Origin of the sequence: Saccharothrix sp. NRRL B-16348, from assembly GCF_001280085.1 — a bacterium.
Classification (GTDB): Bacteria; Actinomycetota; Actinomycetes; order Mycobacteriales; family Pseudonocardiaceae; genus Actinosynnema.
In genome coordinates this window covers 54,224-111,894 of the sequence record NZ_LGED01000214.1, presented here as the reverse complement: position 1 = coordinate 111,894, position 57,671 = coordinate 54,224, and the positions used below count along the sequence as shown (strand labels likewise).

At 71.4% G+C, this 57,671-nt stretch carries 48 protein-coding genes, 1 pseudogene and 1 riboswitch (2 of these 50 running past the window's edge); of the genes and pseudogenes, 28 read left to right on the top strand and 21 right to left on the bottom strand.

Features of this window, described 5'->3' with window-relative positions; all coding sequences use genetic code 11:
- Together ADK67_RS28595 and ADK67_RS28590 are read left to right on the top strand one after the other, a co-directional pair.
- On the top strand, window positions 1–1,187 hold the 3' portion of the coding sequence (locus ADK67_RS28595) for a PPE domain-containing protein (RefSeq protein ID WP_053719620.1). Its footprint begins 481 nt before the window's first position; only the last 1,187 of its 1,668 coding nucleotides appear in the window; its start codon lies beyond the left edge, outside the window; its stop codon occupies window positions 1,185–1,187.
- Window positions 1,184–1,948, top strand: a complete 765-nt coding sequence (locus ADK67_RS28590) for an ESX secretion-associated protein EspG (RefSeq protein WP_053719619.1) — start codon at window positions 1,184–1,186, stop codon at window positions 1,946–1,948. The genes ADK67_RS28595 and ADK67_RS28590 overlap by 4 nt, the downstream gene beginning before the upstream one ends.
- Before the next feature lie 197 nt (window positions 1,949–2,145).
- Here ADK67_RS28590 and ADK67_RS28585 read toward each other — a convergent pair whose 3' ends face one another.
- Window positions 2,146–3,015, bottom strand: a complete 870-nt coding sequence (locus ADK67_RS28585; protein WP_063797748.1) for an NAD(P)-dependent oxidoreductase — start codon at window positions 3,013–3,015, stop codon at window positions 2,146–2,148.
- 205 nt (window positions 3,016–3,220) lie between these two features.
- On the opposite strand from ADK67_RS28585, the gene ADK67_RS28580 reads away from it, so the two are divergent.
- Window positions 3,221–5,338 carry a putative bifunctional diguanylate cyclase/phosphodiesterase gene (locus ADK67_RS28580; protein WP_053719617.1) on the top strand — a complete coding sequence of 706 codons (2,118 nt, stop codon included), beginning with the start codon at window positions 3,221–3,223 and terminating at the stop codon, window positions 5,336–5,338.
- Window positions 5,339–5,383: 45 nt separating this feature from the next.
- Window positions 5,384–6,214: a S1C family serine protease gene (locus ADK67_RS28575; protein ID WP_053719616.1), complete on the top strand. Its 831-nt coding sequence runs from the start codon at window positions 5,384–5,386 to the stop codon at window positions 6,212–6,214.
- Between the two features lie 56 nt (window positions 6,215–6,270).
- Here the strand turns inward: ADK67_RS28575 and ADK67_RS28570 are convergent, their stop codons facing one another.
- Together ADK67_RS28570 and ADK67_RS28565 are read right to left on the bottom strand one after the other, a co-directional pair.
- The gene (locus tag ADK67_RS28570; RefSeq protein WP_053719615.1) at window positions 6,271–7,506 is read right to left on the bottom strand and encodes an SAM-dependent methyltransferase; all 1,236 of its coding nucleotides are present in this window, start codon (window positions 7,504–7,506) and stop codon (window positions 6,271–6,273) included.
- Between the two features lie 14 nt (window positions 7,507–7,520).
- Window positions 7,521–8,891, bottom strand: a complete 1,371-nt coding sequence (locus ADK67_RS28565) for an FAD-binding oxidoreductase (RefSeq protein WP_053719614.1) — start codon at window positions 8,889–8,891, stop codon at window positions 7,521–7,523.
- Window positions 8,892–8,979: 88 nt separating this feature from the next.
- Here ADK67_RS28565 and ADK67_RS28560 point away from each other — a divergent pair, with 88 nt between their 5' ends.
- The gene (locus ADK67_RS28560; protein ID WP_053719613.1) at window positions 8,980–10,572 is read left to right on the top strand and encodes an acyl-CoA dehydrogenase family protein; all 1,593 of its coding nucleotides are present in this window, start codon (window positions 8,980–8,982) and stop codon (window positions 10,570–10,572) included.
- On the top strand, window positions 10,569–11,324 hold the full coding sequence (locus ADK67_RS28555) for a crotonase/enoyl-CoA hydratase family protein (protein ID WP_053719612.1): 756 nt from the start codon (window positions 10,569–10,571) through the stop codon (window positions 11,322–11,324). The genes ADK67_RS28560 and ADK67_RS28555 overlap by 4 nt, the downstream gene beginning before the upstream one ends.
- A gap of 199 nt (window positions 11,325–11,523) precedes the next feature.
- On the opposite strand, the gene ADK67_RS28550 is transcribed toward ADK67_RS28555, so the two are convergent.
- From ADK67_RS28550 to ADK67_RS28535, 4 genes are all read right to left on the bottom strand, one after another.
- Window positions 11,524–12,678, bottom strand: a complete 1,155-nt coding sequence (locus ADK67_RS28550; RefSeq protein WP_053719611.1) for an acyl-CoA dehydrogenase family protein — start codon at window positions 12,676–12,678, stop codon at window positions 11,524–11,526.
- Window positions 12,679–12,681: 3 nt separating this feature from the next.
- On the bottom strand, window positions 12,682–14,598 hold the full coding sequence (locus ADK67_RS28545) for an acetyl-CoA carboxylase biotin carboxylase subunit (protein ID WP_053719645.1): 1,917 nt from the start codon (window positions 14,596–14,598) through the stop codon (window positions 12,682–12,684).
- 5 nt (window positions 14,599–14,603) lie between these two features.
- On the bottom strand, window positions 14,604–16,208 hold the full coding sequence (locus tag ADK67_RS28540) for a carboxyl transferase domain-containing protein (protein ID WP_053719610.1): 1,605 nt from the start codon (window positions 16,206–16,208) through the stop codon (window positions 14,604–14,606).
- A gap of 116 nt (window positions 16,209–16,324) precedes the next feature.
- Window positions 16,325–17,113 (bottom strand): SGNH/GDSL hydrolase family protein, encoded by a 789-nt coding sequence (locus ADK67_RS28535; protein WP_053719609.1) that lies wholly within the window; start codon window positions 17,111–17,113, stop codon window positions 16,325–16,327.
- A gap of 182 nt (window positions 17,114–17,295) precedes the next feature.
- Between ADK67_RS28535 and ADK67_RS28530 the strand changes: the two genes are divergently transcribed.
- Together ADK67_RS28530 and ADK67_RS28525 are read left to right on the top strand one after the other, a co-directional pair.
- Window positions 17,296–17,889, top strand: coding sequence for an SACE_7040 family transcriptional regulator (locus tag ADK67_RS28530; protein ID WP_053719608.1), 594 nt, complete (start codon window positions 17,296–17,298; stop codon window positions 17,887–17,889).
- 129 nt (window positions 17,890–18,018) lie between these two features.
- A complete protein-coding gene (locus ADK67_RS28525) occupies window positions 18,019–20,190 on the top strand; it encodes a phospholipase A2 (RefSeq protein WP_053719607.1) in 2,172 nt (723 codons plus the stop codon).
- Window positions 20,191–20,202: 12 nt separating this feature from the next.
- Here the strand turns inward: ADK67_RS28525 and ADK67_RS55435 are convergent.
- The 4 genes and pseudogenes from ADK67_RS55435 to ADK67_RS28505 all read right to left on the bottom strand — a co-directional run.
- Window positions 20,203–21,066 (bottom strand): annotated as a pseudogene (locus ADK67_RS55435) (acyltransferase family protein); the annotation flags it as partial.
- Complete coding sequence (locus ADK67_RS28515; RefSeq protein WP_053719605.1) at window positions 21,063–21,737, bottom strand: alpha/beta hydrolase; 675 nt, start codon at window positions 21,735–21,737, stop codon at window positions 21,063–21,065. The pseudogene ADK67_RS55435 and the gene ADK67_RS28515, both read right to left, overlap by 4 nt.
- A gap of 63 nt (window positions 21,738–21,800) precedes the next feature.
- On the bottom strand, window positions 21,801–22,448 hold the full coding sequence (locus tag ADK67_RS28510) for a response regulator transcription factor (RefSeq protein WP_053719604.1): 648 nt from the start codon (window positions 22,446–22,448) through the stop codon (window positions 21,801–21,803).
- Window positions 22,445–23,560 carry a sensor histidine kinase gene (locus tag ADK67_RS28505; RefSeq protein ID WP_053719603.1) on the bottom strand — a complete coding sequence of 372 codons (1,116 nt, stop codon included), beginning with the start codon at window positions 23,558–23,560 and terminating at the stop codon, window positions 22,445–22,447. Before ADK67_RS28505 ends, ADK67_RS28510 begins: the two co-directional genes overlap by 4 nt.
- Window positions 23,561–23,749: 189 nt before the next feature.
- On the opposite strand from ADK67_RS28505, the gene ADK67_RS28500 reads away from it, so the two are divergent.
- Together ADK67_RS28500 and ADK67_RS28495 are read left to right on the top strand one after the other, a co-directional pair.
- Window positions 23,750–24,250, top strand: coding sequence for a hypothetical protein (locus ADK67_RS28500; RefSeq protein WP_053719602.1), 501 nt, complete (start codon window positions 23,750–23,752; stop codon window positions 24,248–24,250).
- A gap of 131 nt (window positions 24,251–24,381) precedes the next feature.
- Entirely contained in the window at window positions 24,382–25,938 is a 1,557-nt protein-coding gene (locus ADK67_RS28495; protein WP_053719601.1) for a cellulose binding domain-containing protein, read from the top strand.
- Here the strand turns inward: ADK67_RS28495 and metX are convergent.
- Window positions 25,935–26,999, bottom strand: a complete 1,065-nt coding sequence (gene metX, locus ADK67_RS28490) for a homoserine O-acetyltransferase MetX (RefSeq protein ID WP_053719600.1) — start codon at window positions 26,997–26,999, stop codon at window positions 25,935–25,937. The two genes, ADK67_RS28495 and metX, sit on opposite strands and share 4 nt — an antisense overlap.
- Complete coding sequence (locus tag ADK67_RS28485) at window positions 26,996–28,285, bottom strand: bifunctional o-acetylhomoserine/o-acetylserine sulfhydrylase (RefSeq protein ID WP_053719599.1); 1,290 nt, start codon at window positions 28,283–28,285, stop codon at window positions 26,996–26,998. Before ADK67_RS28485 ends, metX begins: the two co-directional genes overlap by 4 nt.
- Window positions 28,286–28,501: 216 nt before the next feature.
- On the opposite strand from ADK67_RS28485, the gene ADK67_RS28480 reads away from it, so the two are divergent.
- Together ADK67_RS28480 and rdmE are read left to right on the top strand one after the other, a co-directional pair.
- Complete coding sequence (locus ADK67_RS28480) at window positions 28,502–29,518, top strand: Gfo/Idh/MocA family protein (protein ID WP_053719598.1); 1,017 nt, start codon at window positions 28,502–28,504, stop codon at window positions 29,516–29,518.
- 43 nt (window positions 29,519–29,561) lie between these two features.
- Window positions 29,562–31,100: an aklavinone 12-hydroxylase RdmE gene (gene rdmE / locus ADK67_RS28475; protein WP_063797747.1), complete on the top strand. Its 1,539-nt coding sequence runs from the start codon at window positions 29,562–29,564 to the stop codon at window positions 31,098–31,100.
- Window positions 31,101–31,357: 257 nt separating this feature from the next.
- Here the strand turns inward: rdmE and ADK67_RS28470 are convergent, their stop codons facing one another.
- On the bottom strand, window positions 31,358–32,638 hold the full coding sequence (locus tag ADK67_RS28470) for an MFS transporter (protein WP_053719596.1): 1,281 nt from the start codon (window positions 32,636–32,638) through the stop codon (window positions 31,358–31,360).
- A gap of 191 nt (window positions 32,639–32,829) precedes the next feature.
- Between ADK67_RS28470 and ADK67_RS28465 the strand changes: the two genes are divergently transcribed.
- The 5 genes from ADK67_RS28465 to ADK67_RS28445 all read left to right on the top strand — a co-directional run bounded on the left by ADK67_RS28465 (window position 32,830) and on the right by ADK67_RS28445 (window position 36,955).
- Window positions 32,830–33,183 (top strand): SSI family serine proteinase inhibitor, encoded by a 354-nt coding sequence (locus tag ADK67_RS28465; protein WP_053719595.1) that lies wholly within the window; start codon window positions 32,830–32,832, stop codon window positions 33,181–33,183.
- 329 nt (window positions 33,184–33,512) lie between these two features.
- Window positions 33,513–35,426 (top strand): ABC1 kinase family protein, encoded by a 1,914-nt coding sequence (locus tag ADK67_RS28460; protein ID WP_053719594.1) that lies wholly within the window; start codon window positions 33,513–33,515, stop codon window positions 35,424–35,426.
- Window positions 35,427–35,458: 32 nt separating this feature from the next.
- Window positions 35,459–36,166: a hypothetical protein gene (locus ADK67_RS28455; protein WP_053719593.1), complete on the top strand. Its 708-nt coding sequence runs from the start codon at window positions 35,459–35,461 to the stop codon at window positions 36,164–36,166.
- The gene (locus tag ADK67_RS28450) at window positions 36,159–36,473 is read left to right on the top strand and encodes a transcriptional regulator (protein WP_053719592.1); all 315 of its coding nucleotides are present in this window, start codon (window positions 36,159–36,161) and stop codon (window positions 36,471–36,473) included. Before ADK67_RS28455 ends, ADK67_RS28450 begins: the two co-directional genes overlap by 8 nt.
- Window positions 36,470–36,955 (top strand): glutathione peroxidase, encoded by a 486-nt coding sequence (locus ADK67_RS28445; protein ID WP_053719591.1) that lies wholly within the window; start codon window positions 36,470–36,472, stop codon window positions 36,953–36,955. Before ADK67_RS28450 ends, ADK67_RS28445 begins: the two co-directional genes overlap by 4 nt.
- A gap of 46 nt (window positions 36,956–37,001) precedes the next feature.
- On the opposite strand, the gene ADK67_RS28440 is transcribed toward ADK67_RS28445, so the two are convergent.
- Both ADK67_RS28440 and gcvH read right to left on the bottom strand, forming a co-directional pair.
- On the bottom strand, window positions 37,002–38,366 hold the full coding sequence (locus tag ADK67_RS28440) for an L-serine ammonia-lyase (protein ID WP_053719590.1): 1,365 nt from the start codon (window positions 38,364–38,366) through the stop codon (window positions 37,002–37,004).
- 4 nt (window positions 38,367–38,370) lie between these two features.
- A complete protein-coding gene (gene gcvH / locus ADK67_RS28435; RefSeq protein ID WP_053719589.1) occupies window positions 38,371–38,751 on the bottom strand; it encodes a glycine cleavage system protein GcvH in 381 nt (126 codons plus the stop codon).
- A 147-nt stretch (window positions 38,752–38,898) separates the two neighbouring features.
- A riboswitch (glycine riboswitch) is annotated at window positions 38,899–38,993 on the bottom strand.
- 194 nt (window positions 38,994–39,187) lie between these two features.
- Between gcvH and ald the strand changes: the two genes are divergently transcribed.
- From ald to ADK67_RS28395, 8 genes are all read left to right on the top strand, one after another.
- A complete protein-coding gene (ald, locus tag ADK67_RS28430) occupies window positions 39,188–40,294 on the top strand; it encodes an alanine dehydrogenase (RefSeq protein WP_053719588.1) in 1,107 nt (368 codons plus the stop codon).
- A 343-nt stretch (window positions 40,295–40,637) separates the two neighbouring features.
- Complete coding sequence (locus tag ADK67_RS28425; protein WP_053719587.1) at window positions 40,638–40,820, top strand: hypothetical protein; 183 nt, start codon at window positions 40,638–40,640, stop codon at window positions 40,818–40,820.
- 5 nt (window positions 40,821–40,825) lie between these two features.
- Window positions 40,826–41,200: a hypothetical protein gene (locus tag ADK67_RS28420; RefSeq protein WP_082403942.1), complete on the top strand. Its 375-nt coding sequence runs from the start codon at window positions 40,826–40,828 to the stop codon at window positions 41,198–41,200.
- A 48-nt stretch (window positions 41,201–41,248) separates the two neighbouring features.
- Window positions 41,249–42,457: an ABC transporter ATP-binding protein gene (locus tag ADK67_RS28415; RefSeq protein WP_053719586.1), complete on the top strand. Its 1,209-nt coding sequence runs from the start codon at window positions 41,249–41,251 to the stop codon at window positions 42,455–42,457.
- Window positions 42,457–43,329, top strand: coding sequence for an ABC transporter permease subunit (locus ADK67_RS28410; protein WP_053719585.1), 873 nt, complete (start codon window positions 42,457–42,459; stop codon window positions 43,327–43,329). Before ADK67_RS28415 ends, ADK67_RS28410 begins: the two co-directional genes overlap by 1 nt.
- Window positions 43,330–43,423: 94 nt before the next feature.
- Entirely contained in the window at window positions 43,424–47,182 is a 3,759-nt protein-coding gene (locus ADK67_RS28405) for an ABC transporter ATP-binding protein (RefSeq protein ID WP_053719584.1), read from the top strand.
- A 410-nt stretch (window positions 47,183–47,592) separates the two neighbouring features.
- Window positions 47,593–48,216, top strand: a complete 624-nt coding sequence (locus tag ADK67_RS28400) for a TetR/AcrR family transcriptional regulator (RefSeq protein WP_053719583.1) — start codon at window positions 47,593–47,595, stop codon at window positions 48,214–48,216.
- Between the two features lie 115 nt (window positions 48,217–48,331).
- The gene (locus tag ADK67_RS28395) at window positions 48,332–49,879 is read left to right on the top strand and encodes an FAD-dependent monooxygenase (protein ID WP_053719582.1); all 1,548 of its coding nucleotides are present in this window, start codon (window positions 48,332–48,334) and stop codon (window positions 49,877–49,879) included.
- Between the two features lie 73 nt (window positions 49,880–49,952).
- Here ADK67_RS28395 and ADK67_RS28390 read toward each other — a convergent pair whose 3' ends face one another.
- Entirely contained in the window at window positions 49,953–50,438 is a 486-nt protein-coding gene (locus tag ADK67_RS28390; RefSeq protein ID WP_053719581.1) for an SRPBCC family protein, read from the bottom strand.
- A complete protein-coding gene (locus tag ADK67_RS28385) occupies window positions 50,435–50,809 on the bottom strand; it encodes an ArsR/SmtB family transcription factor (RefSeq protein ID WP_197289654.1) in 375 nt (124 codons plus the stop codon). Before ADK67_RS28385 ends, ADK67_RS28390 begins: the two co-directional genes overlap by 4 nt.
- Window positions 50,810–51,173: 364 nt before the next feature.
- Between ADK67_RS28385 and ADK67_RS28380 the strand changes: the two genes are divergently transcribed.
- Together ADK67_RS28380 and ADK67_RS28375 are read left to right on the top strand one after the other, a co-directional pair.
- Window positions 51,174–54,890, top strand: a complete 3,717-nt coding sequence (locus ADK67_RS28380) for a multifunctional oxoglutarate decarboxylase/oxoglutarate dehydrogenase thiamine pyrophosphate-binding subunit/dihydrolipoyllysine-residue succinyltransferase subunit (RefSeq protein WP_082403938.1) — start codon at window positions 51,174–51,176, stop codon at window positions 54,888–54,890.
- A 74-nt stretch (window positions 54,891–54,964) separates the two neighbouring features.
- Window positions 54,965–55,144: a DUF6104 family protein gene (locus ADK67_RS28375; RefSeq protein WP_053719579.1), complete on the top strand. Its 180-nt coding sequence runs from the start codon at window positions 54,965–54,967 to the stop codon at window positions 55,142–55,144.
- Window positions 55,145–55,187: 43 nt separating this feature from the next.
- Here the strand turns inward: ADK67_RS28375 and ADK67_RS28370 are convergent, their stop codons facing one another.
- From ADK67_RS28370 to ADK67_RS28360, 3 genes are all read right to left on the bottom strand, one after another.
- On the bottom strand, window positions 55,188–55,739 hold the full coding sequence (locus tag ADK67_RS28370; RefSeq protein WP_053719578.1) for a PIN domain-containing protein: 552 nt from the start codon (window positions 55,737–55,739) through the stop codon (window positions 55,188–55,190).
- A complete protein-coding gene (locus ADK67_RS28365; RefSeq protein ID WP_053719577.1) occupies window positions 55,740–56,204 on the bottom strand; it encodes an excisionase family DNA-binding protein in 465 nt (154 codons plus the stop codon).
- Window positions 56,205–56,336: 132 nt separating this feature from the next.
- Window positions 56,337–57,359: an aldo/keto reductase gene (locus tag ADK67_RS28360; RefSeq protein ID WP_231648389.1), complete on the bottom strand. Its 1,023-nt coding sequence runs from the start codon at window positions 57,357–57,359 to the stop codon at window positions 56,337–56,339.
- Window positions 57,360–57,477: 118 nt separating this feature from the next.
- Between ADK67_RS28360 and ADK67_RS28355 the strand changes: the two genes are divergently transcribed.
- Window positions 57,478–57,671: the start of an O-antigen ligase family protein gene (locus ADK67_RS28355; RefSeq protein ID WP_053719576.1), read on the top strand. The gene runs 1,258 nt beyond the window's last position; only the first 194 of its 1,452 coding nucleotides appear in the window; the start codon lies at window positions 57,478–57,480; its stop codon lies beyond the right edge, outside the window.

The window sequence follows — 57,671 nt, the reverse complement described above, 5'->3', positions numbered from 1 at the left end:
CGGACGTGCAGGCGGCCAACGACCACGCGCGGGCGCTGCACGAGCACGCCGTGACGGTCATGAGCACGATGGAGCGCGAGTCGCAGGCGGTCGACCAGACCACGCCGCAGTTCAGCGCGCCGTTCAACCCGGTCACCGGCCGCGTCGAGGAGCCGCAGGTCGCGCTGATGCGCACCATGTCGACCGCCACGTTGGCGGGCGCGGCCGTGGACGGCGCCGGTGGTGCGGGCGGCGGCACGGCGACGTCGGGCTACACGGCGACGCAGCCGGCGCAGCAGATGCAGGCGTTGCGGCCGATGGAGCCCGCGCAGGCGTACCAGCCGACGCAGTCGACGCCCGCCACGCAGCCGGGCGGATACTCGCCCGCCGCGGCGTCGTACCAGCCGGCTCCCGGGTCGTACGGCAGCGGCACGTACGCGAGCGGCGCGCCCGCGGGCACGGCGCCGTCGATCCCGTCGACCCCGCAGCAGCCGATGTACCGGCCCGAGGGCACCACGGCCGCCGCCGCGGCGGCCCAGGTGCCGGTGGCGAACCCGTACACGCCGCCGGCCGGTGGTGGCGGCTACAACTACACGCCGCCGTCCGGCAGCGGCTACACCCCGCCCGGCAGCGGCTACGTGCCGCCGTACCAGCCCGCCAACCCGAACACGGCGCCCCGCCAGGGCGGCGGCACCCTGCCGCCCGGCGTGAAGCCGCCGAACTACGTCCCGGCCGGCAGCCCCGGCACTCCTCCGGTGCAGGGCACGCCCGGCGGCGGCGGTGGCATGCCGCCCGGCGCACGGGTGCCCGGCGGCGGCATGCCCCCCGGCGGCTTCGGCGGCGGCGGCGGTGGCTTCGGCGGTGGCGGCGCCGGCGGCTTCGGCCCGACCGGTTCCGGTGGCGCCGGTGGTGGCGGCGCCGGCTCGCTCGCCGCGGGTGGTTCGACCGGCGCGGTCGGCAACCCGGGCGCGCGCGGCCCGATGCCCGTCGGCGGCTTCGGTCCCGGCGGCGGCGCGGCGGCGGGCACCCCGATGGCGGGTGGCGCGCCGATGGGCGGCGCCGGCGCGGGTGGTCAGCAGGGCGAGGACAAGGAGCACCGGGCGGCGGCGTACATCCGCGGCGAGGACATCTTCGAGGTGCCCGGCGAGAACCTGCCCCCGTCGGTGATCGGTGGCTCGAAGCCGAAGAAGAAGGGCGACCAGTCGTGATCGAGCCCGAGTTCGTGCTCACGCCACGCGAGCTGGACGTGCTCTGGGACCACCTCGACCTCGGCCGGCTGCCCTACCCGCTCGACGTGCCGAGCCTCGGCGACTCCGAGGAGGAGCGCAAGCGGTTGCGGGAGGAGGTGCTCGCCGCGTACGGCGAGCCCGACCCCCGGTTGGTGACGCTGCTCCGGCTGCTCGGCCACCACGAGGTGGCCGTGGACGCGGTCGCCCACGTGGACCGGTCGGTGCGCGCGGTGGCCGTGTCCGACGGCGACCGGGCGGCGCTGGCGGTGATCGACAGCGGCTCGATCGGGGTGCTGGAGATCCGGCCGACGGCGTTGGCCAGGTCGATCGTCGAGGTGCTGCCGGACGGGTCCGCGGGGCCGGGCAGCGCGTTGTCGCTGCGGCTGGAGACGTTGAACGCGGCCGTGGCGCTGCAGAACGAGCAGTCGGACGACGAGGACGATGACCCGTGGGGCAGCGGCGAGCTGGACGAGCGGGAGGCGTTGCAGAAGGCCGGGTTGTCGCGCGAGGACGCGACCGTGGTCAGCGAGCTGGCCACGAGCCGGGTCGCGGGCGGCCAGTTCGGGGTCACCGTGGGCGGCGGCTACCGCCGTGAACGGGCCGGCGCCCTGATCACGTGGTTCGACACGCACCAGGGTCGCTACCTGATGGTCCACGAGGACGGCTGGCTGAGCCTCGCCCCGACCGACAACGACCGCATCGCGACCCGGATCGCCTCCGTCCTCTCCACCGTCTCCTGACCTCCACGCGCCTCAACCTCCACGCGCCTCAACCGCGCTCGCGCGGGGTGAACCGAGCCCTCCGTTCACCCCGCGCGTGTCGAACCTCCAGGTACCGCGTGTCGAACACTCAGGTCGCGAGAGTCCTACGTTCAGAACGCGCGTGTCCTACGTTCAGAACGCGCGTGTCCTACGTTCAGAACACGTGAGTTCAACGCTCAGGACGCCGCCGGCCCGGACCGGAACCGCTCCACCACCCGCGAGTAGCTGTCGTCGCCGTGCCCGGCCTCGACCACGGCACGCAGCATCTCCAAGGTGTACGACGGGAACTCGACGTCGATCCCCCGCTCCCGGCTCTCCCGCACCAGGTCCTCCGCGGCGGGCAGGTGGTGCTTCAAAGCGCCGAACGGCACCGCGTACTCGCCCCGGTCCACCTCCTCCGCCAACGACGGCAGGTAGCCGAGCAGCCCGGTCAACGACGCCGACGCCTCCTCCACGAACCGCTTCACCTCCACGCCCTGGCTCGACAACAACGCCGCCGCGTGCAGGAACCCGTTGAGCGTGCCCCACATCGTGCCGTTCATCGCCATCCCGAACAGCGCCGGCGCGCCCGCGTCATCCCCCAGGAACGATCCGCGCCCCGCCAACAACGACAACACCTCGTCGTGGTGCCGATAAGCAGCCTCATCACCCCCGTAGAACACCACCGAATCCGGGTGCCCGATCGCCGGCGCGATGGTCATGATCTGCCCGTGGACGTACGCCGCACCGCGTTCCGCGACCCAGGAGGCCAGCTCACGCGCCTCGCTCGACGTCCCGTCGGTCAGGTTCACCACCACGCGACCCGCCAACGACCCGGCCGACGCCAGGATCGAACGCGCCGCGTCGTTCCCCTTCACGTTCACCACGACGAGCTCACTGCCTGCCACGGCCTCCTCCGCCGACGCCGCGCCCACCGCACCCTTGGCGACGAGCGCGTCCGCCTTGCCCGGAGAGCGGTTCCACACCGTGGTCCGCTGCCCGCCGTCGAGGAACGCCCCAGCGAGCGCGCTCCCCATTTCCCCCAGTCCCAGCACAGTCACAGCCATGGCGACGACGTTAAAACCTCGCGTTAACTGGAGGTCAAACCGCGAAGCCAAGATCACGGCGCGCTGAAGACAAGCGCTGATCGTCTTGCCGAACGTCGACCGGCGACAAGTAAGCTGACCGGGACCCATGGTCCCCATTACCCCATTCGAGTGACAATAGTCAAGAAATGCGCAGGTCGGAGCGACGAATGGCACACAGAGCCACATGACGATGGCAGACGCGGCGAGACTCGGTGACGAGCCCGGACCATCCCGGGTCGCGTTCGCACGCGACTGGGCCGCCACCATCGCACCGACCGCCGCCCTCTCGACCGCGCCGCCCTCCACCGCGCCCGACGACCGGCTGGCGGACCTGCTCACCGGGCTCACCGCCACCCTCCACGCCGCCGTCCACGACGACGGGTCCCCGGCAGCGGCACGCGAAGTCGGCCGCGGCCTGGTCGAGCACGGCCTGGTGGCCGCCGAGACGCTGGAGCGCACGCTCGCGTTCGTCGGCGAGCACCTGGCCGCCCACGTCGAGACCCGTCGCCTGATGGCCGCGCTGGGCGCGCTCGCCGCCGGGTTCACCGACGCGCTGTGCCAGCGCTCGCTGGACGAGCAGGAGCAGAACCACGAGCTGAGATCCACTCGATCGGCCGAATCCGCGGCACGGACCGGTGAAGCGAAGTTCCGCGCCGTGTTCCAGACCTCGGCGTTGGCCATCACGGTCTCCGACGCCGACGGCGTGATCCTCGACTGCAACGACGCCATGCTCGCCATGCTGGACCGCACCTCCGAGGAACTGATCGGCTCACTCGGCCGCGACCTGGTTCACCCGGACGAGCGCCACGTGATCTCGCGGATCGCCCAGCTCTTACACGCCGGCCAGGAGCACGTGCGCATCGAGACCCGGCTGGTCCGCGCCGACGGCGAACTCGTCAACGTGCTCATCGCCCTCGCCCTGCTGCGTGACGACGACGGCGCGCCCGCGTACTACGTCACCATGATCGAGAGCGTGGACGAGATCCGCGCGCTGCAGAAGCAGCTGGTGCGGCAGAGCCTGCACGACATGCAGACCGGCCTGGCGAACCGGTCGCAGTTCGTCGGCTGGCTGGAGGGCGCGGTCGGCTCCCGCGGACCCACGACGCTCGCCCTCGTCGTGTTCGACCTCGACGGGTTCCGCGTGGTCAACGACGCGTACGGGCACGAGGTCGGCAACCGGATCCTCACCGCGGTCGCCGGGCACCTGCGGTCGGTGTTCGACGGGATCGGGCAGCTCGCGCGGATCGGACCGGACGAGTTCGCCGTGCTGATCCCCGACCCGATGGACGCGGCGACGGTGGTGGCGCTCGCCGAGTCCGCCGTCGAGCTGTTCGCCGAACCCGTGTGGGTGGACGACGACGGTATCGGCGTGACCGCCAGCGTCGGCATCGTGGTGCGGCCCGCGCGCGGCGCCGACGCGGCCGAGCTGCTGCGGTGCGTCGACCTGACCGTGCGGTGGGCCAAGGACGACGGCAAGGCGCAGTGGGCGCTCTACGACAAGGAGCGCGACCAGCGGGAACGGGCCCGGATGCGGTTGGCGGCGTCGATCGCGGGCGGGCTGGAGCAGGGCGAGTTCCGGGTCGACTACGAGCCGGTGCACTCGCTGGCCGACGGCGCGCTGCTGGCCGTCGAGGCGCGGTTGCGGTGGGACCACCCGACGGAGGGCGTGCTCGACCCGCAGGAGCTGGTGTCGCTGTCGACGTGCACCGGGATGGCGGCCCGGCTCGGCAAGTGGGCCATCGCGCAGGCGTGCGCCGACGCGGGCCGGTGGCACGCCGAGTTCGGCGACGCCGCGCCCGTGCTGAGCATGGACCTGACCGCCCGGGAGTGCCAGGAGCCGGAGCTGGTGGCGACCGTGCGGCGGGCGTTGCGGGAGAGCGGGCTGCCGGCGCGGCTGCTGCAGTTCGAGCTGAGCGAGCAGCTGCCCGCGTTGATCAACGAGGACCAGGTCGACGAGCTGACGTACCTGGCGGAGCACGGCGTGCGGCTGGTGCTCGACCAGGTCGGCGGCGGCAACGTGCCGATCGACCGGTTGCGGCGGATCCCGCTGACCGCGGTGAAGTTCCAGGGCTCGCCGGTGTACGGGCTGGCGGAGGGCGCGGGCCGGCTCGAGGAGAGCGCGGCCGTGGCGCTGCTCACGTGGTCGCGGACGTTGGGGCTGCCGCTGTTCGCGGCGGGCGTGCGCACGGAGTTCGAGGCGCGGCGGCTGGTGGAGCTGGGCGTGACGGGCGCGCAGGGGCCGTTGTTCGGCTCGGCGCTGCTGACGTCCGACGAGGTCCGCGGGATTCTTGGCAAGTCCTGACCTCACGCTCAGGCTGCGCATAGGGTCCGGGTCGACGCTGGGGTCATGACGACAGAGGACTTCCCCGCGGTGAGCGGGTCGATCGAGGAGCGGCCGCCGTTGTGGCGGCGGACCGGTGTGATCGCGACCTCGGCGGCGCTGGTCGCCGCGGTGGTCGGCGGCGTCACCGGCGGGGTGGTCGGCGCGATGAACGCCTCACCCGCCGCAGTGGCGCCGGTGAGCGGCCAGGTCGCGTCGAACGCGTCGTCCACTGTGGACGTTTCGGGCGTCGCGGCGCGGGTGCTGCCGAGCGTGGTGCAGGTGAACGTGGCGTCGGGGCAGGGGCAGGGCCTCGGTTCCGGGGTCGTGCTGACCTCGGACGGGCGCATCCTGACCAACAACCACGTGGTGGCGGGCGCGCAACGGGTCACGGTGACGTTGAGCGACGGGCGGACCGTGGACGCCACCGTGGTGGGTGCGGATGCGTCGAGCGACCTGGCGGTCGTGCAGGCGGAGGGGGTGACCGGGCTGACGCCGGCGACGTTCGGCGACTCCGACCGGGTGAAGATCGGTGACGAGGTCGTGGCGATCGGGTCGCCCGAGGGCCTGCAGGGCACCGTGACGTCGGGGATCGTCAGCGCGCTCGACCGCACGGTGACCGTGCCGGGCACGTCGACCGGCCGCCGCGCGTCGTCGGTCAGCTACCAGGCGATCCAGACCGACGCGTCGATCAACCCGGGCAACTCGGGCGGTCCGCTGGTCGACGCGGCCGGCGAGGTGGTCGGCATCAACTCGGCCATCTACTCGCCCGCGTCCGACAGCGGCCAGGCGGGCAGCGTGGGCATCGGGTTCGCGATCCCGTCGAACCAGGTTCGGCAGCTCATCGACCAGCTGTGACCAGGGGGAGGGCGTTCGGCGGCGTGCGGGTCGGGGACCGCACGCCGCCGGACGCGTCAGCCGAGCCACTCCGGGCGCAACGGCATGTGCGACGTCGTGCCGTCCAGCTTCACGCCCAGCACCTGGTGCAGCTGGATGTTGTTGCGCTCGAAGCCCAACCGGGACGCGGCCAGGTACAGCCGCCACACCCGCGCCCGCCCGAGCCCCACCTCGGTCACCGCGTCGTCCCAGTGCTTGTCGAGGTTCTCGGACCACGCCGCCAACGTCATGGCGTAGTGCTCGCGCAGGTTCTCCTCGTGCCGCACCTCGAACCCGGTGTCGTGCATCAACGACACGAGGTGCCCGGGCCCGACCAGCTCGCCGTCCGGGAACACGTACCGGTTGATGAACCCGCCGGTCCGCGCCGGCTGCTTGTTGTCCGGCCGGGTGATGCAGTGGTTGAGCATCCGCCCGCCCGGCTTCAACTTGTCGTGCAGCGACCGGAAGTACGCGGGCAGCTTCGCCTTGCCGATGTGCTCGGTCAGGCCGATCGAGCTGACCGCGTCGAACCCGGTCTCCCGCACGTCCCGGTAGTCGAGGTAGCGCACCTCGGCCAGGTCGGACAGCCCGGCCTCCACGATGGCCTTCTGCGCCCACTCCGCCTGGTTGCGCGACAACGTCACGCCGAGCGCCCGCACGCCGTACTCGCGCGCGGCGTGCATGACCATCCCGCCCCAGCCGCAGCCGACGTCCAGCAGCCGCATCCCCGGTTTCAGCCCGAGCTTGCGCGCCACCAGGTCGTGCTTGGCGAACTGCGCTTCCTCCAGAGTGGACTCCGCGGTCGGGTACACGGCGCACGTGTACGCCATGGACGGCCCGAGAACCCACTCGTAGAACGTGTTCGACACGTCGTAGTGGTGCGCGATCGCCTCGCGGTCGCGCGCCTTGGAGTGCCGCAGGCCCCGCAACCGGCGCTCCTGCGGCGGCACCTCGATCTTCGTGCCCAGCCTGGTGCGCCCGAGCGTCGCCAGCAGCTCGATCCGCTCGCCCCAGGGCACCTCCCGCAGCGAGATCTCCGACAGCTGCTTCAACGCCCCGTACACGTCACCGATGATCTCCAGGTGCCCGGTCACGTACGCGCGCGCCAAGCCCAGCTCACCCGGCGCCGATGCCAGGTACGACAACGCCTCCGGTGTGCGCACCTCGATGCTCACACCCGCGTCGGCCGGCCCCGCCTTGCTGCCGTCGTACGCGCTGAACCGCACGGACGCGCCGCCTCCGACCGCCCGCTGGAACACCTCCGCCAACCGCATGGCCCCGGCTCCCTTCACCTACGGAGAACACACTTGGCGTACAAATCGGGCAGCCTGCCCGCCGGGTCGTACCGCTTCTTCAGGTCCTGGTACGTCGGGCCGTTGTAGTTGTCCCAGAACTCCTCCTCGCCGTAGTAGGAGTCGGAGTAGAGGGACTTGTGCCCGCCCAGCTCGGTGACCTTCTCCTCGATCAGCCGGTTCCGGCTGCCCAGCTCCTCGTCGGGCCGCAACGACACCGTCGACCAGAAGCCGACGTTGACGTACAGCACGTGGGGGTCCATCGGGTAGAGCGGCCAGACCGCACGGCTGCCGTCCGCCCGGCGGCGCAGCCGGACCGGGCACAGCCACACCGGGCTGATGCCGATCTCCCGGTGGAAGAAGTCGAGGAACTCGGCGAGCCGGTCGACCGGGATCTCCACGTCCTGGATCACCGGCTCCTGCACCGCCTTGCTCAACCGGTCGGACAGCTTGTGCCGCCGGTCCCACGCCACCACCTTGCGGTACACGTCCGACCGCAGGTACCGCTTGGGCACGAGCCGCCGCACGACCGGGTGCTGCACGCCGAACGCGCGCGAGCACCAGAACCAGTCGGTGTCCCACCGCCACAGGTAGTCGCGCACGGTCAGGTAGTCGACGCTGCGCCGCTGGATGGACCGGTAGTAGATCTGGTTGCCGGTGTAGTCCGAGGTGAACGGCGCGTGGTCGGACCAGTTGGCCAGCGTCACGTACTGCTCGCCGCCGGAGAACACCGTCCCGTCGACGAAGTCCACCGGTTCGCCCTGGTAGGAGCCCTCCGCGCAGACCTCGGCGATCATCCGGGCGCACTCGGCCGCGTCCGCGAACGGCACGTGCCGCAGCCGCACGTACGGCTGCACGGGTTCCAGCTCGATCTCCAGCCGCAGCGTGTAGCCGAGCGTGCCGTAGGAGTTCGGGAACCCCCGGAAGAGATCGTCCTCCGGGCCGACGACCACGACCTCGCCGTCGCCGGTCATGATCTCCAGCTCGCGCACGGACTCGTGCGGCAGGCCGTTGCGGAACGAGCTGGACTCGATGCCCAGGCCCGCCACGACGCCGCCGAGGGTGATCGTCTTGAGCTGCGGCACGACCAGCGGCATGAGGCCGTGCGGCAGGGTGGCGTCGACCAGGTGCTCGTAGGTCGTCATGCCCTGGACCTGCGCGGTCCGCGCGTCGGCGTCCACCGACAGGACCTGGTCGAACCGGGCGACGTCGAGGCCGCCGGACTGGTCGGCGCGGAACCGGAAGAGGTTCGACGTCGCCTTGGCCAGGCGCACCGGCGCGCCCTCCGGGATCGCCGCGTACTGGCCGCGCAACGCGGCCACCGCCCGCTCGTGGTCGGACTCCTGGCCCTGCCGGTGATCCCTCACGGCAACGACGTTAGGCCGCCGGAGCTTGATCAGCACCCCCAAATTTCTGCCCTCTACAAGTTACCGGCGAGTAGTACGCTAGGTGGTTATGACGCACGCCACTCATGAGGTGACCAACCAGGTCCCACCGCTGGCAGGGCACGACGTCGCCGCCGACCCGGCGTTGCTGGACGGCCTGCGGCGCGGCGGCGCGGAGTGGGCCGAACCCGAGGTGCGCGCGCTCGGCGTGCTCGCGGGCACGCCGCACGTCCAGGACCTGGGACGACTGGCCAACGCGCACCCGCCCGTGCTGCACACCCACGACCGGTACGGGCACCGGGTCGACGAGGTCGAGTTCCACCCCGCCTGGCACGAGCTGATGGGCACGGCGGTCTCCAACGGCCTGCACGCGGCGCCGTGGCAGGACGACCGGCCGGGCGCGCACGTCGCCCGCGCGGCCAAGTTCTACGTGTGGAGCCAGGCCGAGGCGGGCCACGGCTGCCCGATCTCGATGACGTACGCCGCCGTGCCCGCGTTGCGCACGACGCCCGCGCTGGCCGAGCGGTTCGAGCCGCTGCTGGCGTCGCGCGAGTACGACTTCGGGCTGCGGGAGCCGTCGGCCAAGCGCGGGTTGATCGCCGGCATGTCGATGACCGAGAAGCAGGGCGGCTCGGACGTGCGCGCGAACACCACGCGTGCCGTGCCCGTCGGTGACCACTACCTGCTGACCGGGCACAAGTGGTTCACGTCCGCGCCGATGTCGGACCTGTTCCTGACCCTGGCGCAGGCGCCGGGCGGCCTGTCGTGCTTCGTGCTGCCGCGCGTGCTGCCCGACGGCACGCGCAACGCGATGTTCCTCCAGCGGCTCAAGGACAAGCTCGGCAACAAGTCGAACGCGTCCGCGGAGCTGGAGTACGACGGCGCGGTCGGGTGGCTGGTCGGCGAGGAGGGCCGGGGCGTGCGGACCATCATCGAGATGGTCAACACGACCAGGCTGGACTGCGTGCTCGGCTCGGCGTCCGGGATGCGGCTGGGGTTGACCCAGGCCACGCACCACGCGGCGCACCGCAAGGCGTTCGGCGCCTACCTGGTCGACCAGCCCGCGATGCGCAACGTGCTGGCCGACCTGGCGGTGGAGTCGGAGGCGGCGACCACGGTCGCGTTGTGGCTGGCGGGCAACCGGAGCAGGCTGGGGCTCGCGGTGAGCAAGTACTGGGTGTGCAAGCGGGCTCCCGCGCACGCCGCCGAGGCGTTGGAGTGCTTGGGCGGCAACGGGTACATCGAAGATTCGGGGATGCCCCGACTGTTCCGCGAGTCGCCGTTGATGTCCATCTGGGAGGGTTCGGGGAACGTCGCCGCGTTGGACGCGCTGCGCGCGCTCGGGCGTTCACCGGAGGCGGTGGAGGAGTTCTTCGGCGAGTTGGCGGCGGCGCGCGGCGCCGATCGGCGGCTGGACGCGGCGGTCGACGGGCTCAAGGATGAGCTGACCGATGTGGCCGACCGCGAGGTGCGGGCGCGCAGGCTGGTGGAGCGGATGGCGTTGGCGTTGCAGGGCTCGCTGCTGGTGCGGTACGGGCACCCGGCGGTGGCGGACGCGTTCTGCGCGTCGCGGCTGTCCGGCGACTGGGGCGTGGCGTTCGGCACGCTGCCGCGCGGTGTCGACTTCGGCGCGATCGTCGAACGGGGGCTGCCGAAGCCGTGAGCGCCGTCCGGGTTGAGCGGTCGGGACCGGTGTTCACGGTCCTGCTGAACCGGCCCGCCGTGCGCAACGCGGTGGACGGGCCGACCGCGCACACGTTGACCGAGGTGTTCCGCGAGTTCGACGAGGACCCGACCGCGGCGGTGGCCGTGCTGCACGGTGAAGGCGGCACGTTCTGCTCGGGCGCTGACCTGAAGGCGTTGGGCACGCCGCGGGGCAACGACGCCGAGTCGCCGTCCGGGCCGATGGGTCCGACGCGACTCCGGCTGTCGAAACCCGTGATCGCCGCCGTGTCCGGTCACGCCGTGGCGGGTGGCCTGGAGCTGGCCCTCTGGTGCGACCTGCGGGTGGCCGACTCGGACGCGGTGTTCGGCGTCTTCTCGCGCCGGTGGGGCGTGCCGCTGATCGACGGCGGCACCGTGCGGCTGCCGCGGTTGATCGGCACGTCCCGTGCCCTGGACCTGGTCCTGACGGGCCGGCCGGTCGCCGCCGACGAAGCCCTGGCCATCGGCCTCGTCAACCGCCTGGTGCCCGCCGGCACGTCGCGCTCGGCCGCGGAGTCACTGGCACTGGAACTGGCCGCGTTCCCCCAGGCGTGCCTGCGCCACGACCGCCTCTCGCTGCTGGAACAGGAGGGCCTGCCGGAGGACACCGCCCTGGCCAACGAGCTGGACCACGGGCGGGTGTCCTTGGTGGAGGTGGAGAAGGGCCTCCGCCGGTTCCAGCAGGGCGAAGGCCGCCACGGCCACTTCTAACCCGCGTGTCGAACCTCCAACGCGCGAGAGTCCTACGTTCAGCCCGCGAGAGTCCTACGCTCAAGGCGCGAGAGTCCTATGTTCGCGCACCCTGAGTTCAACGCTCAGGCATACCGGTCAGTCGGCCGAACGTTGAATTCAGGTGCTCTGAACGTACGACTCTCGCGGCGTGAGCGTTGGACTCTCGCGGGGTCAGTGGTCAGCGGAGGCCCAGTTCGCGGGCGATCAGCATCTTCTGCACCTCGCTGGTGCCCTCGCCGATCTCCAGGATCTTCGCGTCCCGGTAGAACCGGCCCACCGGGTACTCGTTCATGAACCCGTACCCGCCGAAGATCTGCGTCGCCTCACGCGCGTTGTCCATCGCCGCCTCCGACGACACCAGCTTGGCGATCGCCGCCTCGCGCTTGAACGGCTCGCCGCGCAGCATCTTCGCCGCCGCCTGGTAGTACGCCAGCCGCGCGGTGTGCGTGCGGGCCTCCATCTCGGCGATCTTGAACTGGATGGCCTGGTACGCGCCGATCTTGTGGCCGAACGCCTCCCGCTCCCCCGCGTACTTCAGGGACTCGTCCACGCACCCCTGCGCCAGCCCGACGCCGACGGCCGCGATCGCCACCCGCCCCTCGTCCAACGTCTGCAGGAACTGCGCGTACCCGCGCCCGCGCTCGCCGACCAGGTTCCCCAACGGCACGCGGCAGTCCTGGAACGACAGCTCACGCGTGTCCGACGCGTTCCACCCGACCTTGGAGTACTTGCGCGACACCGAGAACCCGGGCGTGCCCGACGGCACGATGATCGCCGAGATCTCCGGCCGGCCGTTCTCCTGCCGCCCGGTCACCGCCGCCACCGTCACCAGCCCGGTGATGTCCGTGCCCGAGTTGGTGATGAACGCCTTGGTGCCGTTGATCACCCACTCGTCCCCGTCGACCCGCGCGGTGGTCCGCAGCGCGCCCGCGTCCGACCCGCCACCCGGTTCGGTGAGCCCGAACGCACCGAGCACCTCACCGGCGCACAACCGCGGCATCCAGGCCGCCCGCTGCTCGGCCGAGCCGAACCGGAACACCGGCATCGACCCCAGCGAGACGCCCGCCTCCAGCGTGATCGCCACCGACGAGTCGACCCGCGCCAACTCCTCCAACGCCAGGCACAACGCGAAGTAGTCGCCGCCCATCCCGCCGAACTCCTCCGGGAACGGCAGCCCGAACAGGCCCATCCGCCCCATCTTGGCGACGATCTCGTAGGGGAACTCCTCGCGCTCGTAGAACCCGCCGATGACCGGCGCGACCTCCTCGCGGGCGAACTCCTCGACGGTCTTGCGCAGCGCCTCGTATTCCTCGTCAAGGCGGAAGTCCAACATCGCTCACTCCTCGTGGGGCACGACGACGGCCAGGGTTTGGTCCAGCGCGACCTGTTGGCCCGCCTGGACGTGCACTTCGGTGAGCACGCCGGCCACGGGTGACGTGACGGTGTGCTCCATCTTCATGGCTTCGACCACGAACAACGCCTGACCGGCGGTCACGTGCCCGCCCTGCGCGACCCGCGCCACGAGCACCGTGCCCGGCATCGGGCTGGTCACCGGCCCACCGCTGCCGGCCGCCGCCGACGACGCGACCTCCGACGGCAAGGTCTCGGTCAACGCCCACGCGTGCCCGTCCGCGCCGAGCCACAGCACGTTGCCCGCACGGGCCATCGCATAACGCCGACCACCGACGACGAGCCGCGAGCCGTCCACGGAAGCGTTGAGCCGCAACGGTTCCCGGCCGTCCACCGACACCTCGTCGCCGCGCACCCGGACCTCGACGCCGTCGATCAGCCACTTCGTCCAGGCGTGCTCGCCGACCCGCCACCCGCCGGTCCGCTCCCACGGGTCGTCGCCGCGCACCGCGAGCTGCCGTTCCAACGCCGCCGCGGCCAGCACCTCGTCCGGCACGTCGTGACGGGTCAGCGACTCCAGCTTCCGCTCCACCAGCCCGGTGTCCAGCGCACCCGCCCGCACGTCCGGGTCGACCAGCAGCGCCCGCAGGAACGGGATGTTCGTCGTCACGCCCAGCAGCACCATCCGCCCCAACGCGGAGTCCAGCCGGCGCAACGCCTCCTCCCGCGTCGCCCCGTGCGCGATCACCTTGGCCAGCATGGGGTCGTAGTCGCTGCCGACGGTCAGCCCCACGCGCAACGCCGAGTCCACCCGCACGTCCGCCGGCTCGTGCAGCGCCAGCACCGTGCCGCCGGTCGGCAGGAACCCGCGGGCCGGGTCCTCCGCGTAGACGCGGGCCTCGACGGCGTGCCCGGTCAGCTCCACCGACGTGAACCCCAGCGGCTCGCCGGAAGCCACCCGCAACTGCCACTCGACCAGGTCCACCCCGGTCACCAGCTCGGTGATCGGGTGCTCGACCTGGAGCCGGGTGTTCATCTCCATGAAGAAGTAGTCGCCGGACGCGCCGTCGACGATGAACTCGACCGTGCCCGCGCCGACGTACCCGACGGACCGGGCCGTCTCCACCGCCGCGGCACCCATGGCGGCCCGCATCTCGGGCGTGACCAGCGGCGACGGCGCTTCCTCGATGATCTTCTGGTGCCGCCGTTGGAGGCTGCACTCCCGCTCGCCGAGGTGCGCCACGCGGCCGTGGGCGTCGGCCATCACCTGGACCTCGACGTGCCGGGGGTTGGTGACGAACCGCTCGATCAGCAACGCGTCGTCGCCGAACGACCCGCGCGCCTCACGCCGTGCCGACTCGATGGCGTCCCGCAGCCCGTCACCGGCCTCCACCAGCCGCATGCCCTTGCCGCCGCCACCGGCCGACGGCTTGAGCAGCACCGGGAAGCCGATCTCGTCCGCCGCCGCGACCAGGTCGTCGTCGGTCATCCCGACCTCGGCGCGACCCGGCACCACCGGCACGCCCGCCGCCGCGACGGTCAGCTTGGCGCGGATCTTGTCGCCCATCGCCTCGATCGCGTCCGCGGGCGGCCCGATGAACACCAGCCCGGCCTTCTCGCACGCCCGCGCGAACTCCGCGTTCTCGGCGAGGAACCCGTACCCGGGGTGCACGGCCTGCGCGCCGGTCGCGAGCGCCGCCTCGACGATCCGCTCGACGGACAGGTAGCTCTCCCGCGCCGACGCGGGCCCGATCCGCACCGCCACGTCGGCCAGCCGCACGTGCAGCGCGTCGGCGTCCGCGTCGCTGTAAACGGCCACCGACCGGATGCCGAACCGCCGCAACGCGCGGATCACCCGCACCGCGATCTCGCCGCGGTTGGCCACCAGAACACTGTCGAACATCGCCATCACATCCGGAAGACGCCGTAGGAAACCGGCTCGATCGGGGCGTTCGCCGCCGTGGACAACGCCAGCCCGAGCACCATCCGCGTGTCGAGCGGGTCGATCACGCCGTCGTCCCACAGCCGTGCCGTGGAGTAGTAGGGGTTGCCCTGGTCCTCGTACTGCTGCCGGATCGGCGCCTTGAACGCCTCCTCGTCCTCCGCGGACCACGCGTCGCCGAGCTGGTCGCGCCGCACCGTCGCCAGCACGGAGGCCGCCTGCTCGCCGCCCATCACCGAGATCCGGGCGTTGGGCCACATCCACAGGAACCTCGGCGAGTACGCGCGCCCGCACATCGAGTAGTTGCCCGCGCCGAACGACCCGCCGATGACCACGGTGAACTTCGGCACCCGCGCGCACGCCACCGCCGTCACCATCTTGGCGCCGTGCTTGGCGATGCCCGCCGCCTCGTACTCGCGGCCCACCATGAACCCGCTGATGTTCTGCAGGAACACGAGCGGCACGCTGCGCTGGTCGCACAGCTGGATGAAGTGCGCGCCCTTCAACGCCGACTCGCCGAACAGCACCCCGTTGTTGGCCACGATGCCGACCGGGTGGCCGTGGATGCGGGCGAACCCGGTGACCAGCGTCGCGCCGTACTCCTTCTTGAACTCCTGGAACCGGCTGCCGTCCACGACGCGGGCGATCACCTCGCGCACGTCGTAGGGCGTGCGGCTGTCCGTCGGCACGACGCCGTACAGCTCGGCGGGGTCGACGGCGGGCTCGACGGTCGGCTCCACCTGCCACGGGCGCGGTGCGCGCGGACCCAGCGTGCTGACGATCGAGCGCACGATCCGCAACGCGTGCGCGTCGTCCTCCGCGAGGTGGTCGGTGACGCCGGACGTGCGCGAGTGCAGCTCGCCGCCGCCCAGCTCCTCGGCCGTGACGACCTCGCCGGTCGCGGCCTTCACCAGCGGCGGGCCGCCGAGGAAGATCGTGCCCTGGCCGCGCACGATGACCGCCTCGTCCGACATCGCGGGCACGTACGCGCCGCCCGCCGTGCACGAGCCGAGCACGGCGGCGATCTGCGGGATGCCGCGGGCGGACATGGTGGCCTGGTTGAAGAAGATCCGGCCGAAGTGCTCGCGGTCCGGGAACACCTCGTCCTGCTTCGGCAGGAACGCACCGCCGGAGTCCACCAGGTAGACGCACGGCAGGTTGTTCTGCAACGCCACCTCTTGGGCGCGCAGGTGCTTCTTCACCGTCAGCGGGTAGTAGGTGCCGCCCTTGACGGTGGCGTCGTTGGCGACGACCACGACCTCGCGGCCGGACACGCGGCCGACGCCCGTGATGACGCCCGCGGCGGGCGCCTCGTCGCCGTACATGCCGGTCGCGGCCAGCGGCGACAGTTCGAGGAACGGCGAACCGGGGTCGAGGAGCGTGTCCACCCGGTCGCGCGGCAGCAGCTTGCCGCGCTCGACGTGCCTGGTCCGAGCCTTCTCCGGGCCGCCGAGGGCGGCTTGGCCGAGCTTGGCGCGCAGGTCGCGCACGAGCCGCGCGTGCTCGTCGTGGTAGCGCCGGAAGGCGTCGGCCGACTTGTCCGCCGTGCTGCGCAACACCGGGGCGTCCATCGAACTCCTCGCGGTTAGCCGTCGTTAACCTGAGGAGATGTTAGCGCTTGTTAACTCCCGTTCACAAGCCGGAGGGGGCCGCGGGTGCGGCCCCCTCCGGGTGGTGCTGCGGTGCGTCAGCCCGTGACGGCGGTGAGCTGCGGCAGGTAGCCGAGGCGCTGGCCGTTGCGGTTCGGGTGGTAGGACTCCTCCACCGGCCAGGACAGGCTGTTCATCCACCAGTCGCCCGAGCAGATCTCGTGCCCGGTGAACGGCGTGCGCATGTCGCGGTACGAGAACGCCTTCGCGGCCGCCCGGCCGGAGATGACCTGGTGCAGGGTGTCGGCGGCGGAGTTGATCGCCGCGCGCTTGGTGTCGCTCAGGCCGACCGAGCAGCTGCCCGGCACCTTGTAGAGGCGCGGGTAGCCGAGCACGACGACCGTCGCGGACGGCGCACGGGTGCGGATCTGCGTGTACACGTTGTCCAGCAGGCCGGGCAGCGTGCCGGTGGCGTAGGCCTTGGCCTGGTTGACCCGGTTCGTGCAGGTCGAGTCCGAGCCGAAGGTGCAGGCGGTGATCACGTCGGTGAAGCCGGCGTCGTTCCCACCGATCGAGATGCTGACCAGGGACGTGGTCCCGGACAGCGCGCTGACCTGGTTGGCGAGCACGTCACCGGTCCTGGCGCCGGAGCAGGCCACGAACTTGAACGACGCGGGCGCGTGCGAGGCGGCCCAGAGCGCGGGGTAGCTGTACTGGCTGCGCTTGCAGCTGCCGGAGTCGCTGTAGTACGAGCCGGTGCCCGTTCCGGACGAGTAGGAGTCGCCGAGCGCGACGTAGTTGGCGGCGGCGGCTTCGGCGGGCACGACGAGTGCCAGGGCGGCGACTAATGCCAGCGCGGCGCTGGACAGGGTTCGGACAAGGCGCATCGGAGCCTCCCGGAGGGAAACAACGCAGGGTGTGATGCGGAGCACAACAAGAGTTACCAGCAAGTAGTCCTATATAAAAAGAGTGGGTCAAGAGTTAACTACGCGTTTCGGCCGCCGGTCGGTGATCGTGGCGCGACCACGGGGTTAACGCCCGTTTACGTGAACTGGGCCGGGCGTTTAAGATGGACGCCGTGCCAGCCGAGCCAGCGAAGCAGACCCGCCGTGACCAGATCCTGGCCGCCGCCGCCGAACTGTTCGCCCGGCACGGCTTCCACGGCGTCGGCATCGACGACATCGGCGCCGCGGTGGGGATTTCCGGGCCCGCGCTGTACCGGCACTTCCGCAGCAAGGACGCGATGCTGGGCGAGATGCTCACGTCCATCAGCGAACGGCTGCTCGACGGCGGGCTGAACCGGGTGGCCGCTTCGGGCGACCCCGCGCACGCACTTCGGGAATTGATCCGGTGGCACGTCGACTTCGCGTTGGACGACCCGGCGTTGATCACCGTGCAGATCCGCAACCTGGCGAACCTGACCGACCCGGACCGGCGGCGGGTGAGAGCGCTCCAGCGGCGTTACGTCGAGGTGTGGGTGGAGACGATCCGCAAGACTTCGCCGGAAGTGGACGAGCCGACCGCCCGTGCGGCGGCGCACGCCGTGTTCGGCCTGATCAACTCCACGCCGCACAGCGCGCACCTGGACCGTGACCAGATGGCCGCGCTGCTCTCGCAGATGGCGCTGGCGTCGTTGTCGGGCGCGTTGCCCGTGCAACCCTGACGTGCGGCGAACGCCCGGGTCGCGTGTTCTGAGCGTTGAATTCAGGTGTTCCGAACGTAGGACACGCGCGTTCTGAACGTAGGACTCTCGCGGCTTGGAGGTAGGACTCTCGCGTACGCTGGGCCTCCGATGGGTGACGTGGCGGTGAACACCACCGGGGGGTGGCCGGGGCTCCGGTTGCTTGCCCGCCTGCCCGCCTGGTTCAGGTTCGTGCTGGTGGCGCTGGCCGTGTTCGTGTGCGGGGTGATCGCGTCCAGGCCGGCGGGCGCGACCGACACCTCCCCGCTCAGCGGTGACATCGCGGTCGCGGCGGAGGCCGTCGAGGCGATGGCCCACCCCAGCGGCGTGAACCCGCTCCTCACGTTCCCGGCCGACTTCAACGAGGTCACCAACCGCAGGCCGGTGGCGGTCGTCGGGCCGGACGGGTCCGCCCGGGCGGTCGACCCGAACGGCGGGTGCTCCGGCCCCGCGGGCAACACCGAGTGGGACTTCGGCCTCGGCTGCCAGGCCCACGACCTCGGCTACGACCTGCTCCGCTACGCCGAGCACAAGGGCCGCCCGCTCGGCCAGGAAGCCCGCAAGTCCCTCGACGCCCGCCTCGCCCGCGACATGCACGCCCAGTGCGACGTCAACCCGCGCGGCCACGCCACCCGGTGCCACGCGACCGCCCAGCTCTACGCGGCCGGCCTGGAGTTCAACTCGTGGCGGCAGCGCTGGGGCCCGCCCGGTCACGAGCCCGTGCTCGCCTGGGGCTTCGGCAGCGCGGTCGTGGTGTTCCTGCTGCTCGCCCGCCTGCCCGGCCTGACCCACCGCCGGAGGCACGACGCGGAACCCGACGAACCCGTCGACGCGCCGCCGCCGCGGGCCACCCACGACCGGTACGCGACGTTCCTGCGGCTGAGCGCGCTCGCCCTGGTGGTGATCGGGCAGTCGCTGATCACCGTCCTGCACTGGGCGGGCGTGAGCGCGACCTGGCTGTGGCTGCTCACCTGGCTGCTCCAGGCCATCCCGGTCTTCTACTTCGCGGGCGGCCACGCCAACCTCGCGAGCTGGCACGCCGTGCAGGCCGACCACGGCGGCTACGGCCGCTACCTGGCGGCGCGCATCTCCTGGCTGCTGCGGCCCGTGCTGGCGTTCGTGCTGGCCTGGCTGGTCCTCCCGCTGCCGCTCGAACTGCTCGACGTGGACAAGTCGCGGGTCGAGATGTTCGGCCGGCTCATCGCGCACCCGCTGTGGTTCCTCGGCCTGTACCTGGTCGCGGTCGTCGCCACGCCGGTCATGGCCTGGCTGCACCGCCACGCGCGCCTGGTCACGCCGGTCGCCCTGGTCGCGGCCATGATCCTGGTCGACGTGGCCCGCATCGGCCTGGACTGGCGCACGGGCGGCTACCTCAACCTGGTGCTGGGCGCGCTGCTGCTGCAACAGCTCGGCTTCCACTACGCCGACGGCAGCCTGCACCGGGTGTCTCGGAAGGTGCTCGGCGCCCTCGCGCTCGCCGCCGTGCCCGCGCTACTGGCGCTGATCACGTTCGGCGGCTACCCGCGCACGATGATGCCGCTGCCCGGCGAGGGCAGCTCGAACCTCAGCCCGCCCACGGTGTGCCTGCTCGTCCTCGGCCTCGCCCAGATCTGCCTCGTGCTGCTGCTCAGGCCCCGCGTCACGGCGTGGCTCGAGGGTCGCAGGCAGTGGCGGGTCTTCGAGTTCGCCCGGACCGCGCCCATGACCGTCTACCTCGGCTACCTGACCGTGCTGGCGGCCGTGATCGGCGTGCTCGGCCTGCTGGACTCCCCGGCCGCGTTCGACTGGGTCGCCACCAAGCCGCGCTGGCTCGCCGTGCTGGTCCTGCTGCTCCTGCCCGTCCTGGCCGTGTTCCACCGCTTCGAGCGCAACGCCGCGCTCAGCCCCTGCCGCACCCGCGAGACCCACCGCACCCGGCTCGCCGTCACGCTCGGCGCCGGCTACGGGGTGCTGGGCGTCCTCGGGTTCGTGGTCACCGGGTTCGCGGGCGCGGCGGGCACGCTGGTCGTGTTCAAGGTCGACCCCCTCCAGAACCTGATCCACCTGCTGCTGGGCTGGTACCTGCTGCACACCGCGCACGCCGGCACGTGCCACGGCCGGCGGCCCTGGCTGCTCACCGCGCTGGCCTGCGTGCCGCCGCTGCTGGTGCTCGAACCCACCGGCGCGATGGTCGTCCTGCACGGCGCGACGATCGCCGCCGCCCTGCTCGCGGCGATACCGAAGCAGGACCAGGCACACACAGGTGAACACCGGCAGCCACGTCCCGCGCTCCAGCACCCATAGCGCGTCCGACGGCGGCGTGTGCAGGCCGCGCAACGAGCCGAACGCCGAACCCGCCAACGTCACCACCAGCAACGCGCTCTGGTGCACCAGGAAGATCGGCAACGCCCGCGCGTTCAACGCCCGTGCGCTCACCTTCCGGGCCAGGAACGACGGCCGGACCAGCAGCACCAACCCCACCTGGGCCAGCGCCAACGCCAGCGCCGCGGCCGACGGCGGCGACAGGTTCGACTCCGCCGCGCCGGGCACCCCGACCGCGCTGGCCGGGTAACCGGCGGCCAACAGCAGCGCGAACGCCACCCCGCCGACCGCCAGCAGCACCGCACCCCACGAGCGGTGCTGCCCGCGTTGCGCCACGAGCACGCCCACCTGCCACGGCGCCCACCACACCGCGACCACGTTCACCCAGCCCACGTCCACGGCCACCAGCGCCACCGGGATCACCACGCCCCACCACCCCAGCCGCCGCAGCAACGGCGTGAACGCCGACAGCACGACGTAAACGCCGAGGAACCACAGCGGCGTCACGACGAGGTACCCGACGGTCATCACGGTCTGCTGCGGCAACCCGCGCAGCGACAGTCCGAAGAGGACGGTGGCCCACGCGCCGAGCAGCACCGCCACCGGCAGCACGAGCTTCCGCGCCCGCAGCCACCACGGCACGACCGACCGCGCCGCGCCGAACCCGCCGGTGAAGAAGAACAGGCCCAACGTCTGGAGCACCCAGGTCAGCGGCGCCAGCTCCGGCATCCACCGCAGCGGGCTGTCCACCACCAGCCCGTCACCGGTGAGCACCACGGCCGTCACCAGCCAGTGCCCCAGCACCACCCCGACGATCGCGATCGCCCGCGTCGCGTCGATCACCGGATCCCTGGTCATGGCGTCTCCCCCACCGCGATCCGGGCCAGGGCGCGCAACGACGCCGTGCCCTCCCGGAAGTACTCGTCGTGCCTGATGTCGCCGACGTCGAACACCCGCGCGCCGAACGCCGGGTCGACCGGGTCCGCACCGTGCCCCAGGTCGCCCAGCCGCACGGACGGCACCCAGCGCGTCCAGTCCCGGCCGCCCCGCGCCGCCCACACCCGCGCGCCGGACGCCACCGAGTCGACCCGCACGCCGGGCGACCCGAGGAGCACCACGTCGTCGACGTGCGGCTGGGCCAGCCCGCACACCACCGACCCGTAGCTGTGGCACAGCAGGTGCACGTGCCCCGGCAACGTCCGCACGTACTCGGTCAGCGCGACCGCGCCGGCCCGCGCCAACCGGCCGCCGGCCGCGTCCACCCCGAGCCCGGACGGTGTCCGGTACCCGAGCCACGCGACCACCGCGACGTCGTCCCGCCCGACGGACGCGTGCAGGTCGCGCGCCATCCGCCCGACCGTCGCGGTGAACCGCTGATCGTCCACATCGGACCCCGGCACGACGACCGCGACGTGCGCGGCCCGCGCGAGGTCGCCGTGCACCTCGACCCGGGGCGTGAACGCGGGCGGGTCGCCACCCGGCGTCGCCAGGACCAGCAGCGCGGCCACCAACGCGATCTTCTTCGACATGACGCCGAAGTTAGGAAGACCACGACCCCCGGAGCGTCACCCCGTGGTGCCGTTCCCGAGGCCCTACCGGGGTACCACGAGACCGGACTCGTAGGCCGCGATCACGGCCTGCGCCCGGTCGCGCAGGCCGAGCTTCATCAGCACCCGGCTCACGTGCGTCTTCACCGTCTGCTCGGCCAGCACCAGGTGGCCGGCGATCTCGCCGTTCGACAGGCCCTGCGCGATCAGCCGCAGCACCTCGGTCTCCCGCTCGGTCAACGCGGTCAGCGCGGCGGGCTTCACCACCCGCACCGGCTGCGCCTTCACGAAGTCCTCGATGAGCCGCTTGGTCACCGAGGGCGCCAGCAACGCGTCGCCGCGCGCCACCACCCGCACCGCGGTCAGCAGCTCGCTCGCGGGCGCGTGCTTGAGCAGGAACCCGCTGGCACCGGCCCGCAACGCCTCGTAGACGTAGTCGTCCAGGTCGAACGTGGTCAGCACGAGCACCTTCACCGGGTCGGCGGCCAGCAGCCGGGTCGCGGTCAGCCCGTCCATCTCCGGCATCCGCACGTCCATCAGCACCACGTCCGGCGCCAGCCTGCGCACCTCGCTGACGGCGGCGACACCGTCACCGGCCGACCCGACCACGCTGATGTCCGGCTGGGCGTCCAGCAGCGCGGAGAACCCCTCGCGCACCATCTCCTGGTCGTCCGCCACCAGCACCTTGATCATCGCTGCCCCACCGGCACGATCGCCCGCACTTCGAACCCCCCGTCCGCGGTCGGTCCGGCGGTCAGCGAACCGCCGTGCACCGCCACCCGTTCCCGCATGCCCCTGAGCCCGTGCCCGCCGCCACCGCCGCGCGACGGCCCGCCCGCCGTGTTCCGCACGACGACCCGCAGCTCGTCGCCCACCAGGTCGACGGTCACCGCCGTGGTCGAGCCCGGCGCGTGCCGACCGGCGTTCGTGAGCGCCTCCTGCACGATCCGGTACGCGGTCAGCCCGACCGCCTCCGGCACGTCGGCGTCGGTCACGGACGCGTCCGCGTGCAGCGACCTGATGTCGGCCAACCCCGGCTGCGGCGTCCGGTCGGCCCGCTCGCCGGACGCCCGCAGCACGCCGAGCAGCTGCTGCATGTCCGTGATCGCGGCCCGTGCCGCCGCGCCCAGCTCGGCGAACTCGCGCTTGCCCGCCTCGGGCAGGTCCGCGATCCGGTAGGGCGCGGTCTCGCACCGGACCACCACCAGCGACATGTGGTGCGCGACCACGTCGTGCATCTCGCGGGCGATCCGGGCGCGCTCGACCAGCGCCGCCTTCTCGTCCTGCTCGGCGTGGAACCGCTGCTCGGCCCGCCCGCGCGCGCCGAACGCGTACCCGAGCAGGAGCACCAGCAGCAGCAGGGCGACGTCCTGGAGCAGGTCGGCCGACTGGTCCATCGCGTACAGCACGCCCGACGTGATCAGGCCCACGAGCAGCACGACCCGGCCGCGGTGGCGGGTCGCGACCGCCAGCAGCACCGGCACGTACCACCACCACTGCCAACTGCCCATGACCACGGGTTCGGACGGCGTGAGCAGCCTCATCACGACCAGGCCGGCCGTGGCCAGCCGCCACGCCACGAGCGTGGAGCGCAGCGTCAGTGCCACGCTGCCGGCGACGACGGCGAACAGCAGCGGCCACCAGCCGTCCGGGTCCTCCACCGAGACGTAGCTCTGGCTCACCCCGATCGCGATGATCAGGCCGTGGAGCAGCACCAACACCATGAGCGGGCGGCGGAAGCGGACGCCCTCGAAGACCCGCGAGCGGTCGCGGAACAGCACGACCTGGAGGAGAGTGCGGATCACGGTCCCGATGCTAGGCGGCGGGCCGCGCCCGCACATGCCACCACGGTCTGTCATACCCCGGTACGACGCGCCCGACCGCGCCCATACCCGAGAAGCGGCCCACCGGACAAGCCGTTGCGGCGGGCGAACACCACCGGGTAGGCAATATGCAGAGCTGTGCGCCCCTACTCCGTGTTGGAAGATGGCTGAATGCACCCGCAGCAAGATCCGGATCGCTGGTCGCGGCTCCAGGCCGTGGCCGGTGAGGCCCTGACCGCGGCGAAGGTCGGGGAGGACGCGGTCGCCGTCGACCTCGTCACCGGGTACCTCAGCGGCTCGCCCGAGGGCAACGAGGAGATCCGGGAGCTGGTCCTCCTGCTCTTCTCCGAGTGCAGCGCCATGGTCGCCGCCCTCGGCTCGGGCGGCGCGACACCGGTGAAGATGCAGGTCTTCGACGAGGACGGGCAGGAGGTGCCGATCGACGACGCCGACCCGCCGGTCCGCACCGCGATCCGCACGCTGCTCGCCGAGGTGCACGGCGACCAGGAGGCCGCGGCCGAGCAGATCGAGATCGCGCTGGCCAACGGGCAGCCGCAGGAGCTGGCCACGGTGGTGCTCCAGGCGCTGCGGTGGACGGTGAAGCTGGCCGTGGAGTGCGGGCTGCGCGACCTGCCCGTGTCGCCGTGGATCGCGACCGCGATCGAGGAATAGGCCCGTTCGCCCCCTTCCGGCGTGCTCGCGCGCCGGCAAATCAGTAAAGAACCTTGCCATTTCACATGGTCTAGACCACTCTCCGAGGTGGGCGCGATTCACCCTGCCGATCCCGCCGAGGAGGACTCCTCATGTCACGACGAACGAGCGCGCTGCTCGCAGCAAGCGCACTCGCCCTAGGTTCACTGGTCGTCGGCCCGGCCGCGCAAGCGGCGCCGGGCGTCACCGCCACGTTCGCCAAGACCCAGGACTGGGGCAGCGGCTTCGAGGCCAGGTTCACCGTCGCCAACGGCGGACCCTCCGCCATCACCGCGTGGCGCATCGAGTTCGACCTGCCCGCGGGCACCGCGCTCGGGTCGTACTGGGACACCCTTGTCACCCGATCGGGTGATCATTACGTGGCGACCAACCGCGAGTACAACGGCGGCGTCGGTGTCGGCGCGTCGACGAGCTTCGGCTTCGTCGGCACCGGTTCCGGCGCGCCGCTCAACTGCACCGTCAACGGGGCTCCCTGCGCCGGCGGTGGCGGCGACACGGTCGCGCCCGGCGCGCCCGGCTCCCTGCGCGTCACCGGCACCACCGCCGACTCGGTCTCCCTGGCCTGGACCGCGTCGACCGACAACGTCGGCGTGACCGCGTACGACGTGTACCGGGGCGCGACGGTCGCCACCTCGGTCAGCGGCACCACCGCCACCGTGACCGGCCTGAACGCATCCACCGCGTACACGTTCACGGTCCGCGCCCGTGACGCCGCGTCGAACACCTCGGGCCCGTCGAACCAGGTCGCCGCGACCACCCAGCCGGGCACGAACCCGGTCGGCGGGCGCGGCGCGCCGTACCTGTTCCTCGGCTGGGGCAACCCGCCCGCGCCGGCCACGATCATGAGCACCACCGGCGTCAAGTGGTTCACCATGGCGTTCGTGCTGTCGTCCGGCGGCTGCAACCCCGCGTGGGACGGCAACCGGCCGCTGGCCGGCGGCGTCGACGCGCAGGCCATCCAGCAGATCCGGGCGGCCGGCGGCGACGTCGTGCCGTCGTTCGGCGGGTGGAGCGGCAACAAGCTCGGCCCGAACTGCTCGACCCCGCAGGCGCTGGCCGGCGCGTACCAGCAGGTCATCAACGCCTACGGGCTGAAGGCGATCGACATCGACATCGAGAACACCGACGAGTTCGAGAACGCCGCCGTGCAGGACCGGATCCTGGAGGCGCTCAAGATCGTCAAGGCGAACAACCCCGGCATTCAGACCATCGTCACGTTCGGCACCACGACCACCGGCCCGAACTCCTGGGGCAACAGGCTGGTCGAGCGGGCGGCGGCGATCGGCGCGGGCGTCGACGTGTTCACGATCATGCCGTTCGACTTCGGCAGTTCGAACATCGGCACGGACACGGTCAACGCGGCCACCGGGCTGAAGAACAAGCTGAAGGCCACGTTCGGGTGGTCGGACGCGGAGGCGTTCCGGCACGTCGGCATCTCGGGCATGAACGGCCTGTCCGACCAGCGCGAGGTGACGACCACCCAGACGTGGACCCAGCTGCGCGACTGGTCGAAGTCCAACGGGCTGGCCCGGTTCGCGTTCTGGGCGGTCAACCGCGACCGCGGCGGCTGCGACGGCCAGGTGTCGTCCCACTGCAGCGGCATCCCGCAGGCCGACTGGGAGTTCACCCGGATCACGGCCGGGTTCTAGCCCGACTCGAGCAGTTCGGAGACCAGCTTCGACACCTGGTCGACCTCGATGAGGAACGCGTCGTGGCCGTACGGCGAGGTCACCACGCGCAGGTCGCCGGCGCCGGGCACGGCGTCGGCGATCTCGGCCTGCTGCCGCAGCGGGTACAGGCGGTCGGAGTCGATGCCGGCCACGAGGGTGCGGGCCGTGACGCGGCTCAGCGCGGCCCGCACCCCACCCCGGCCGCGGCCGACGTCGTGGCTGTTCATGGCCTCGGTGAGGGTGACGTAGCTGGCCGGGTCGAACCGGCCGACCAGCTTGGCCGCGTGGTGGTCGAGGTAGGACTCCACCTCGAACCGGCCGTCCGCGCGCACCTCGCGGCCGAACCGGGCGGCCAGCTCCGACTCGCCGCGGTAGCCGATGTGCGCGATCCGGCGGGCCACCCCGAGACCGCCGACCGGGTCGAGCCGGATGGCGTGCAGCTGGGCGGACGCCAGCGCGACGTGCTCGGCCGTGGACGCCGCGGGCGCGGCCAGCACGAGCAGCGCCCGCACCCGGTCGGGCTCGGACACCGCCCACTCCAACGCCCGCATCCCGCCCATCGAGCCGCCCAGCACGGCAGCCCACGCGTCGACGCCCAACGCGTCGGCCAGCAGCACCTCGGCCGCCACCTGGACGCGCACCGTGACGCGGGGGAACCGCGCGCCCCACGGCCTGCCGTCCGGCGCGGTCGCCCACGGTCCCGTGGTGCCCTGGCAGCCGCCCAGCACGTTCGGCGCGACCACGAACCAGCGCTCGGTGTCCAGCGCGCGCCCCGGCCCGACCAGGCCGTCCCACCAGCCGGGCGTGGGGTGACCCGGCTCGGCCGGGCCCGCCACGTGGCTGTCGCCGGTCAACGCGTGCAGCACCAGCACCGCGTTCGACCGGTCCGCGTTCAGCTCGCCCCACGTCTCGTAGGCGATCGCCAGCCCCGGCAGGCCAGGCAGCGCGCCGCGGCACCACTGCCTGCGCCCGTTCGGGTCCCCCTCCCGCCACCCGCCGGCGGTGGGAGGGGTCTTCCCGGAAGTGGCCTCGTGGCTCACAGCACCGACTTGGCGGCGCGGAAACCCGCCTCCAGGTCGGCCTTGAGGTCCTCCACGCCCTCGATGCCCACCGACAGCCGCACGAGGCCGGGCGTGACGCCGGAGACGACCTGCTGCTCGGGCGTGAGCTGGCTGTGCGTGGTGCTGGCCGGGTGCACGATCAGGCTGCGCACGTCGCCGATGTTCACCAGTTGGCTGAACAGCTCCACGCCGTCCACGAACGCCCGTCCCGCCGCCACGCCGCCGCGCAGCTCGAACGACACCACGCCGCCCGCGCCGGTCGGCAGGTACTTCCGCGCGAGGTCGTGCCAGGGGCTCGACGGCAGGCCCGCGTAGTGCACCTTCTCCACCTCGTCCCGCGCCTCCAGCCACCGGGCCAGCTCCAGGGCGTTCGCCGAGTGCCGGTCGATGCGCAGCGACAGCGTCTCGATGCCCTGGATGATCAGGAAGCTGGTCAGAGGCGCGATGGCGGCGCCGGTGTCGCGCAGGCCCTGCACCCGCAGCTTCGCGGCGAACGCGCCGTGCCCGAGGGCGGGCCAGTACCGCAGGCCGTGGTAGCTCGGGTCGGGTTCGTTGAAGTCCGGGAACTTCTCCGCGTCGGAGTAGTCGAACGTGCCGCCGTCCACGACCACGCCCGCGACCGCGGTGCCGTGCCCGCCCAGGTACTTCGTGGCCGAGTGGACCACGATGTCCGCGCCGTGCTCGATCGGCCGCACCAGGTACGGCGTCGGCACGGTGTTGTCCACCACCAGCGGCACGCCCGCCGCGTGCGCCACCTCGGCCACCGCCGCGATGTCCAGCACGTTGCTGCGCGGGTTGGCCAGCGACTCGGCGAAGAAGAGCTTGGTGTTCGGCCGCACGGCGGCGCGCCACGCGTCCAGGTCGTCCGGGTCGTCCACGAAGGACACCTCGATGCCCAGCTTCGGCAGCGTGTAGTGGAACAGGTTGTACGTGCCGCCGTAGAGGGACGCGCTGGAGACCAGGTGGTCGCCCGCGCGGGCGAGGTTGAGCACGGTGGCGGTCTCGGCGGCCTGGCCGGACGCGAACGCCACCGCCGCCACGCCGCCCTCCAGCGCGGCGACCCGCTGTTCGAGCACGTCCTGGGTGGGGTTGTTGATGCGGGTGTAGATGTTGCCCGGCTCGGCCAGGCTGAACAGCGCCTCGCCGTGCGCGGAGTCGCGGAACACGAACGACGTGGTCTGGTAGATCGGCGTGGCACGCGCGCCGGTCGCCGGGTCGGGCGCGGCGCCGGAGTGGACCTGCTTGGTGTCGAAGGACCAGGACATGCTGGTGTCTCCCTGTCTGGGCAGTGGTTTTCGGGCACGCCGAAGACACCCGGCGCGCGGGGTGGTGAGGTGGGTCAGACGGGGCGACAGGCCGTGCTGGTGACGCGCACGTAGTCCACGTGCCGACGTGCCACGAGCGGGATCATGGGCCGAAGGTAGCGCTGCGTGACGGTCCGCGACAGGGCGTCCACGTCTTGGGACGCTTAGGGTTCGGGCATGCGCACCGCACTGATCGGCTACGGGCTCGGAGGAGCCGCCTTCCACGCACCGTTCCTGTCCACCACGCCCGGCTTGGCGCTGAGCGCCGTCGTCACCGGGAACCCCGACCGGCGGGCCGAGGTGGCGTCCCGGTACCCGGGCGCCGAGCTGATCCCGTCGGTGGACGACGTGTGGCGGCGGGCCGACGACTTCGACCTGGTCGTGGTGACCACGCCGAACCGGTTCCACGCCGTGCACGCCCGTGCCGCGTTGGAGCACGGGCTGAACGTCGTGGTGGACAAGCCGTTCGCGCCGTCGGCCGCCGAGGCGCGGGAGTTGGCAGACCTGGCCGCGGCACGCGGGCTGCTGCTGGCGCCGTTCCACAACCGGCGCTGGGACGGCGACTTCCGCACCGTGGCGCGGCTGGTCGGCGAGGGCGCGTTGGGGCGGGTGCACCGGTTCGAGTCGCGGTTCGAGCGGTGGCGGCCGGAGGTGAAGGAGAGCTGGAAGGAGTCCGGCGACCCGGCCGACCTGGGCAGCATCGTGTTCGACCTCGGCACGCATTTGGTCGACCAGGCGGTGGCGTTGTTCGGGCGTCCGACGGGCGTGTACGCGGAGGTGCGGACGTTGCGGGCGGGCGCCCGTGCGCACGACGACGCGTTCCTGGCGTTGACCCACTCGTCCGGCACGGTGTCGCACCTGTGGGCGTCGGCGTTGGCGGCGGCGTTGGGGCCTCGGTTCCGGGTGCTGGGCGACCGGTCGGCGTACGTGAAGCACGGGATGGACCCGCAGGAGGAGGCGTTGAAGGCGGGCGCGGTGCCCGGCGGCGAGGGGTGGGGCGAGGACGCGGTGGAGCAGTGGGGCGTGCTCGGCGCGGAGCCGGTGCGCACGGAGCCTGGGGCGTACCAGGACTTCTACGCGGCCGTCGCCGCTGGTCAGGCGCCCGTTCCGGTGGCCGACGCGGTGGCGGGGCTGGAGGTCGTCGAGGCGGCGTTCGCGTCGGCGCGTTCGGGTGAGGTCGTCGCGCTCGGCTAGGTGTCTTGCGGCCCGAATCTCTTAGCGTCTAAGATTCTTAGTCATGGGAGACGACAGGCGTGTGCAGGTGTTGGTGGTCGGCGCCGGGCTGAGCGGGTTGACGGCGGCGTTGTTCCTGGCGCAGCAGGGCGTTTCGGTGCTGGGGATCTCAAAGCACCGCGGGACGTCGCCGCACCCGAAGGCGACCGGGCAGACGCACCGGACGGTCGAGGTGCTGCGGCGGGCCGGTGTCGCGGACGAGGTGCTGGCGGGTGGCGCGGGGCTCGACGGCGGGCTCGTGATCAAGGTCGCGGAGAGCCTGCGCGGGCGGGTGTTCCACACCGTCGTGCACGAGGACGACACGTGGGACACCTCGCTCAGCCCCGAGCGTTCCGGGATGGCGAGCCAGGACCACGTGGAGCCGGTGCTGCTGCGGCGGGCGCGCGAGCTGGGGGCGGAGGTGGTGTTCGAGACCGAGCTGGTGTCGTTGGCGCAGGACGACGACGGGGTGACGGCGCGGGTTCGTTCGAGTGAGGGCGAGTACACCGTTCGGGCGGATTACGTGATCGGCGCGGACGGGCACCGCGGGGTGGTGCGCTCGTTCACGGGCATCGGGCGGCAGGGGCCGGGCGAGTTGGCGCACCACGTCGGCGTGGTGTTCAACGCGGACCTGACGGCGCACATCGTGCCGGACAAGTTGACCTTGTTCTACTTGCGGAACCCGGCCTTCACCGGCACTTTCGTGGGGACGAACACGGCGCGGCGCAACGTGTTCACGATCGAGTACGACCCGGCGCGCGAGTCGGCGGCGGACTACCCGGCGCGGCGGTGCACCGAGCTGCTGCGGATCGCGACGGACGCGCCGGACCTGGAGCCGGAGATCCTGGAGATCACGGCGTGGGAGATGGCGGCGTGGCTGAGCGACCGGTTCCGGGCCGGGCGGGTGTTCCTGGTCGGTGACGCGGCGAAGGTGACGCCGCCGACCGGTGGGCTGGGCGGCAACACGGCGATCGGCGACGGGTACGACATCGCGTGGAAGCTGGCGGAGGTGCTGAAGGGCGAGGCCGGTGTCGGCCTGCTGGACAGCTACGAGGCCGAACGGCGGCCGTACGCGAAGCTGGTGGTGGACGGGTCGTACGCGAACTACGTGCAGCGGTTCGCGCCGCACCTGGCGGGCCCGGACGTGCCCGCCGAGGTCGACCACCTCCACCTGACCCTGGGTTACCGCTGCCGTTCGAACGCCGTGCTGATCGACGACACCGACACGGCCCTCATGGAGGACCCGGCCAACCCATCCGCCCGCCCGGGCTTCCGCGCGCCACACGTGATGGTGACCCACAACGGTACCGAAGTATCCACTGTGGACCTCTTCACCACGTGGACCCTCATCACCCTGAACCCCTCCTGGCGTGCCGCCACCGTGCCGTCCCTGCACACCCCGACCCTCACCGACCCGACCGACACCCTCGCCAAGCTCTACAACATCGGCCTCACCGGCGCCGCCCTCATCCGCCCCGACGGCGTGATCGCCTGGCACACCACCAACCCCCCGACCCCCACCACCAACCTCTCCACCACCCTCCACACCCTGAAATCCCTCTAACCCTCGCGCGTGTCGAACCTTCAAGTCCCGCGTGTCCTACGTTCGCGTCGCGCGTGTCCTACGTTCAGAACACGCGAGTTCAACGCTCAGAACAGTCGATCTTGTTCTGAGCGTTGAACTCGGGGTACGCGAACGTAGGACACGCGCGTTCCGAAACAGTCGATCTTGTTCTGAGCGTTGAACTCGGGGTACGCGAACGTAGGACACGCGCGTTCCGAACGTAGGACACGCGCGTTCTGAGTGTTCGACACGCGGCGTTAGGTGGGGGTTTTGGTGGGGTGGCGGAGGGTTTCGCCGATGGCCAGCAGGGAGAGGGAGCTGATCACGGCGCCCGCGATCAGGTAAACGGAGATCGGCCACGAGGCGTGGTTCGAGGTGAGGCCCAGCAGCCACGTCGCGACCACCGGCGACAGGCCGCCGCCCAGCACGGCGCCCAGCTGGTAGCTCAACGACACCCCGCTGTACCGCACCCGCGTGCCGAACAGCTCGGCGTAGTAAGCGGGCATCGGGCCGAACACCGCCGCCGAACCCGAGAACGCCACCACCATCGCCAGCACCACCAACCCCGGCGACCGCGTCTCCAACAGCCAGAACAGCGGGAACGCGAACACACCCAGGAACGCCGCACCGCCGAGCATCACGGGCAGCCGCCCCACCCGGTCGGACAGCCGCGCGAACACCAGGATCGCCACCGCCTGCGCGAACGCCCCGATCAGCCCCGCCGTCAACAACGTCCCCCGCGGCATCCCGAGCTGACGCGTCCCGTACGACACCGCGAACGTCGCCACCACGAAGATGAACATGTTGAACCCGAGGTTCACGCCCGCGCCGAGCAGCACCTGCCGCCACGACTGCCGCAGCACGACGGCCACCGGCAGCCGCACCGCGCCCACCGTCTCCCGCGCCTCGCGGAACACCGGGCTCTCCTCGACCGACAGCCGCACGTACAGCCCGACACCCACCAGCACCAGGCTGAACAGGAACGGCACCCGCCAGCCCCAGCTCAGGAACGCGTCGCCGGACACCGCGGTCGACGCCGCCATCGCGCCGTTGGCCAGCAGCAGCCCGATCGGCGACCCGAGGAACGTCCAGCTGCCGTACCACCCGGTCCGCCCGACGGGCGCGTGCTCGACCGCCATCAACGTCGCGCCGCCCTGCTCGCCGCCGAGGAAGAACCCCTGCACCACCCGCAGCAGCACGAGCAGCAACGGCGCGGCGAGCCCGATCGAGGAGTACGTCGGCAGCAGCCCGATCGCCGCCGTGCACAACCCGGTCGCCGTCAACGTCAGCACCAGCATCGACCGCCGCCCGACGCGGTCGCCGAAGTGACCGATCACCACCCCGCCCAGCGGCCGGGCCAGGAACCCCGCGCCGAACGTGGCGAACGCCAGCAGCGTGCCGATGCGCGGGTCGAAGGAGGGGAAGAACAGCTTGTCGAACACCAGCGCGGACGCGGTGCCGTAGAGCAGGAAGTCGTACAACTCCACCGCGTTGCCCGCGGAACTGGCGAGCGCCACCCTGCGCACCTCGGAAGCCATTCACCCACCCTGGCCCGCCTGGGCGCGCAGCCCACCTCGACCGTGAGCCAGCTCACACCGCCGCACGCCGTTCGCAGGTACCCGCGAGTAGCGCAACCGCGACCGGCCGACCCGATTCGATCTTGCCGGAAACCACACGATCCGGTGAGATGTCTGGAGTTGAGCGGTAATCGGCGGCCACGCTGTGGAGCATGGCACCACTCCCGTTGTTCGCGGCGATCGCCGCACTGATCCCCGCGTTCTCCGCCCCCGAGTCGAGCTTCGTGCTCAGCGTGCAGCGCGGCGATTCGCTCCTGTTCTCGAACCTGACCTGCGAACCCGCAGGTGGCCTGCACCCCAGGGCGGACGAGGCCTGCCTGGCGCTGTCCTCTGTGGACGGCCAGGTCGGCGGCCTGTCGACCGGTCAGGCCCTGTGCACGCTGGAGTACGACCCGGTGCGCGTCACGGCGTCCGGCACGTGGCGCGGCGAGACGCGGTCGTTCGACGCGGAGTTCGCGAACCCGTGCGTGATGCGCGCGGAGACCGGCCCGGTGTTCGACTTCTGACGACGCCGGGCCGGACGGCTCCCGACCCGGCAGAGCCGAACCCGACCGCGCGCACACCCGTGGAGGGCCGCCGACACCGCCGCCGAAGTCGTGGCCCTCCACGGGATACTGCGAAGGTCCTCGGACCTCTCAGGCGACCGTAGGGACTCCACCACCGATCGTCAACCTTCTTCACATTCGTGAAATGGGGTCACCACAGGGCTCTCCGCAGACCATTACCGGGTGAACACCCGGCCTGAGCCATCCGAGTGATCGGAGCTCTGCGCTCACCACGCACCGTCTCAGCCGGACCGTTCTATCCTCCGCGCGAACCGCTTGGGGGAAGACGTATGGGTGATTTCGTGCTGTACACGGTCGGCGTTCCGCTGACGTTCCTGGCCTTGGTGCTCGGCATGGCGCTGGCCGCGCGGCGCATCCTCGGGCTGCACGTCGGCCTCATCCGCACCACGCTCGCGTGCATGGTCGGGCTGTCGTCCAGCCAGGCCGCGTTGAGCGCCATGCCGGGCCCGGAGACGACGCCCGCGCTGGCGACCGTGCAGATCGGCATCGCGCTGCTGATGATGATCGCGCTGCTCACGTTCGCCGAGATCGTGGTGCCGACCGGGTCGATCCCGCCGCCGACCGAGTGGTGGCGCGCGCTGCGCGGGCGGATCTCGCGCACCCGCCGCTACACGCGGATCACCGCGATCGCGTTCCGCCGCGGCTTGGGCCCGTACCTGCGCGGCCGGGAGCGCACCGACACCCGGTTGGCGCGGTCGCTGCGGCTCGCGCTGGAGGAGGGCGGCGTCACGTTCGTCAAGCTCGGCCAGGTGCTGTCCACGCGGCCGGACCTGCTGCCGCCCGACGTGGTCGACGAGCTGACGCTGCTGCAGGACAAGGTGCCCGCCGCGCCGTGGCCCGCCGTGCGCGAGGTGCTGGTGGCCGAGCTGGGGCAGCCGCCGGAGGACGTGTTCGCCGAGTTCGACGAACGGCCGATCGCCGCCGCCTCGGTCGCGCAGGTGCACCGGGCGCGGCTGAAGTCCGGCGAGGACGTGGTGGTGAAGGTGCAGCGGCCGGGCGTGCGGCGGGTCGCCGAGGGCGACCTGGACATCGTGAACCGGCTCGCGTCGACGTTGCACGACAAGACGCGGTGGGGCAAGGCGATCGGCGTGCGCGACCTGGCCGCCGGGTTCTCCGCCGCGTTGCGCGAGGAGCTGGACTTCCGGGTCGAGGCGCGGAACCTGGCGGCCGTGCGGGCGGCGTCCGACGGCGCCGACGTGGTGCTGCCCGCCGTGCACGAGGACCTCTGCACGGCACGCGTGCTGGTCATGCAGCGGCTGGACGGCGTGCCGGTGCGGTCGGCGTCGATGGAGTCCGTGGACCGGGACGCGCTGGCCCGCACGCTGCTGGACACGCTGCTGCGCCAGGTGATGGTCAACGGCGTCTTCCACGCCGACCCGCACCCCGGCAACATCATGCTGCTGGGTGACGGCAGGCTCGGCATGCTGGACTTCGGCTCGGTCGGCCGGATCGACGCGCAGCTGCGGTCGGCGCTCGGCAAGCTGCTGCTGGCCATCGACCACGGCGACCCGGCAGGCCTGCGTGACGCGCTGCTGGAGCTGGTGACCCGGCCGGACGAGATCGACGAGCAGCAGTTGGAGCGCGCGCTCGGGCAGTTCATGGCACGGCACCTGAGCACCGGGATGCGGCCGGACGTGGAGATGTTCGGCGACCTGTTCAAGCTGGTCTACCGGTACGGGCTGAGCATCCCGCCGGAGATCGCGGCGGTGTTCCGGGCGCTGGCCACGGTCGAGGGCACGCTGGGCGCGTTGTCGCCGGGGTTCAACATCGTGGTCGAGTCGCGGTCGTTCGCGGACAAGCAGTTCAGCGCGCACCTCACGCCGGAGTCGCTGCGGCGCACGGTGACCGAGGAGCTGCACGCGATGCTGCCGATGCTGCGACGCCTGCCCCGGCGGGCGGACCGGATCTCCAGCGCGTTGGAGCAGGGGCGGCTCGGGCTGAGCATGCGGCTGTTCGCCGACGAGCGCGACCGGCAGTTCATCGTCTCGCTGCTGCACCAGGTGATGCTGACCGTGCTGGGCGCAACGGCGGGCGTGATGGCGGTGCTGCTGCTGGGCGCGGACGGCGGGCCGCAGGTGGGTCCGGGCATCTCGTTGTTCCAGGTGTTCGGCTACAACCTGCTGGTCATCAGCGTGCTGCTCGGGCTGCGGGTGGTGGTGACCATCTTCCGACCACGCGGTTGACGCGGGTTGGTTTGCGGTGCAAACCTGACCGGGTGGCAGACCTGCTGGACGACCTGACCGAACTGCGCCGGCGGGCGCGGGAGGACCGGCACGCCTACCCGTTCCCGCTGCTGTTCTTCGGCGTGGCGTCGTTCCTGGCCGTGCCGCTGTACGCGCCGGGGTCGGCGTCGCACGGCTTCGACGTGCGGTACCCGGTGGCGCTCGGCCTGTACTGGTCGGTCGTCCTGGTGGTGGGCGGTCTCGCGACGGTGTGGTGGTACCGCAGGCGTGGTGCGCGGGTGGGCATCGAGACGTCCACACGGGGCTACCTCGGCGCGCTGGCGATCGGCCTCGGCGGTCCGGTGGTCGGCCTGGCGCTCGACCACCTGCCGTTCAGGTTCTACTCGGGCACGGGCGCCGGGCTGATCCTGCTCGCCGCGGCGACCGTGCTGTGGCGGCGGCGGGCACCGCGCGCGGTGACGTTGACGACGGCCGTGCTGGGCACGGCGGTGCTCCAGCACGACCAGCCGGCGATCGGGCCGTTCATCGCGATCGGCCTCGGCCTGGTGGTGCTGGCCGCGCTGGAGGGCAGCACCCGGTTCACCACCATCACCGCCGGGTACCTGGTCGCGCTGTGCGTGTCCGCCGCCTTCACGCCGCTGGAGGCGGTCACGCCCGGCACGTGGTCGTTGGGCAGCGTGGTCGTGCTGCCCGGGTCGGTGCTGGTCGTCGGTGGGCTGAGGGGCTTGCGGCGTGGCTGACCACCCGACCGCGTCGCTGGACGACGTGGTGCACCAGAAGCACCGGCTGGGCATCCTCACCGTGGCGGCCGAGGCGAAGCGGGTCGAGTTCGGCTACCTGCGGTCCACTCTGGAGCTGACCGCGGGCAACCTGTCGCGGCACATCGCCGTGCTGGAGCAGGCCGGGCTGGTGGCGGTCGAGAAGGGTTACGACGGCAAGCGGCCGCGGACGTGGGTCAGCGTGACGGCGGCGGGCCGGGCGGCGTTGGCGGCGGAGATGACGGCCTTGCGCGCGCTCGTCGAGCGGCACGTAGCCTCGCGGGCATGAGCATCCACGACATCCCGCTGCGCACGCTGTCCGGTGAGCCGTCGAGCCTGGGCACGTTGGCGGGCAAGGCGTTGCTGGTGGTGAACGTCGCCTCGAAGTGCGGGCTGACGCCGCAGTACCAGGGCCTGGAGCGGCTCCAGGAGCGGTACGCGGCGCAGGGGTTCTCCGTGGTCGGGTTCCCGTGCAACCAGTTCGCCGGGCAGGAGCCGGGCACGGCGGACGAGATCGCCACGTTCTGCTCCACCACGTACGGCGTGACGTTCCCGCTGTTCGAGAAGATCGAGGTGAACGGCCCGTCCCGGCACGCGCTGTACACCGAGCTGACGGCGTTCGCGGACGCCGACGGCGCGGCGGGCGACGTCCAGTGGAACTTCGAGAAGTTCCTGCTGGCGCCGTCCGGCGAGGTCGTCGCGAGGTTCCGACCGACCACCGAGCCGGAGGACGAGGCCGTCGTGAAGGCGATCGAGGCCGTGCTGCCCTAGCCCGGCGGCGCGGGAGGCGGCCGACCAGCCACCTCCCGCGCCCGGGTCAGCACTCGATGACGTTGACGGCGAGGCCGCCGCGTGCGGTCTCCTTGTACTTGTCCTTCATGTCCTTGCCCGTCTCACGCATGGTCTTGATGACCTTGTCCAGCGACACGAAGTGCGAGCCGTCGCCGCGCAGCGCCATCCGTGCCGCCGTGATCGCCTTGATGGACGCCAACGCGTTGCGCTCGATGCACGGGATCTGCACCAATCCCCCGATCGGGTCGCACGTCAGCCCCAGGTTGTGCTCCATGGCGATCTCGGCCGCGTTCTCCACCTGCTCCGGCGTGCCGCCCATCACCTCGGCCAGCCCGCCGGCGGCCATCGAGCACGCCGAACCCACCTCGCCCTGGCAGCCGACCTCGGCGCCGGAGATCGACGCGTTCTCCTTGAACAGCACGCCGACCGCGCCCGCCGTGAGCAGGAACCGCACCACGCCGTCGTCGGACGCGCCCGGCACGAAGCGGGTGTAGTAGTGCAGCACGGCGGGCACGATGCCGGCCGCGCCGTTGGTCGGCGCGGTCACCACGCGGCCACCCGCAGCGTTCTCCTCGTTCACCGCCAGCGCGAACAGGGTCACCCAGTCCATCACCCGCAACGGGTCCGTGGCGTAGTGCTCGGCGGTCATCCGCTGCCGCATCTCGGCCGCGCGCCGCCGCACCTTGAGGCCGCCGGGCAGCACGCCGGTCTGCGTGCAGCCCCGCTCGACGCACTCCTGCATCACGTCCCAGATGCGCAGCAGACCCGAGCGCACCGACGCCTCGTCGCGCCACGACAGCTCGTTGGCCAGCATGACCTCGCTGATCGACAGCCCGGTCTCCCGGCACCGCGCCAGCAGCTCGTCACCCGTGCGGAACGGGTGCGCGACCGGTGTCTCGTCGGGCTTGATCCGGTCGGCGCCGGTGGCCGTGTCGTCCACCACGAACCCGCCGCCGACGGAGTAGTACACCGCCGAGTCGACCACGGTGTCACCCGAGCGGGCGGTGAAGCTCATGCCGTTGGGGTGCAGCGGCAAGGACTTCCGCCGGTGCATCACCAGGTCCGTGTCCTCGGTGAACGCGATCTCCCGCACGCCGGCCAGCCGCAGCCGCCCGGTGGCGCGGATCTCCGCCACCCGCCGGTCGGCCTCCGCCGGGTCGACGTCCTCCGGTCGGCAGCCCTCCAGGCCGAGCAGCACCGCCTTGGGGCTGCCGTGCCCGTGCCCGGTCGCGCCGAGCGAGCCGAACAGCTCGACGTGCACCCGGTCGACCGAGGCCGAGGACGGCCGCAGCCGTTCGGCGAACATCATCGCCGCGCGCATCGGGCCGACCGTGTGCGAGCTCGACGGTCCGATGCCCACGGAGAACAGGTCGAACACGCTGATCGCCATGACGTCAGTCCCCGGTCAGTTCCGCGTACTTCGCCGCGGTCAGCAGCCCGGACGCGTCGGTCACGGCCACCTTGAACAGCCAACCGCGGCCGTACGGGTCGTTGTTGATCAACGACGGGTCGTTGACGGCCGCCGTGTTGACCTCGACCACCTCGCCGCCGACCGGCGCGTACAGGTCGCTGACCGACTTGGTCGACTCCAGCTCGCCGCACACCTCGCCGGACTTCACCACGGCGCCGACCTCGGGCAGCTCCACGAACACGATGTCACCCAGCGACTCCGCCGCGTACGACGTGATGCCGACCGCCACGGGGTCCTGGGTACCCGGCGCCCAGTCCACCCATTCGTGCTCGGGCGTGTACAGCAGGTTGTCCGGAAAAGTCACGACAGCGCTCCCTCAGGGCAAGGTCCACCAGAGCCCCACTCTGTCCTGGGACCTGAGAGCTTCGCCGCGCCGACGCGACGGCTGACCGTCGATCCGACCCGGCTTGCACCGTGGGTGCGCGCCGTTGAGCACGCTTTCCAGAGTCGCCTCACCCGAGCGGTTCTCGCTGCCTGAGAGTGTGCGGGGTACTTGCTCCTTCGGCGCCCCGGCACGTTCACCGAGGTCTCTCCCGCGCGGGTTCCGGCGCTCCTGCGCGCCGCGGCCGATGTTCAGTTGGTTGGCCCGCACGCTAGGTGCCCGGCCCGACAGGTGTCAACGCACCGTCGGGCTTGTTCGATCAGCACAACGCCGCAGGGGCGCGTTGGTGCGCCCGGCACGATGACACCGAAAACCCGTTACCGGACCTTTGGTGTAACAACGGCCGAAGGAGCCCACCGTGCGGATCGCAGTTCCCCGCGAGATCAAGAACCACGAGTACCGCGTCGCGCTGACCCCGGCGGGCGCCCACGAGCTGACCCAGCGCGGTCACGACGTGGTGGTCGAGACCGGCGCGGGCCTCGGTTCGGCCATCACGGACGAGGAGTACCTGGCCGCGGGCGCGAAGGTGCTGGCGAGCGCGGACGACGTGTGGGCCGAGGGCGACCTGGTGCTCAAGGTCAAGGAGCCGATCGCCGAGGAGTACCCGCGGCTGCGCGAGGGGCAGGTCCTGTTCACCTACCTGCACCTGGCCGCCGACCGGCCGCTGACGCGGGCGTTGCTGGACTCCCGCACCACCGCCGTCGCCTACGAGACCGTGCAGACCGCGAACGGCGCCCTGCCGCTGCTGGCGCCGATGTCCGAGGTGGCGGGCAGGCTCGCGCCGCAGGTGGGCGCGTACTCGCTGATGAAGCCGTCCGGCGGGCGCGGCGTGTTGCCCGGCGGCGTGCCCGGCGTGCACCCGGCGCGGGTGGTCGTGATCGGCGGCGGCGTGGCGGGGCTGAACGCGGCGGCGATCGCCGTCGGCATGGGCGCGGACGTGCAGGTCCTGGACACCAACGTGGACCGGCTGCGCCACGTCGACGCCATGTACCAGGGCCGCCTGCGCACCGTGACGTCCAACCGGTACGCCGTCGAGGAGGCCGTCCGCGAGGCCGACCTGGTCATCGGCGCGGTGCTGGTGCCCGGCGCGAAGGCGCCGAAGCTCGTGAGCAACGAGCTGGTGGCCGACATGAAGCCCGGCGCCGTCCTCGTGGACATCGCGATCGACCAGGGCGGCTGCTTCGCCGACTCGCGGCCGACCACGCACGCCGACCCGACCTACCAGGTGCACGACACCGTCTTCTACTGCGTGGCGAACATGCCCGGCGCCGTGCCGCGCACGTCGACCTACGCGCTGACCAACGTGACGCTGCCGTACGCCGTCGCGCTGGCCGACCAGGGCTGGGAGGCGGCACTGCGCGCGGACGCATCGCTGGCGCTCGGTCTGAACGCGCACCAGGGCCTGCTGACGAACCTGCCGGTCGCGCAGGCGCACGGGATGACCCACACGCCGCTCGACTTCTGACCGGTCTACCGCGAAGGGCCCCGCTCACGTGCTGTGAGCGGGGCCCTTCGGCGAAGAAAGACGGCCCGCTCAACCAGCCTGGGGGTCACTGGGAGCGGGCCGCGTGACCAATCTTAGCCGGGAACAGGGTGCTCTGCCCAGCGGCCCCACCGATCCGGCGGAGATTTCGCCCGGCGGTGGCAACACGCTGTGTGCGCGCTCAAGCAATCGAGTGAACTTGGGTGATAACAGGTAAGTCACGACGGCCCTCCGACCGATGGACAGGGCGGGAACCCCGCAGCCAGGCGAGCGGGGTCGTCCGCTCGCGCGGCGCTCTGCCGCGCCACCTCCGATCGGAGCGCAGATGGCTGAACCCGAGGGCTGGATCGACTGCCACGACCCGTTCGGGCGGGACCGGTCCATGACCGTGCTCGTCGAGAACGACCGAGTCCTGCTGGTCGCGCCACCCGGCGAGTCCGCTGTGATGTCCGTCACGCAGACGCGCAGGCTGCACCGCCTGCTCGACCAAGTCGCCGACAGGATGTGAGGCGCGTGGACGAGGCACTGCGGGCCGCCGTGATGCGCCGGCTGGCGTTGCTGGACGAGGCCGCCGAGACCGGCGAGGCGGACGCCCTCGTGCCGCTCGCGCGGTCCGAGATCCACCGCCTGGCCGACGGCTGGCGGCTGCTGTTGACCGTGCACCAACCGGATCCGGACGGCCGCTGCGGCGCGTGCCCCGGCATCCTGCGGCACAAGAAGTGGCCGTGCCAGGTCTGGACGATGGCGCACCAGCACCTCATCGGCGACGGCCTGCCGCACCGCGAACGCCGCCGTCCGCTGCGCACGCTGCGCCATTCGAAGGACGTCGAGACGACCGCCGAGATACCCAGGGTCGCGTCGAAACCACGGCACGCCCTCCCCGAGTGACCCTCCTAGGGCAGGATGACGCCCGGTAGGAGTACTCGGGAGGGACGCGTGCACGACGGCACAGGCCGCATCGTGGTGCAGAACTTGACCAAGCAGTTCGGTCCGGTCGCAGCGGTGCAGAACCTCAGCTTCACAGTGGAACCCGGTTCGGTGACCGGCTTCCTCGGTCCCAACGGGGCCGGCAAGACGACGACGCTGCGCATGCTGCTCGGCTTGGTGACCCCGACCGCGGGCATCGGACTGATCAACGGCAGGCCGTTCAGCCAGCTCGGCAACCCGGCGCGGGTGGTCGGCGCGGTGCTGGAGGCGCAGGGCTTCCACCCCAAGCGCACGGCGCGCAACCACCTGCGCGTCTACGCCGCCGCGATCGGCGTGCCGGACTCGCGGGCCGACCAGGTGCTCCAGCTGGTGGGCCTCGGCGCGGCGGGCGACCGCAAGGCGGGCGGCTTCTCGCTCGGCATGAAGCAGCGGCTGGCCCTGGCCACCGCGCTGCTCGGCGACCCGCAGATCCTGGTGCTCGACGAGCCGGCCAACGGGCTGGACCCGGAGGGCATCGCGTGGCTGCGGACGTTCCTGCAGTCCTACGCGCGCAGCGGGCGGACCGTGCTGATCTCCAGCCACCTGCTGGCGGAGGTCGAGCAGACCGTCGACCAGGTGGTCATCATCAGCCGCGGTCAGACCATGTACTACGGGCCGCTGGACCACCTGCGCGACCAGCAGCAGGGCCGCGTGCTCGTGCAGCCGTCGGACACCGGCGCGCTGGTCGCGGCGCTGCGCGAGGACGGGATCACCGGCATCGAGCAGCTGCCGGACGGCCGCATCGCGGTCACCGGCGTGGAGGCCAGGCAGGTCGCCGACACCGCGTTGAAGGCGGGCGTGTCGGTCTACGGCATCCAGGAGGAGAAGGCCGACCTGGAGCGGCTGTTCTTCCAGCTCACCAACGGCCAGTACGCGGCGCCGGGCCAGTACGCCCAGCCCGTCGCCTACCAGCAGCCGCCCGGTTACCAGCAGCCGCCGCCCGGCTACCAGCAGACGCCGCCGCAGGGCTACCAGCAGCAGTACCAGCAGCCGCCTGCGGGCTACCAACAGCCGCCGCCGGGCTACGAGCAGCAGTACCAGCAGCCACCGCAGGGCTACGAGCAGTACCAACAGCCCGCGCAGGACTACCAGGCGCCACCACCGGGAGCCCAGCAGCCGCCGCAGGACAACCCGTACGGTCAGCAACACGGTCAGGGCGGCCTCGGGGGCGGTGCGTGATGGGCAACCTGATCAAGTCGGAGTTCCGCAAGACGACCACCACGGGCCTGTGGTGGGGCCTGATGATCCCGACCGTGCTGCTCGCGTTCGGCTGGGCGCTCGGCACGGGCGCGATCTTCAAGACCGTCTCGGACTTCATGAACAGCTCGGACGCCGAAGAGCTGGCCTCGCTGCTCAACGTGGACCCGTCGCAGTGGCAGATGTCGGTGTTCGGGATCGCCCGCAGCATCAACGTGGCGACGATCTTCCCGATGATCTTCGGCGGCCTGGCGATCGCGAACGAGATCAACCGCAAGACGATCACCACCACGTTCCTGACCTCGCCCAACCGGGTCTCGGCGCTGGGCGCGAAGATGATCGTCTACATCCTGTGGGGCGCGATCTTCGGCATCGCGATCGTGGCCTCGGTGAGCATCGGCATCGCGCTGACGTCGGACGCGGGCTCGCTGCCGGACGCGGGCGGCTGGCTGGCGCTGGCCGGTGTCGGCGTGCTGTCGTCGATCCTGATGACCATGTTCGGCGTCGGCGTCGGCGCGCTGATGACCAGCGTCGTCGGCACCACCGTGGTGCTGCTGCTCTACATGCTGATCGTGGAGAACGGCATCCAGCTCGTGCTGGCGTCGCAGGGCCTGCCGGAGGTCATCGGCTTCCTGCCCAACGGCGCGGTGAACGGCCTGACCGGCTCGGTGGCGTCGTCCCTGTTCCTGTCGAACGCCGGCGTCGTGCCCGAGGACATGGTGGAGGCGCTGCGGGCGTTCGCCGGCGCGCTCGGCGCGTTCGACTGGTGGTTGAGCGGCCTGATCTTCCTCGTCTGGTCCGGGTTGTTCTTCCTCGGCGGCTGGGCGGCCACTCAGCGCAAGGACATCACCTGATCGCGTGATCTTGAACGACTGACGGAGGCCGCCCCGAAGGTTCGGGGCGGCCTTCATCACATCCGGGAGGCCGACAGTGTCGGTGGCCCGACCTATGTTGGACCACGTGACTTCTTCCGACGGCTGGATCCGCAGACTCGCCAGGGCGTGCTGGCAGCACCGTGCGCTCGTGGTGCTGTCGGTGCTCGCCGCCGTCGTCGGCGTCGGGTTGCAGGCCGTCGGCCCCCTGCTGATCAAGGTCGCGGTCGACGACGCGATGGTCGGCCGCACGGACCGCCTGGCGTGGCTCGCGATCGTCCTCGTCGGCTTGGAGCTGCTGACCTTCGGCACCGCGTTCGTGCGCCGGTTCCTCGGCGGCCGGCTGGCCGTGGACGTGCAGCACGACCTGCGTCAGGCGGTGTTCGGCGCGGTGCAGCGGCTGGACGGGCCGAAGCAGGACGCGTTGCGCACGGGCCAGGTGGTGTCCCGCTCGATCACCGACCTCCAGCTCGTCAACAGCCTGCTGTCGATGACGCCGCTGGCGCTCGGCACGGTCGTGTTCGCGGTGGCGGCCATCGTCGCGATGTTCTGGCTCTCGCCGCTGCTGACCGTGATCGCGCTGGTGATCGTGCCCGCCGTCGGGGTGGTCGCGGCCCGCAGCAGGCTGACCCTGTTCCCGGCCACCTGGTCGGCCCAGCAGCGCGCCGCCGACGTGGCGCAGCACGTCGAGGAGACCGTCACCGGCGTGCGCGTGGTCAAGGGGTTCGGCCAGGAGGCCCGCGAGGTCGCCCGCCTGGAGGCCCGCGCCGAGCTGCTGTTCGCCGAGCGGATGCGCGCGGCCAGGCTGACCGCCCGCCCGTCCGCGACGTTGAACTCCCTGCCCTACCTCGGCCAGGTGGCGGTCCTGGCGCTCGGCGGCTGGATGGCGTTGCGCGGCGAGGTCACCCTCGGCACGTTCCTGGCGTTCGCGACGTACGTGGCCACCCTCGTCGGCCCGACCCGCCTGCTGGCGAGCCTGATGGTCACCGCCCAGCTGGCCCGTGCCGGTGTGGAGCGCGTGTACGAGCTGGTCGACTCGCAGCCGACGGTCGTCGACGGCGACCGCGACGTGCCCGCCGGTCCGGTGGCCGTCGAGCTGCGGGACGTGACGTTCGGCTACACGCGCAGCGAACCGGTGCTGTCGGGCGTGTCCCTCCGCGTCGAACCGGGCGAGACCCTGGCGATCGTCGGCACCGCGGGCTCGGGCAAGTCGACGGTCTCGCTCCTGCTGCCCCGGTTCTACGACGTGCACGAGGGCGCGGTGTCCGTCGGCGGCGTGGACGTCCGGGAGCTGCGCCTGTCGTCACTGCGCCGGACCGTGGGCACGGTGTTCGAGGAGGCGTTCCTGTTCTCCGACACGGTGCGCGCGAACATCGCCTACGGCCTGCCGGACGCCTCCGACGACCAGGTGGAGGCGGCGGCGCGGGCGGCCGAGGCGCACGAGTTCATCGAAGCCCTGCCGAACGGCTACGACACCGTCGTCGGCGAGCGCGGCCTGACCCTGTCCGGCGGGCAGCGCCAGCGCGTCGCCCTGGCCCGTGCCCTGCTCTCCGACCCGCGCGTCCTGGTGCTGGACGACGCGACCTCGGCCGTGGACAACACCACCGAGGCCGCCATCCACCGCACGCTGGCCGCCGTGACCGCCGAGCGCACGACGCTCCTGATCGCGCACCGGCGGTCGTCGCTCACGCTGGCCGACCGCATCGCCGTGGTGGACGCGGGCCGGGTCGTCGACGTCGGCACGCACGACGAGCTGCACCGACGCTGCCGCCTCTACCGCGAGCTCCTCGCGGGCCCCGGCGAGGCGATCGAACAGGTCGACCCCCGTGCCGACGCCAGGCTGGAACCGGGCCCCGACGGCACGACCCCGGACCTCTGGCCCGAGCCCGACAACGCCGACGACCTGGCCGTGCGCGCCGCGAACCGGGCCGTCGGCGCGACCAACGGCTCCCGGGGTGGCGGCGGCGCGTCGGCGCTGCTGGGCGGCACCCCACCGACCCCGGAGCTGATGGCCCGCGTGCACGCACTGCCGCCCGCCGCGGACGTGCCGGTCCTGAACGGCGAGGACCCGCGCGCCCCCGACCCGGGCTTCCGGCTGCGCACCCTGCTCCGCCCCGTCCGCTGGGCGATGCTGGGCGTGGCCGGGCTCCTGCTGGTCGACACGGCGCTGGCCGTCGCGTCGCCGAACCTGGTGCGCCTCGGCATCGACCAGGGCGTCGTGGGCGGCGAAGTCGGCTGGCTCTGGGCGGCGACGGCGATCAGCTTCACGTTGGTGGTCCTGGGCTGGGTGTCCGCCGCGGCGGGCACCGTGGTGACCTCCAGGGTCGGCGAGCGCCTGCTGTACCTGCTGCGCGTGCGCAGCTACGCCCACCTGCAACGACTGGGGCTGGACTACTACGAGCGCGAGATGGCCGGCCGGATCATGACCCGGATGACCACCGACGTGGACGCGCTGTCCAGCTTCCTGCAGACCGGCCTGACCACGTTCGCGATCAGCGTGCTGACCGTCGTCGGCATCGCGGTGGCGCTGGTCGTCACCGATCCGGGCCTGGCGCTGGTGGCGTTGAGCGTCCTGCCGATCCTGCTGATCGCGACGGTGATCTTCCAACGCCTCTCGTCGGCGGCCTACGCGGAGGCGCGTGAACGGGTCAGCGCGGTCAACGCCGACCTCCAGGAGAACGTCTCGGGCCTGCGCGTGTCGCAGGCGTACACGCGGGAGGCGCGTTCCGCCGAGGCGTTCGCCGAGCGCAGCGACGCCTACCGCCGTTCCCGCATCCGGGCGCAGCGGTACATCGCCACCTACTTCCCGTTCCTGTCGCTGCTCTCGGGCGTGGCGCAGGCCGGGATCCTCGTGGTCGGCGCGTACCGCGTGGCGGACGGCACCCTGTCCCCCGGCGTGCTGCTGGCGTTCGTGCTGTACCTGGGCCTGTTCTTCGCGCCGCTGTACCAGCTGTCCGGCGTGTTCGACGGCTACCAGCAGGCCAGGGTGGGCCTGAGCCGCATCGGCGACCTGCTGCGCACCCCGACCACCGTCCCCCCGGCCGCCAACCCCGTGCCCGTGCCGCACCTGCGGGGCGAGGTGGAGCTGCGCAACGTGACCTTCGCCTACCAGGGCACCACGCGTCCCGCCGTGGAGGACGTCTCGCTGCACGTCTCGCCCGGCGAGACCGTCGCGTTCGTCGGCGCCACCGGCGCGGGCAAGTCGACGCTGGTCAAACTGGTGGCGAGGTTCTACGACGCCACCGACGGCGCGGTGCTGATCGACGGCGTGGACCTGCGCTCCTACGACTTGTCCGCGCTGCGCCAACGCCTCGGCATCGTGCCGCAGGAGGCGCACCTGTTCGGCGGCGACATCGCGGAGAACGTCGCCTACGGCAAGCCGGACGCCACCCGTGCCGAGATCGAGGCGGCCGTCCGCGCCGTCGGCGCCCTGCCCGTGGTCGCCGCCCTGCCCAACGCGTTCCACCAACAGGTGGGCGAACGCGGCCAAGGCCTGTCCGCCGGCCAACGCCAACTGGTCGCCCTGGCCAGAGCCGAACTGGTCCAACCGACCATCCTGCTCCTGGACGAAGCCACCGCCGCCTTGGACCCGGCCACCGAGTCAGCGGTCCTGGCCGCAAACGACCACCTGGCCGGCTCCAGAACCACCTTCGTCGTCGCCCACCGCCTCGCCACCGCCGCCCGCGCCGACCGGATCGTCGTCCTGTCCGAGGGCCGAATCGTGGAACAGGGCACCCACACCGAACTACTGGCCGCCAACAACCACTACGCCCGCCTCTGGTCCCACGGCACCACCACCGAGACCGACCCCAGCGAACTAACCCCCACCCACTAGACCCCAGGGCTCCGGCTCTCTGTGCCACGCGCGCCCGGCCTGGTGTCGACCACGTTGTCGCACGGCCGTGGGCCATTGGACACGGCTCCATCCTGCCGACCCCTATAGCGGGCGCAACGGACCCGCAGCCGGCCCCGAGGCCACTGCCCCAACGCCCCACGACGGACCCGCCGCACCGCCGCTGAGGCCCGATTTGACATGGGTTCGGGTGCTTTAGGCTGGTCGAAGCCGGCAGGCCTGAGGCCTGGCGGGACGCTTTACCCCGCCGGGCCTGCCGGCTTTGGCCTGCCTGGAGTGCCCGTAAGGGCCCCATGTCAAATCGAGCCGAACAGCACCACCAACCTCCCAGATCCGCAATCTTTCCACATCCGCAAACTTGCCGATCCGGAAAGATTCGCTACGCTGACCCCATGGCAACCGGCGAAGGTGGGCTGCGCGAGCGCAAGAAGCGGGAGACGCGCTACGCGTTGAGCCAGGCCGCCATCCGACTCACCCTGGAACGCGGGTGGGACAACGTCTCCGTGGAGGACATCGCCGCCGCCGCGAACGTCTCCGAGCGAACCTTCCGCAACTACTTCGCCAACAAGGCCGAAGCCATCGTCGCCACCCACGTGGAACGCGGCCGACGCACCGCTGAAGCCCTGCGCGCCCGCCCAGCCGACGAACCACTCTGGGACGCCCTCGTCAACGCCGTCGTCGCCCAGTTCGAACCACCACCGGGCAGCGACGGCACCGTCCCCACCGGCTACCCCGCCGCACTCCAGCGGCTGCTCGCCGAACCTGCCGTCCAGTACGAGGTGTTCCGCGCCCACGCCACCGCCCAGGACGACCTGACCAACGCCATCGCCACCCGCACCGGCACCGGCACCGGCACCGACCCAGGCGACCTGTACCCGCAGCTCGTCGCCGCCGTGGTCAGCGCCGGCCTCGGCACCGCCCTCACCCGCTGGACCCAAAACCCCACCGGGTCGATCGCACCACTGCTCCGCGAGGTCTTCGACCAAATCCGCGCCGGTCTGCCCGCCCCCCGCTAACCACTCCCCTCACCTCACGCCCCACACCCCTCACCTCACACCCCTCGCCCCACGCCCGCCCGACGGGCTCCCAGCCATGCCCAAAAACCCCCAAACCCAGAGGAAGTGACACCCCATGGACGTGGTCATCGTCGGCGGTGGGCCGAACGGACTCATGCTCGCCTGCGAACTCGCCCTGGGCGGCGTCCGGCCGATCGTGCTGGAACGCCTCCGCGAACCGAGCACAGAACCCCGGTCGAACGGCCTCGTCGGCCAAGTCGTGCGCATGGTCGACCGCCGCGGCCTGTTCGAGCGGCTCAGCGGACAGCCCGGCCCGCCACGCCCCAACAACAGCTACTTCATGTTCGCCGCCATGCCGCTGAACCTCGCCCTCCTCCCGGACAGCCCGATCTACAACCTCCCGGTGCCCGAGCCGGCCACCGTCCGAGTCCTCGAAGAACGCGCGAACGAACTGGGCGTCGACATCCGCCGCGGTCACGAGTTCACCGGGCTCGTCCAGACCGACGACGCCGTCACCCTCACCGTCAACGGCCCCGAGGGCACCTACGAGCTGCGCACCAGCTACGTCGTCGGCGCCGACAGCGCGCACAGTCCCGTCCGCAAGGCCGCCGGCATCGGCTTCCCCGGCGTCACCTACGACCGGACCACCACCCGCACCGCGCACGTCACCGTGCCGGCGGAGTGGCTCGACCCCACCACCGGCGCGCTGAACGTGCCCGGCCACGGACCGGTCCGCCCGTTCCTGCCCATCAGGACCGCCCACGGCGGCTTCTCCTACGCGCCGCTACCAGGCCGCCCGCCGCTGGTCGCCACCACCGAGTGGGACGAACCCGACTCCGTCGACCCGCGAACCGACCCGATGAGCCTCGACGAGATGCGCGCCAGCGTCAGCCGGGTGCTGGGCGTCGACGTGCCGCTCGCCCCACCCCCCGGCCCGGGCCCACACGTGCTGCGCAGGCTCAACGGCGGCAACACCCGGGTCGCCGAGCGCTACCGGGACGGTCGGGTGTTCCTGGTCGGCGACGCCGCGCACGTCTTCGCCGCCGGCGGCACCGGCCTCAACCTCGGCCTGCAGGACGCGATCAACCTCGGCTGGAAGCTGGCGGCCGCGATCAACGGCACCGCCGACGTCCTCGACACCTACGAGGCCGAACGCCGCCCGGTCGCCGAGCGGACCATCACCTACTCCCAGGCTCAGGCCGCACTGCTGGCACCGGGCGACGACGTCACCGGCCTGCGCGAACTGTTCGGCGAACTGCTCACCCAACCGGCTGTCGTGCAAGCCGTCGCCGACCTGGTCGCCGGCGCGGACGTCCGCTACCCGGCCGACGCCGACGCCCACCCGCTGACCGGCCTGCCCGCCCGCGACCTCGACCTCCACACGCCGGACGGCACCGTCCGCCTCGCCGAACTGGTCAGGACCGCCCGTCCACTGCTGATCGACCTGACCGGCAACGACGACCTGCACGCCCGCGGTGTCGAAGTCATCCGCGCAAAGGCTGACGCAAGAACCGGCACCGACGTCACCGCTCTCCTGCTCCGCCCCGACTCCTACGTGGCGTGGGCATCGAACGACGCACACCCGAACCAGGACGACCTGCGACACACCGCCACCCAGTGGTTCGGCAACCCCAAACCGACCACCAACCCGACCACCACCTGAGCACCAAGCCGAGCACCTGCGAACACGAGGCAGCCCCGCAGCCCGTGAGGACTGCGGGGCGAAGAGCGATCGCTCAGCCCTCGACGAGCAGCTCGTCCAACTGCTCGTACCCCTCGACGACCCCGGTCTCCATGCCGCTGGCCATCGCCGCGTCCCGGCCCTCGGTCGTCTCGAACACGCTGACCCCGTGCAGCCGCGACCGACCGCCACCGAGGTCCTCGAACGTCAACGTCTCCAGGCACACCCCGTCGGGGAAGCCCTCGAACGTGAACGTCTGCACGATCCGCTCACCGGGCCGCACCTCGTGGAACGAGCCGTAGAACCGGTACTCCTCGTCACCGCGCACGTGCACGTACCGGTACGCCCCGCCGGTCGACGCGTCCCACCGGTCCACCCGCATGGTCAGCGAGCGCGGCCCCAACCACTTCACCACCAGCTCGGGGTCGACGTGCGCGCGGAACACCGCGTCCACCGGCGCGTCGAACTCCCGGGTGATGTGGATGGTCGGCAGGGCCGGGTCGGCGCTGATCGTGGTCTCGGGGTGCGTGGTCGTGGTCATGATGCTTCTCCTTCAACTCGGGTAGCTCGGGTCTGTCCGGCGTCGTCGTCCGCCAGCTCGGCGAGCACGGCGTCCAGCCGCCGGTAGCGCTGCTCCGCTTCCTGCCGGTAGCGCTCGATCCACTTCGTCATCAGGTCGAACACCTCCGCTTCGAGGTGGACGGGCCGCCGTTGCGCCTCCTTGCTGCGACTGACGAGCCCGGCGTCCTCGAGCACCTTGAGGTGCTTCGACACGGCCTGCACGGTCACGGAGTACGGCCCGGCCAACTCGTTCACGGTCGCGTCGCCCACCGCCAGCCGCGCCACCATGTCGCGCCGGATCGGGTCGGCCAGGGCCGAGAACACCCGCGACAACTGGTCGTCCACCGCCATCTCCTTACTCAACCTCTCGGTTGAACAAACCATACGAGCCCCGCCCGTCGAAGTCAACCAGAAAGTTGAACACGCAGGTCAGAGCACCTTCCACGACCACGGTTCAGCCGGCTGAACACCTCACACCCCACCGACCGCCACCGTGCGCACAACTACTCCGAGTTGAAGCACAACCAGCCGTGTGACGGGCTTAACCTCAAGTGATGCTCAAGCACCCATAACACGAACCGATGACCTGACCGATTCTGTGAGAGAACACTCGGTGCGCTGCCCCTCCTGTGTGTGAACTGCACCAGACGGGGGACTAGCCTGACCATGAGTGAGTCATTACCAAGAGCGAGATGGATAGAGGCGAGCGCCAGCCGTGTCCAGCAGCAGTCCTGCTTCTCAGTTCGGCCCCAACGAGTGGCTGGTCGAGGAGATGTACGAGCAGTTCCTCGCCGATCCGTCGTCCGTGGACCCGGCCTGGCACGACTTCTTCGCCGACTACAAGTCGACGCAGCGGTCGGGCAACGGGTCCGTGACGGCAGCGGAGAACGGCACCACGACCGCCACCAAGACCGCTCCGGCCCAGCCCGCGCCGACCGCCGCACCGGCGACCGCGCAGCAGCCGCAGCAGCAGCCGAAGAGCCAGGCACCCCAGGCCGGACTGACGGCTCGGACGGCTCAGCCGGCCCAGAAGCCCGCGGCCAAGCCCGCGCCCGCCCAGGCCGCCAAGGCCGCGCCGGTGCAGCCGGTGAAGGGCGAGGAGCAGAAGCAGCTGCGCGGCGCCGCCGCCGCCATCGCGAAGAACATGGAGCTCTCGCTCACCGTTCCGACCGCGACGAGCGTGCGCGCCGTGCCCGCCAAGCTGCTGGCCGACAACCGCATCGTGATCAACAACCACCTCAAGCGCACCCGCGGTGGGAAGGTCTCCTTCACCCACCTGATCGGGTACGCGGTGGTGCGGGCGCTCAAGGCCTACCCGAACATGAACCGGCACTTCGGCGAGGTCGACGGCAAGCCGTTCGTGATCACGCCGGAGCACGTGAACTTCGGCCTGGCGATCGACCTGCCCGGCAAGGACGGCGCCCGCACGCTGGTCGTCGCCTCGATCAAGGGCTGCGAGAACATGACGTTCACGCAGTTCTGGCAGGCCTACGAGGACCTGATCCGCAAGGCGCGGACGGGCTCGTTGACCACCGAGGACTTCTCCGGCACCACGATCTCGCTGACCAACCCCGGCACCATCGGCACCAACCACTCGGTGCCGCGCCTGCAGGCGGGCCAGGGCACGATCATCGGCGTCGGCGCGATGGAGTACCCGGCGCACTTCCAGGGCACCAGCGAGCAGGCCCTGACCGACATGGGCGTCAGCAAGGTCATCACGCTGACCTCCACGTACGACCACCGCGTCATCCAGGGCGCGGAGTCGGGCGAGTTCCTGCGCCGCATCCACCAGCTGCTGCTGGGCGAGGACGGCTTCTACGACGACGTCTTCACGTCGCTGCGGCTGCCGTACGAGCCGATCCGCTGGGTCGCCGACATCCCCGAGGGCGCGGTCGACAAGACCGCCCGGGTGATCGAGCTGATCGACGCGTTCCGCACCCGCGGCCACCTGATGGCCGACACGGACCCGCTGAACTACCGCCAGCGCAGCCACCAGGACCTCGACGTCCTGTCGCACGGTCTGACCCTGTGGGACCTGGACCGGGAGTTCCCGGTCGGCGGGTTCGCGGGCCAGGAGCGGATGCGGCTGCGCGACATCCTGGGCGTGCTGCGCAACTCGTACTGCCGCACCGTCGGCGTCGAGTACATGCACATCCTCGACCCGGAGGAGCGCCTCTGGATCCAGGAGCGCGTCGAGGTGCCGCACGAGAAGCCGCCGGCCACCGTGCAGAAGTACATCCTGTCGAAGCTCAACGCCGCCGAGGCGTTCGAGACCTTCCTGCAGACCAAGTACGTCGGCCAGAAGCGGTTCTCGCTCGAAGGCGGCGAGACCGTCATCCCGCTGCTCGACGCGGTGCTGGACAAGGCCGCCGAGCACGAGATCGACGAGGTCGTCATCGGCATGCCGCACCGCGGCAGGCTGAACGTGCTGGCGAACATCGTCGGCAAGCCGATCTCGCAGATCTTCCGCGAGTTCGAGGGCAACCTCGACCCCGGCCAGGCGCACGGCTCCGGCGACGTCAAGTACCACCTGGGCGCCGAGGGCAAGTACTTCCGGATGTTCGGCGACGGCGAGACCAAGGTGTCGCTGACCGCGAACCCGTCGCACCTGGAGGCCGTGGACCCGGTGCTGGAGGGCATCGTCCGGGCCAAGCAGGACATGCTCGACAAGGGCGGCGAGGGCTTCACCGTGCTGCCGGTCGCGCTGCACGGCGACGCCGCGTTCGCCGGCCAGGGCGTGGTCGCCGAGACGCTGAACCTGGCGCTCGTGCGCGGCTACCGCACCGGCGGCACGGTGCACGTGGTCGTGAACAACCAGGTCGGCTTCACCACCGCGCCCGAGCACTCGCGCTCGTCGAAGTACTCGACCGACGTCGCGAAGATGATCGGCGCGCCCGTGTTCCACGTCAACGGCGACGACCCCGAGGCGTGCTACTGGGTCGCCAAGCTCGCGGTGGACTACCGGCAGGCGTTCAACAAGGACGTCGTGATCGACATGGTCTGCTACCGCCGCCGCGGCCACAACGAGGGCGACGACCCCTCGATGACGCAGCCGGCGATGTACGACGTGATCGACACCAAGCGCTCGGTGCGCAAGACCTACACCGAGTCCCTGATCGGCCGCGGCGACATCTCCGTCGAAGAGGCCGAGAAGGCGCTGCAGGACTTCTCCTCGCAGCTGGAGCACGTGTTCAACGAGGTCAGGGAGCTGGAGAAGCACCCGATCAAGACCTCGCCGTCGATCGAGCAGGAGCAGCAGGTCCCGACCAAGCTGCCCACCGGCGTCGACCGGTCGATCATCGAGAAGATCGCCGACGCGCACGTGAACCTGCCCGAGGGCTTCACCCCGCACCCGCGGGTCAAGCCGGTGCTGGAGCGGCGCGCCAAGATGGCCCGCGAGGGCGGCATCGACTGGGCGTTCGCCGAGCTGCTGGCGTTCGGGTCGCTGGTGCTGGAGGGCCGCACGGTCCGCCTCGCCGGGCAGGACTCGCGGCGCGGCACGTTCGTGCAGCGGCACGCCACGCTGGTGGACCGCAAGCGGTCCGAGGAGTACACGCCGCTGCAGAACCTGGCCGAGAGCCAGGGCAAGTTCATGGTGTACGACTCGGTGCTGTCGGAGTTCGCGGCGCTCGGCTTCGAGTACGGCTACTCCGTGGCCAACCCGGACGCGTTGGTGCTGTGGGAGGCGCAGTTCGGCGACTTCGTCAACGGCGCGCAGCCGATCATCGACGAGTTCATCTCGTCCGGTGAGGCGAAGTGGGGCCAGGTGTCCGACGTCGTGCTGCTGCTGCCGCACGGTCACGAGGGCCAGGGCCCGGACCACACGTCCGGCCGGATCGAGCGGTTCCTCCAGCTGTGCGCGGAGGGCTCGATGACGATCGCGGTGCCGTCCACGCCGGCGAACTACTTCCACCTGCTGCGCCGGCACGCGCTGGACGGCGTGAACCGCCCGCTGGTGGTGTTCACGCCCAAGTCGATGCTGCGCCTGAAGGCCGCGGTCAGCCCGGTCGAGGCGTTCGTGGAGGACAAGTTCCAGTCGGTGATCGACGACCCGACCGGCGTCGACCCGAGCGCGGTCAGCAAGGTCCTGCTGTGCAGCGGCAAGATCTACTACGAGCTGCTGGCCGAGCAGGAGAAGCGGGGCGTCAAGGACACCGCCGTGGTGCGCGTCGAGCAGCTGTACCCGGTGCCGGCGCGCAAGCTGACCGCCGCCCTGGACCGCTACCCGAACGCCACCGAGGTCCGCTGGGTCCAGGAGGAGCCGGCGAACCAGGGCGCGTGGCCGTTCTTCGGGCTGGCGCTGCCCGAACTGCTGCCGTCGCGGTTCGCCGTGAAGCGCGTCTCGCGTCGCCCGATGGCCGCGCCGTCCGCGGGGTCGTCCAAGGTGCACGAGGTCGAGCAGCGCGAGCTGATCGCGAAGGCGTTCGAGTAGGGATCTGATCGTTCGCGCCGAGCCGTCGAAGCCTCCGGGTTTCGACGGCTCGGCCCGTTGGCGGAGGAAAGACCGTGTACTTCACCGATCGTGGCATCGAGGAACTGGAGTCCCGGCGGGGCGAGGAGGAGGTGACGTTCGCGTGGCTGGCCGACAAGCTCCGGGCGTTCGTCGACCTGAACCCCGACTTCGAGACCGCCGTCGAACGCCTCGCCACCTACCTTGCGCGTGACGACGAGGACCTCGAGGACTGACCGGTCGCCCCGGACGGTGGTCACGGCTGCCGTTCCGCCTCCCTCACCCGAGCCGCAGCGCGGCGGCCGATTCGATGAGGCCTGAACGCTCAAGCTGTCCGAGCACGTCGTCGATCGTCTCGGGCGGGTTGACGCGCTCGTCGACGATCTGCTGAACGCACGAGTACACGACCCGGTCGTTGATGCCGATCAGGTCGAGCACGAAGTCGTCGGGGCTCTTGGCCTCGACGTCCCACTGCCCGAGGTAGTCGGCCGGGAAGTCGGAGAGGTTGGCCGTGACGATCACCTGCGCGCCGGCCCTGATCGCCGCCGCGAGCACGTGCCGGTCATCCGGATCCGGCAGCACCAGGCTGTCGATGAGGGATTCGTACCCCTCGACGAGGCAGTCGGCCACGGAACCGTTGATCAGTTTCCGCAGCCGGCGCCGCTTCTCCTCCGGGATCCCCCGCTTCACCGCGAGGCTCCGGTCGACCTCGTCGAGTATCCGCTCGGTCCACTTGGCCTGCACCAGTCGTGCGCGGGCAACCCGGATGAGCAGGTTGCGCACGGTGTTGCCGTACAAGGCGCAGGCGTCGTACACCACGACGAAGGCCATTCAGTCCGTTCCCAACTCCTGGTCCAGCCGCGTCATCTCGTCCACCACCTGCTTGCGGGCGAGGTCGTCGCGACGCATGTAGTCCATCAGCGCGTCGAACCGAACGCGCCGATGTCTGCCCACGAGCCGGTGTTCGATCTCGCCGCGTTCGAGGAGCCCGATCAAGTAGGGGCGTGAGACGTTCAGCAGTTCCGCTGCCTGCTGGGTGGTGAGCTCGGCGTTGACCGGCATGATCTGGACGCCTTGGCCATTCGCCATCGCGGCCAGGATGTGGGCGAACAGCTCGACCGCCTGACGGGGCAGGACCAGCGCCTCTCCGGGCCCGCCCTCGACGAGGATCTCCAGCTCATCCGACCGCGCGCCGGCGGACGCCAGGTAGTCCTTCACCCGGCGCAGCGCCCGGGCCGCGACTTCGGCGTCGACCACGCCGGGCGCCACCTTCGCCGCTTCCGCTTTCGTCGCCATGCGAATCACCTCTATCCGAAGTATCCGCAACATTCGAAGCAAACGCAACGGCAACGAAGGTAGTCCCACCGGATGGGTGTCGCGGCCGGGATGGCGGGCCGGGAGCTGGTCGCCCGCGGCCCGCCCGAACCCCTACCAGGCGTACGCCTCCGGTGCGGGTTTGGGGCCGTTCGGGCCCGGGGCCGGGAAGAGGTCGTCCAGGTGGGTCAGGGTGGGCTCGTCGAGCTTGATCTCGACGGACCGGAGTGAGCCGTCGAGCTGTTCCAGTGTGCGGGGGCCGATGATCGGTGCCGTCACGCCCTCCTGGTGCAGGAGCCACGCCACGCCGACGTGGGCCGGGTCCTCGCCGAGGTCGGCGGACAGCTTCTCGTAAGCCTCGATCGCGTCGCGGTGCCGCTCCAGCGCCTTCAGGCTCCGCTCGGACGTGCCGCGTGATCCGCCGCCCTCGCGCGACTTGCGCAGGGCGCCGCCCAGCAGCCCACCGCCCAGCGGCGACCACGGGATCACGCCGACGCCGTAGTGCAGCGCCGCGGGCAGCACTTCCAGCTCCACGAACCGGTTCACCAGGTTGTAGATCGACTGCTCGCTGACCAGCCCGAGGAAGTGGCGTGCGCGCGCCGCCTCCTGCGCCTGCGCGATGTGCCACCCGGCGAAGTTGGACGACCCGAAGTAGAGCACCTTCCCCTGCTGCCGCAGCACGGAGAACGCCTCCCAGATCTCGTCCCACGGCGTGGCCCGGTCCACGTGGTGCATCTGGAGCAGGTCGATGTAGTCGGTCTGCAGCCGCTGCAGCGACGCGTCCGCGGCCCGCCGGATGTGCAGCGCGGACAGCCGCCCCTCGTTCGGCCAGTCCCCCATGTCGCCGTACAGCTTGGTGGCGAGCACGGTCTTCTCCCGCCGCTCACCGCCCTGCGCGAACCACCGGCCGATGATCTTCTCGGTGATGCCCTCGCCCCGCTGCCACCCGTAGACGTCGGCGGTGTCGAAGAAGTTGATGCCGTGCTCGTGGGCCCGGTCCATGATCAGGTGGCTGTCGGCCTCGGACGTCTCCGGACCGAAGTTCATCGTGCCGAGGCACAAGCGGGACACGGACAGGCCGGAACGGCCGAGCTGGGTGTACTCCATGCGGCCAGCCTGCCCCAAGTCGATCGCCACGACCACCTGACGGGGACGTGATCGCGTTCAGCCGAAACCGCCCCGCCGCAACGGATCCCGAGGTTAAGATCCGCGCCTACCCTGCCTCTGGCAGGCATGGAGGCTGGGGGAGGCCTGCATGGGGGGAGTCGCGCACGACCACGTCCGGGCACGGGACGGGGTCGCTCTGCCGCACGCCGTGCTGCTCCTGCTCGCCGCGATCGCCGCCGCCGTCGTCGCCCAGGGCGGCTACTACCTGCCCGGCCGGCTCTTCACCGGCGCGCTCGTCGCGTTCGCCCTGGTCCTGACCCTGCGGAACCGGCCAGGTCCCGG

Bases quoted from the DNA above. Each gene is read 5' to 3' on its own strand.
- ADK67_RS28585 (WP_063797748.1), bottom strand. From the start codon at position 3,015: ATGGCTGTGACTGTGCTGGGACTGGGGGAAATGGGGAGCGCGCTCGCT.
- ADK67_RS28580 (WP_053719617.1), top strand. From the start codon at position 3,221: ATGACGATGGCAGACGCGGCGAGACTCGGTGACGAGCCCGGACCATCC.
- ADK67_RS28575 (WP_053719616.1), top strand. From the start codon at position 5,384: ATGACGACAGAGGACTTCCCCGCGGTGAGCGGGTCGATCGAGGAGCGG.
- ADK67_RS28570 (WP_053719615.1), bottom strand. From the start codon at position 7,506: ATGCGGTTGGCGGAGGTGTTCCAGCGGGCGGTCGGAGGCGGCGCGTCC.
- ADK67_RS28560 (WP_053719613.1), top strand. From the start codon at position 8,980: ATGACGCACGCCACTCATGAGGTGACCAACCAGGTCCCACCGCTGGCA.
- ADK67_RS28550 (WP_053719611.1), bottom strand. From the start codon at position 12,678: ATGTTGGACTTCCGCCTTGACGAGGAATACGAGGCGCTGCGCAAGACC.
- ADK67_RS28545 (WP_053719645.1), bottom strand. From the start codon at position 14,598: ATGTTCGACAGTGTTCTGGTGGCCAACCGCGGCGAGATCGCGGTGCGG.
- ADK67_RS28540 (WP_053719610.1), bottom strand. From the start codon at position 16,208: ATGGACGCCCCGGTGTTGCGCAGCACGGCGGACAAGTCGGCCGACGCC.
- ADK67_RS28535 (WP_053719609.1), bottom strand. From the start codon at position 17,113: ATGCGCCTTGTCCGAACCCTGTCCAGCGCCGCGCTGGCATTAGTCGCC.
- ADK67_RS28530 (WP_053719608.1), top strand. From the start codon at position 17,296: ATGGACGCCGTGCCAGCCGAGCCAGCGAAGCAGACCCGCCGTGACCAG.
- ADK67_RS28525 (WP_053719607.1), top strand. From the start codon at position 18,019: ATGGGTGACGTGGCGGTGAACACCACCGGGGGGTGGCCGGGGCTCCGG.
- ADK67_RS28515 (WP_053719605.1), bottom strand. From the start codon at position 21,737: ATGTCGAAGAAGATCGCGTTGGTGGCCGCGCTGCTGGTCCTGGCGACG.
- ADK67_RS28510 (WP_053719604.1), bottom strand. From the start codon at position 22,448: ATGATCAAGGTGCTGGTGGCGGACGACCAGGAGATGGTGCGCGAGGGG.
- ADK67_RS28500 (WP_053719602.1), top strand. From the start codon at position 23,750: ATGCACCCGCAGCAAGATCCGGATCGCTGGTCGCGGCTCCAGGCCGTG.
- ADK67_RS28495 (WP_053719601.1), top strand. From the start codon at position 24,382: ATGTCACGACGAACGAGCGCGCTGCTCGCAGCAAGCGCACTCGCCCTA.
- ADK67_RS28485 (WP_053719599.1), bottom strand. From the start codon at position 28,285: ATGTCCTGGTCCTTCGACACCAAGCAGGTCCACTCCGGCGCCGCGCCC.
- ADK67_RS28480 (WP_053719598.1), top strand. From the start codon at position 28,502: ATGCGCACCGCACTGATCGGCTACGGGCTCGGAGGAGCCGCCTTCCAC.
- rdmE (WP_063797747.1), top strand. From the start codon at position 29,562: ATGGGAGACGACAGGCGTGTGCAGGTGTTGGTGGTCGGCGCCGGGCTG.
- ADK67_RS28470 (WP_053719596.1), bottom strand. From the start codon at position 32,638: ATGGCTTCCGAGGTGCGCAGGGTGGCGCTCGCCAGTTCCGCGGGCAAC.
- ADK67_RS28465 (WP_053719595.1), top strand. From the start codon at position 32,830: ATGGCACCACTCCCGTTGTTCGCGGCGATCGCCGCACTGATCCCCGCG.
- ADK67_RS28460 (WP_053719594.1), top strand. From the start codon at position 33,513: ATGGGTGATTTCGTGCTGTACACGGTCGGCGTTCCGCTGACGTTCCTG.
- ADK67_RS28445 (WP_053719591.1), top strand. From the start codon at position 36,470: ATGAGCATCCACGACATCCCGCTGCGCACGCTGTCCGGTGAGCCGTCG.
- ADK67_RS28440 (WP_053719590.1), bottom strand. From the start codon at position 38,366: ATGGCGATCAGCGTGTTCGACCTGTTCTCCGTGGGCATCGGACCGTCG.
- ADK67_RS28425 (WP_053719587.1), top strand. From the start codon at position 40,638: ATGGCTGAACCCGAGGGCTGGATCGACTGCCACGACCCGTTCGGGCGG.
- ADK67_RS28410 (WP_053719585.1), top strand. From the start codon at position 42,457: ATGGGCAACCTGATCAAGTCGGAGTTCCGCAAGACGACCACCACGGGC.
- ADK67_RS28405 (WP_053719584.1), top strand. From the start codon at position 43,424: ATGTTGGACCACGTGACTTCTTCCGACGGCTGGATCCGCAGACTCGCC.
- ADK67_RS28400 (WP_053719583.1), top strand. From the start codon at position 47,593: ATGGCAACCGGCGAAGGTGGGCTGCGCGAGCGCAAGAAGCGGGAGACG.
- ADK67_RS28395 (WP_053719582.1), top strand. From the start codon at position 48,332: ATGGACGTGGTCATCGTCGGCGGTGGGCCGAACGGACTCATGCTCGCC.
- ADK67_RS28390 (WP_053719581.1), bottom strand. From the start codon at position 50,438: ATGACCACGACCACGCACCCCGAGACCACGATCAGCGCCGACCCGGCC.
- ADK67_RS28385 (WP_197289654.1), bottom strand. From the start codon at position 50,809: ATGGCGGTGGACGACCAGTTGTCGCGGGTGTTCTCGGCCCTGGCCGAC.
- ADK67_RS28370 (WP_053719578.1), bottom strand. From the start codon at position 55,739: ATGGCCTTCGTCGTGGTGTACGACGCCTGCGCCTTGTACGGCAACACC.
- ADK67_RS28365 (WP_053719577.1), bottom strand. From the start codon at position 56,204: ATGGCGACGAAAGCGGAAGCGGCGAAGGTGGCGCCCGGCGTGGTCGAC.